The following is a 53,910-nucleotide window of genomic DNA, read 5'->3' as shown; positions in this document are numbered from 1 at the left end:
GCGCTTCGTCTGCGATGAACTCCTCCGGCGCGGCAATAGCGTCCGTGTCCTCGACGCGCTGATCCCGCAGGTCCACGGCGACGGAGCGCGGCCGGAGCAGCTTTCGGCCGATGTGGAGCTTATCCATGCCGACGTGCGCAACGGCGACGCGGTGGCGCGTGCGCTCGACGGGGTGGACAGCGTGATCCACCTCGCTGCCGAAGTCGGTGTGGGCCAGTCGATGTATGAGGTCGAGCGCTACACCAGCGTCAACGACGTCGGTACGGCGGTGCTGTTCGAGCGGTTGATCGACAAGCCGGTGCGCCGCGTCGTCACTGCCTCCTCGATGTCGATCTACGGCGAAGGCCTGTACCGCGACGCCGACGGCAACACCGTCGAGAATGCCGAACGCGGCATGGTCCGCGACGGGCAGGCGAACTGGGAGCCGGTCGACGCGCGGGGTCGCCCGCTCACACCGATGGCCACCCCTGAGTGGAAGCGTCCAAGCCTCGCCTCGATCTACGCGCTCAACAAATATGTGCAGGAGCGCACCACCCATATCATGGGCGCGCCTTATGGCATCGAGAGCGTGTGCCTGCGGCTGTTCAACGTCTATGGCCCCGGCCAGGCGTTGTCGAACCCCTATACCGGCGTGCTGGCGATCTTCGCGGCGCGGCTGCTCAACGGCCAGCGCCCGATGATCTTCGAGGATGGCGAGCAGCGCCGCGATTTCGTGCATGTCACAGATGTGGCGCGGGCGTTCTGCGACTCGCTCACCGATGCGAAGGCGGTGGGCAAGACCTTCAACATCGGGTCCGGCAACGATCGTTCGGTGACTCAGGTGGCCGAGGCGCTGGCGCGGGCGATGGGCAAGAACGACACCGCGCCCGAGATCGTCGGCAAGGCGCGGATCGGCGATATCCGCCACTGTTTCTGCGACACCACGCTCGCGGCACAGGAACTCGGTTTCACCGCCCGCCAGGATTTCGAGGCCGGGCTTGCGGAACTCGCCGAGTGGGTCGGGCAGCAGACCGCACAGGATAACGTCGCGCATGCCCGCGCCGAGCTCGAAAAGCGTGGGCTGGTGGCATGAGCGGCGCGCCGATCCTCGTCACGGGCGGGGCCGGCTTCATCGGCTCGAACCTCGCCGACGCGCTCGCGCGCGATGGTCATGACGTGCTGCTCTACGATGCGCTCAGCCGCCCCGGCGTCGAGCGCAATGCGGCGTGGTTGCAGGAAAATCACGGCAGCCGCGTAACGCTCGTCAAGGCCGACATTCGCGACGATGCCGAGCTGCGGCGCGCGGTGGCGGAAGCGCAGGCGGTGTTCCACTTCGCCGCGCAGGTCGCCGTCACCACCAGCCTCGACGATCCGCGCGACGATTTCGAGATCAACCTGCTCGGCACGTTCAACCTGCTCGAAGCGGTCCGCGCCAAACGTGACACGACGCCGGTAATCTTCGCTTCGACCAACAAGGTCTATGGCGACCTGCTCGATCTCGACTTCGCGCTCGGCGACAACGGCTATGCGCCGACCGAGCCGCGCATCCGTGACCACGGCATCGGCGAGGACCGGCCGCTCGATTTTCATACGCCCTATGGCGTGTCGAAGGGCGCGGCGGACCAGTATATGCTCGACTATGCGCGCAGTTACGGTGTGCCTGCGGCCGTGCTGCGGATGAGTTGCATCTACGGCCAGCGCCAGATGGGCACAGAGGATCAGGGCTGGGTCGCGCACTTCCTGATCCGCGCGCTGAACGGCGAGCCGATCACGCTGTACGGAGACGGCCACCAGGTGCGTGACATCTGCGACGTGTCGGATGCGGTGGCCGCCTATCTCGCGGTGTGGCGCGCGATCAGCCGCGTGCAGGGCCGTGCGTTCAACCTCGGCGGCGGACCCGCCAATGCGGTGAGCCTGCGCGTGCTGCTCGACCATATCGGGACATTGATCGGCCGCGATCCGCAGGTCGGCTTCTCCGACTGGCGCGCGGGCGACCAACGCTATTTCGTCGCGGACACGCGGTTGCTCGACGAGGCGCTCGGCCTGCCCGAGCGCGTGGCGTGGCGCGACGGCGTCGCGCGACTGGCCGAGTGGCTGGTCGCCGAACGCGCGCCGGCGCTTGCGCTCGAACGCGCTTCATGAGGCCGATGCGCCTTCTGATGACCGCCGATGCAGTGGGCGGTGTGTGGCAATATGCGACCGATCTCGCCGGCACGCTCGCGCCGTTGGGAGTGGAAACTACGCTCGCCCTGCTCGGTCCTGCGCCGAGTGCGGAGCAACGCCGGTTCGCGCGAACGATTTCGGGCGTGACGCTGGTCGAGACCGGCCTTCCGCTCGACTGGCTGTGCGACGAAGCCGCGCCCGTGCGAGCGGCAGGTGCGGCGATCGCCGATCTGGCGCGCACGAACGGGGCGGACGTGGTGCAATACAACATGCCGACGCTCGCCGCGGTTCCGGCCGGGCTGCCGAGCGTCGCGGTCACGCACGGCTGCGTGTCGACATGGTGGGCGGCGGCGAAGCGCACGCCGCTCGACCGACCATATCACTGGCACCGCGCGCTGATGCTCGAAGGCTTGCGCGCTGCCGACCGCGTGGTCGCGCCGACGCAGGCCTACGCCGAGGGTGTCGCGGCGCATTACCGGCTGCCCCGCGCGCCGGTCGCGGTGCATAACGGACGCGTCGCGCCGGCATCCGCCGCGCCGCTTGCGCTCAGCGATCAGGTGCTCACCGTCGGGCGGATGTGGGACAGCGTGAAGAACGCCGCGCTTCTCGACCGGGTCGCCGCCCGGCTGGCGGTGCCGTTCTATGCGGCCGGCGCTCTCGTCGGCCCGCATAACGAGCGGATCGCGCTGGAGCATCTTTACGCGCTGGGCGAGCTCGATGCGGACGTGCTGCGCCGGCGCTTCGCCGAGCGGCCGGTGTTCGTCTCGGCAGCGCGTTTCGAGCCGTTCGGGCTTGCCGTGCTGGAGGCCGCGCAGGCGGGATGCGCGCTGGTGCTCTCCGACATCGCCACCTTCCGGGAACTGTGGGACGGCGCGGCGCTGTTCGTCGCGGGTGAGGACGAGCGCGACTGGGCGAAGGCGGTCGAGGCGCTGATCGCCGATCCCGTCCGCCGCCACGCGCTCGGCGAGGCCGCGCGCACGCGAGCGGCGCGCTACACTCCGGACGCGACTGCGTCCGCGATGGCGGGGCTCTACCGCGCGTTGCTCAGCGAACATACCACGAGGGTCGCGGCATGAAGATCATCTACTTCACCCACAGCCTCACCTCCTGCTGGAACCACGGCAACGCGCATTTCCTGCGCGGCGTGCTGAGCGATCTCATCGCGCGCGGCCACGACGTCACCGTCTGGGAACCCGAAGGCGCGTGGAGCCTCGCCAACCTGCTCGACGATCATGGCGAGGCGGGACTCGACGCCTATCGCACCGCCTATCCCGAACTCGCCTCGCGCACCTACGGCGCCGAACCGGACGCGGCGGCGATGACCGACGGTGCGGCCCTGGTGCTGGTGCATGAGTGGAACGACCCCGCGCTCGTCAAGGCGGTCGGCGATCTGCGCAAGAGCGGCGCGCGCTTCACGCTCCTGTTCCACGACACGCACCACCGCGCGGTCAGCGCGCCAGAGGAGATGCGCGCCTACGACCTGTCCGGCTACGACGGCGTGCTGGCATTCGGCGAGACGCTGTCCGAAGTGTATCGCGGCTGGGGCTGGCAAGGCCGTGTGTGGACTTGGCACGAGGCCGCCGACACCCGCCGCTTCCACCCGCCCGTCAGCGAAGGCGAGCGCGAAGGCCTCGTCTGGATTGGCAACTGGGGCGATGGCGAGCGGACCGAGGAACTCGAACGCTTCCTGTTCGCGCCCGCCGCCGCCGCGGACCTGCCGCTCGACATCTACGGCGTGCGCTACCCGGTGGAAGCGCGCGAGATGCTGGCGCGGCATGGTGCTGCCTATCACGGCTGGGCGCCCAATGCCGGGGCTCCGGCGATCTTCGCCCGGCACCTCGCCACCGTGCATGTCCCGCGCCGCTATTACGCGACGATCCTGCCCGGCATTCCGACGATCCGCGTGTTCGAGGCGCTGGCGTGCGGCATCCCGCTCGTGTCCGCGCCGTGGCAGGATGCCGAGCATCTGTTCCGGCCCGGCACCGACTATCTCGTCGCCAAGGATGGCGCGGAGATGACCCGTCACCTGACGGCGCTGCGCGACGATCCGGCCTTGCGCGAAAGTCTCGTCGCGCATGGGCTGGAGACGATCCTTGCCCGCCACACCTGCGCGCACCGCGTCGACGAACTGCTCGCGATCGCCGCTTCGCTCGGCGTTACCCAGAAAGAATTCGCATGAAGATCGCCTTTTACGGATCGAGCCTGCTGTCCTCCTACTGGAACGGTGCGGCGACCTATTATCGCGGCGTGCTCAAAGCGCTGGCGAGCCACGGCTACGACATCACCTTCTACGAACCCGACGCGTTCGAGCGCCAGCAGCACCGCGATATCGACCCGCCCGAATGGGTACGCTCGGTCGTCTATCCCGCCACCGACGACGGCCTGCGCAGCGTGCTCGCCGAGGCAGGCGATGCGGACATCGTCGTCAAGGCAAACGGCGTCGGCGTATATGATGCCGAACTGCTCGACGGCATCGTCACGCGTGCGCGGCCGGGTGCGCTGAAGATCTTCTGGGATGTCGATGCCGCCGCCACGCTTGACGAGATGCGCGCCGATTCGTCGCATCCGGTCCGGCGTGCGCTGCCCGATCTCGACATCGTGCTGACCTACGGCGGCGGCCCGCCGGTGATCGACGCCTATCGCGGCTTCGGCGCGGCAGCGTGCGAGCCGATCTACAACGCGCTCGATCCCGAGACGCACTTCCCCGTTGAGCCCGATCCGCGTTTCGCGAGCGATCTCGCCTTCCTCGGCAACCGCCTGCCCGATCGGGAAGCGCGCGTGGAGGAGTTCTTCCTCAAGGCCGCCGCCGCCCTGCCCGACCGCGACTTCCTGATCGGCGGCAACGGCTGGGACAGCAAGGCGATGCCGGGCAACGTCCGTCACCTCGGCCACGTCTATACGCACCAGCACAACGCCTTCAATTGCACGCCGCGCGCCGTCCTCAACGTCGCGCGCGACAGCATGGCGCAGGTCGGTTTCTCACCCGCGACGCGCGTGTTCGAAGCGGCCGGCGCTGCCGCCTGCCTCATCACCGATGCTTGGGAGGGTATCGAACAGTTCCTCATCCCCGACAAGGAGGTGCTGGTCGCCCGCGACGGGCAGGATGTCGCCGATCACCTCGCCACACTGACGCCCGAGCGCGCACGCGAGATCGGTCAGGCCGCGCTTGCCCGCGTGCTGGCCGAACACACCTACGAACTGCGCGGCGCTCAGGTCGATGCGCTGTTCCGCACGCAGCGCGCGAACGCGATGGAGGCCGCATGAAGCTCGTCGTTCTCGGCCTGAGCCTCGGGTCGTCCTGGGGCAACGGCCACGCCACCACGTTCCGGGCATTGCTCAAGGCGTTCGCCGCGCGCGGGCACGACGTGCTGTTCCTCGAACGCGAGGTGCCGTGGTACGCGGGCGCGCACCGCGACCTGCCCGATCCCGATTTCTGCCGGCTCGAATATTATGCCGACCTCGCCGCACTGGAAGACTGGCGCGGGGAGATCGCCACCGCGGATGCGGTGCTGGTCGGTTCCTATGTGCCCGACGGCGTCTCGGTCGCGCGGTTCGTGCAGGAACATGCCCGCAAATCGGCGTTCTACGACATCGACACGCCGGTCACGCTGGCGAAGCTGGTGCGCGGCGATTACGAATATCTCTCGCCCGAGGTGATCCCCGGCTACGGCGTGTACCTGTCGTTCACCGGCGGCCCGACGCTCGACCGACTGGAAAACGCATATCATGCACAGGCCGCGCGGGCGCTGTACTGCTCGGTCGATCCCGACAAATACCACCATGTCGATGTGCCCAAACGCTGGGATCTGTCGTACCTCGGCACCTACAGCCCAGATCGTCAGCCCACGCTGGAGAAGCTGCTGATCCAGGTTGCGCGCGCCTGCCCGGACCGGCGTTTCGCGGTGGCCGGGCCGCAATATCCCGCCGATATCGACTGGCCCGCCAACGTCGAGCGGGTCGAGCATCTGCCGCCGGCCGAACATGCCGAATTCTACTCCGCCTCGCGTTTCACGCTCAACGTGACGCGCGCGGACATGATCGCGGCGGGCTGGTCGCCCTCGGTGCGACTGTTCGAGGCGGGAGCGTGCGGCACGCCGATCATCTCGGACAAGTGGGAGGGAATCGAGGCGCTGTTCGCGCCCGGCAACGAAATCCTGCTCGCCGACAGCACCGAGGACGTGATCGCCGCGATCGCCCGCGATGGCGACGCGATCGGCGCGGCCGCGCGCGGTCGCGTGCTTGCGCGCCACACAGCGGCGCACCGTGCCGCCGAACTCGAAACCTATCTGAGCGCGGTCGCACCACGACGACCGATCCCCAACAGGAGACAGGCCATGCCGACACCGATCACCCTCGTCGCCGGCGGTGCGGGCTTTATCGGATCGCATCTGTGCGCGGCGCTGCTCGCGCGCGGCGAGACGGTCGTCTGCATCGACAATCTGCAAACCTCGCGCGCGTCGAATCTGCGCGCGCTACTCGATCATCCGCATTTCGACTTCGTCGAAGGCGATGTGGTCAACCCGCTGCCCGCCAGCATCACTGCGCGCGCCGGGCGGATCAAGCGTATCTACAATCTCGCCTGCGCGGCGTCGCCGCCGCAATATCAGCTCGATCCCGAACATACGATGCTGACCAATGTGATGGGCACCAACCACCTGCTCCGCCTTGCTGAGATGAGCGGCGCACGGTTCCTGCTCACCTCCACGAGCGAGGTGTACGGCGATCCCGAGATGCATCCGCAGCGCGAGGATTACCGCGGCTTCGTAAGCTGCACCGGCCCGCGCGCCTGCTACGACGAGGGCAAGCGCGCCGCCGAGGCGATGACGTTCGACTTCCACCGCATGCAGCGCGCGGAGGTGCGCGTCGCGCGGATTTTCAATACCTACGGCCCGCACATGCACCCGGATGACGGCCGCGTGGTGTCGAACCTGATCTGCCAGGCGCTGTCGGGCAACGACATCACCGTGTACGGCGACGGTTCACAGACGCGCAGCTTCTGCTTCGTGTCCGATCTGGTCGACGGGCTGATCCGGCTGATGGAGAGCGATGTCGACGGCCTCGAGCCGATCAACCTCGGCAATCCCAACGAGCTGACCATCAACGATCTGCTCGACAAGGTGGTGACGATGACCGGCACCGATGCTCATGTCACCCGCCTGCCCTTGCCCGTCGACGACCCGCGCCGCCGCAAGCCGGATATCGAGCGCGCCAAGACGCTGCTCGGCTGGGAGCCGCGCGTCGATCTCGCGACCGGGCTCGCGCGGACCTGCGCGTGGTTCGCCGAGGAGATCGGCAACGCGGGCGCGCAGCAGCGGCCGATCCTCGCCGCTGCGGAGTGAACCGGTTCCTCCCCCGCGAGGGGGAGGACAGCCGCTCGATCAGTCGGCGGCGTTCAGCCACTCTTCGAGCGTCAGCGCGTCTGTTCCGCGCGTCTCGGCACGCATGCTCGTGCGCATGATGTCGAGCGCCCAGCGCGTGCGCTTGTCATTTTCTCCGGCGACGAGGTTCTCCGGCACCCAGAGTTCATACTCGCGCATATGAGCATCGGCGGCGGTGAACAGCACGCAGATATCGGCGGCGAACCCGGCCAGGATCAGCCGCGTCACGCCCAGCCGCGGCAGCAGCACCGGCAGGTTGGTCGCATAAAAACCGGAGAACTGCGGCTTGATAACGAAATAGTCGCTCTCGCGCGGGCGGAGCGCCTCGGCGAGCGGCCGCCCCGGCCTGTCCTCCTCGATCATCATGTCGATCAAGCGAGACGCCTGCGAGTGCCACTGGTCCTGATTGTCGTTGACGTAGATGACCGGCACCCCCGCCTCATCGGCTGCGGCGCGCAACCACGCGGTCGGCTCGGCCAGCGACAAAGCGGCGCCGAGCAAATCCTCGGCGCCGTCGAAGTCGAGCGGGTTGATGACGTCGATCAGCAGCAGCGCCGTTCCGCCGGCGGCTTGTGGCAACCCGCTCATGCCACCTTACTCCTCGTCTTCGACGCTCAGCTCTTCCTCCTCATCGGCGTTGAGCTGTGTGTCGATCTCCTCGGCGATCAGGTCGAGCTGATCGTAGGTCAGCAGGAACTCGGTCTCGTCGCCATCGTCGCTGTTCAGCGTCAGCAGGTAGTGACCCTCGCTCTGTGCGAGGGTGAAGCTCTTGAGCGTGTCGGCCACGGAAATTCTCCTGGTGGGGCTGGTAAGCCCGGCACCATCGCTTCAGCCGCCGCTCGGTTCCGCCAGGATCCTTGGACTGTCGATCAATTGTACTGATCGACGTTAACGTACCCGCCTAACGCACCTGCCGCGCCGCGAACCACGGCGTGATCCGCCGCAGAGCCTCGGTAATCCGATCGGTCGAGACCGCGAAGCTGAAGCGCATGAAGCGGTGCCCGTCGACCGGATCGAAGTCGATACCCGGCGCCGTGGCGACGCCCGTTTCGAGCAGCAGGTCCATGCAGAACGCCATGCTGTCGTCGGTCAGATGGCCGATATCGGCGTAGATGTAGAAGGCCCCGTCCGGCGGCGCGATCCGACGCAGGCCGAGCGCGGGCAACGCTTCCAGCAGCAGCGCGCGGTTGGCGGCATAGGTGGCGATATGCCCCTCAAGCTCGTCGCGGCAGTCGAACGCGATCAGCCCGGCGTGCTGCGCGAGCGAGGGCGGCGTAAGGAACAGGTTACCCATCCGCGCGCGGGCGGCGTCGATCAGATCGGGCGGCACCACCAGCCAGCCGAGCCGCCACCCCGCCATGCTGAAATATTTCGAGAAGCTGTTGACGATCAGCGCCTGCGGCTCGTCCTGCAACACCGACCGCGCCGGGCCGGCGTACGTGAGGCCGTGGTAGATCTCGTCCGAGATGATGCGGATGCCCTGCCGCCGGCACGCCGCCACGATCGCGGCCAGTTCGTCGTCCGCGATGATCGTGCCGGTCGGGTTGGCGGGGCTGGCGAGGATCAGCCCCTGCGGCGCGGGTTCGATCGCCTCGATCGCGGCGGCGGTGATCTGGAAGCGTTCCGCTTCCCCGCAGCCGATCTCGACCGGCTCGAGAAACAGCGCTTTCACCGTGTTGCGATAGGCGACGTAACCCGGACGGGCGAAGGCGATCCGGTCGCCCGGTGCGAACAGGCACGATAGCGCAAGGACGAAGGCAGGCGACGCACCACAGGTGAGGATGACCTGCTCGGGATCGACGCGCACGCCATGGCGCTCGTCATAGTGCCGCGCGATCCGGCTTTTGAGCGGCATGCTCTCCCAATAGCCCATGCCGTCGGTGTCGAGCACGCGGTGCGCCGCTGCGATGGCGGCAGCGGGCGCGCCGGTCGAAGGCTGGCCGAACTCCATGTGGATGACGGAGCCGCCATCCGCCGCCATGCGATGCGCGGCGCGGCTGATGGCGATGGCGTGGAACGGGTCGATCTGGGCGGTCATACGCCCGCTTAGCGCAACTGCCGGCCGACACAAACGCGTGTCTGCCTGCTCTGCGGACCGGCCGCTACGCCGATCCGCCAGCAGGCGAAGGTCAGTCCTTGCCGCTGCCCGGCTCGGCGACCTTGCGGTGCGTTTCGGCGATGATCGACTGCGGCACCACGCCCGCCGCCGCGACCTGAAGCTTGTTGCTGAGGCCGGAGACGATGTGCCCCTTGCCCGCCATCAGCGCACCCCAGCCGTCGCGCGCGACCTTGGCGGGATCGGCCTTGGCGTCGGTCTGCCCCATCTCGGTATCGAGCATGTCGGCGCGCGCGAAGAACTCGGTTTCGGTCGGCCCGGGCATCAGCGTGGTGAGCGTGACGCCCTTCGCATCCTTGATCTCGTTACGCAGCGCTTCGGTGAAATTGTCGATGAACGCCTTGGTCGCGTTATACACCGCGTTGAACGGGCCGGGCATGTACCCGGCGATCGAGCCCGTCACCAGCACCTTGCCCTCGCCGCGCGCAATCATCTGCTTCAGCGTCTTCTGGAGCAGGTAGATCGTGCCGGTGATGTTGGTGTCGACCGAATGCCGCCACGTCGCGACGTCGAGATCGAGGAACGCGCCGCCCTTGCTGATGCCGGCGTTGGCGAACAGCAGATCGATCGGCCGCCCGCCTGCCGCGTCGAGCAGCCGGTCGACACCCTCGATGGTGGAAAGATCCGCCTCGAGCGGCTGGACCGACACGCCGTGCCGTTTGAAATCCGCAGCCGATGCGTCGATCAGCGGTTCGTCGGCGACGACCAGCAGATCATAGCCGTTCTCGGCGGCGAGGTGGGCGAGTTCGAAGCCGATGCCGGTCGAAGCGCCGGTGATGATCGCGAAACCCTTGCTCATGTCGATATCTCCTTACGCCGCGAAGGTCTGGCCGGGCTTCAGCACGACCTTGGTGACTTCGTTCTGGTGGTCCTTGAACATCTTGTACCCCTTGGGCGCGTCTTCGAGGCCCATGCGGTGCGAGATGAGGAAGGTAGTGTCGATCTTGTCTTCCATGATCGCGTTGAGCAGCCCCGGCAGATAGCGCTGGACGTGGGTCTGCCCGGTCTTGAGCGTCAGCCCCTTTTCCATGAACGCGCCGAGCGGGAACTTGTCGACGAAGCCGCCATAGACCGCCGGCATCGACACGCGCCCACCCTTCCGGCACGCGATGATCGCCTGACGGATCGAGTGGGTGCGATCGGTGCCGGTGAAGGTGGAGACCTTGAGCTGATCGACGATGTTGTCGAAGAACATACCATGCGCCTCGAGCCCGACCGAGTCGATGCACGCATCGGGGCCGATGCCGCCGGTCATCTCCATCAGCGCTTCGTAGGTTTGCGACTCCTCGAAGTTGATCGTCTCCGCGCCGAACTTCCTGGCAAGCTCGAGCCGGTGCGGAAAATGGTCGATCGCGATGACGCGCTCGGCACCCATCAGGAACGCAGACTGCACCGCGAACAGCCCGACCGGGCCGCAGCCCCACACCGCGACGGTATCGCCCGGCTCGATCTGCGCGAACTCGGCCGCCTGCCAGCCGGTCGGCAGGATGTCGGAGAGGAACAGCACCTTGTCGTCGTCGATCCCGTCGGGGATCACGATCGGCCCCACATCGGAGAACGGCACGCGGACATATTCCGCCTGCCCGCCCGCATAGCCACCGGTCATGTGGCTGTAGCCGAACAGGCCCGACATCGGGTGGCCGTACACCTCCTGCGCGATATCCTGGTTGTCGGCGGGGTTGCCGTTGTCGCACGCCGAGAACTGCTGCTTGCCGCAATGGTAGCAGCTTCCGCAGGCGATGGTGAACGGCACGACCACGCGCTGGCCTTTCTTGAGCGTCGAGCCCGAGCCGATCTCGACCACCTCGCCCATGAATTCATGGCCGAGGATATCGCCTGCCTTCATGGTGGGGATGTATCCGTCGTAAAGGTGCAGGTCCGAGCCGCAGATCGCGGTCGAGGTGATCTTGATGATCGCATCGCGCGGATTGAGGATCTCGGGATCATCCACCGTGTCGACGCGCACGTCATGCTTTCCGTGCCAGGTGAGTGCGCGCATCAGTTCTGCTCCTCGTGGTGGGTTTCGGCGGCGTGCTGCTCCCGGGTCCACGACGAGGTCGCGATCTCGCCGGTTTCCATCAGTTGCTTGAAACGCCGCAGGTCGCGGCGCGCCTGAATGGCGGGCTCGCGCTGGAACAGCTTGGCGACGAACTTGCCGATCGCGCCGCCGGGCGGATCGTACAGGATCGTCGCGGTAACGACCGTGCCGCGCGAGCCTGCATCGCGAAAGTCGATCCGGCCGCTGTTGGACACCTCGGCACCCTCGGCCGATGCCCAGACGATCATCTCGCCCGGCGTTTCGTCGGTGACAATCGCGTCCCATTCCACCATGCGGCCGGCAGGCGCCTTGACGACCCAGTGGCTGCGCCGATCATCGATCACGTCGATCCGTTCGACATTGTCCATGAAGGTCGGCAGCTTCGCAAAGTCGCGCCAATAGGCGAACAGTTCGTCGCGTGGCCGGTTGATCGTCACCGATCGGGCGATCAGCGTGTCGCCTTTAGGCTCGATCAGCGCAGCACCCGCCGCTTCGGCGGGATCGCCCTTCTTCATCGTGCTGAGCGGGGCGTCGTCCTGTGTCATCGTCATCGCCACCTCCTGGTTGTGATGCGACTACAACAGATTCACGCAAGCCGGTGTTCCTGCGCTATTTTTCGACTTATCGCACAATCCCCCCGCTTGGCGGTTACGGTCGAGAATGTGAGTTGATGTAGGTTATTGCAACCATGCTGATCGACTATCTTGGATCAATCTGGCAGATCCTCAAGCATCTTGATCGAATGCATTGGACATTGGTTCGCGCTCGCCCGGAAGCCCGCCGAATAGTCGTACGTTTCGCGTCGAGCACGGTTGATCGCGCCGAGCGGCTGATGCGCGGCAAGCCCGTGCCAGGGGCTGAACGACAGCAGATCCTCCTGCGACTGGCTGACGCCGTTGCGCCATGACGTTTGCGGCGCGACGCTGAAGGTCGCGACGGTCACGAACGGGCTCTCTTTCTCGTCCCACAGCACGGTCGGGTCTTCGATCGGCATCGTTTCGCTGTTGACGCAGAGCTGGACACGGAACTCCCAGGTGCCGCCCTGCTCGATCATCACGTCCGCCACATCCTCGCGCAGCGCGTTCGGGCGATTGTGGACGTTGATCCGGTCGCCGGTCCGCTCGGTCAGGCCCGGTGATACCGGCGCGAGCGAGAATTTCGCGATGTGATCGCCGTAGCGGTACGCGGTCTGCGAATAATAGGTCTCGCCGAGCGGATGCACCTCGGGCGCGCCGCCAAGTTGAGTGATGAGCGCGGACTTGCCGCCCACCGCTTCCAGCGCGCTCTCCACCACGCGCAAGGTCGCCGACAGCGCCGCCTTGGCGCCCTCGGCCTTGTCGGTGGTGGCGGCGAACAGCTTCAGGTTCTTGGCGAAGACGGCGGGCGTCGGCGCGCCGAACACCGGGCCGTTCACCATCAGAAAATCCTGTTCGCCGCTATGCTCGCCCGGCAAGCGCGCGCCCTCCACGCCGAGCACCTTGAGGCCGATCCCGCGCGGTGCGCTGACCGCATCGTCCAGTATGTCGCCCGGCGAGGTCGAGATGCGCAGCACCGCCTCATAGTCCCCCGGTGAAGCGAACAGCCCCTGCGCCAGTTCAGGCGGCAGGCCGGCCCGCACCGAGAAGACGCCTTTGACGATACCGTGGCTCTTGGCATGAACCCCGCGCACCGCATGGCCGTAATCCTTCGACGTCGTCTCGAGAATGTGCCGGAAGCTCTCCTTGAGCGAGGCGACCGCATCGGCCTCGTCGTCGGACGGATGCTCGACCGAGGGCGAGAAGGCGATGGCGGTCTTGTTCACGGGCATTCTCCAAAGGCGTCCTCCTCAACCGACGCACAGGGAGGCGGTTCCGGCGTATGACGCTTATGTTGATGCAGATCAGCACAGTAACGCGCCCAAAACTTCTTGCCGGAGTATAGGGTCTGGACGGCAACCTTATCGCGTCTTGCGCGTCGCCCCATCGGGCGTGACTCCCTTTGGGTCGGCGCCGCGCGGTATGGGTTCGCGCACAAGGAGACGGCGAGTGACGGCTGAGAAGGACACGGTCCATTACGAGGGCAGCGAGGGCGGCTGGGGCTCGGTCCGCGGCATCGTCGAGACGGCTTTGCGCGAACGCACCTCTCCGGGCGCGCTCGATACGTTGCGGCGGCAGAACAAGGTCGGCGGCTTTATGTGCGTCTCGTGCGCATGGGGCAAACCCGCCAAGCCGCATGCCTTCGAATTCTGCGAGAACGGCGCGAAGGCGACCCTTTGGGAACTGACCACACGGCGCTGCACGCCCAAATTCTTCGCCGATCACACCGTGACCGAACTGCGCGGCTGGAAGGATTACGATCTCGAACAGGAGGGCCGCCTGACCCACCCGATGCGGTACGACCGCGCGAGCGACACCTACGTGCCGTGCGGATGGGACGAGGCATTCGCCGCGATCGGTGCGGAGCTGAAGGCGCTCGATCCGGGATCGGCGATCTTCTACTCGTCAGGCCGCGCCAGCCTGGAAACGAGCTATCTCTACGCGCTGTTCGCGCGGCTCTATGGGCACAACAACCTGCCCGACAGCTCGAACATGTGCCACGAAACCACGTCGGTCGCGTTGAAGAAGGTGATCGGCTCGCCGGTCGGCACTTGTGTGCTCGACGATTTCGAGACGTGCGACGCGATCTTCTTCTTCGGGCAGAACCCGGGCACGAACTCGCCGCGGCTGCTGCACCCTTTGCAGGAAGCGGTGAAGCGCGGGTGCAAGATCGTCACCTTCAATCCGGTGAGGGAAAAGGGGCTCGAATCGTTCAAGAACCCGCAGAGCCCGGTCGAGATGCTCACCCCCAAGGCGACGCAGATTTCGACCCTGTACCTTCAGGTGAAGACCGGCGGCGATATCGCTGCGATCATGGGCCTCATCAAATATGTCCTCGCGGCCGAGGAGAAGAAGTGGGCGGAGGAGAAGCTCCACGTCCTCGACGTCGACTTCATCAAGCAGCACACCGCCGGCTTCGACGAGATGAAGGCGCAGGCCGATGCGACCAGTTGGGACGAGATCGAGCGCGAGAGCGGTCTGGCCCGCGCCGACATCGAGGAAGCTGCCGAGATCTACGTTCAGGCAAAGCGCGCGATCTGCATGTACGGCATGGGGCTGACCCAGCATTTCCATGGCTTTCACAATCTCACCACGCTGACCAACCTGTGGCTGCTCAAAGGCAATATCGGGCGCGAGGGCGCGGGCATCTCGCCCGTGCGCGGCCATTCCAACGTGCAGGGCCAGCGCACGGTCGGCATCTCGGAAAAGCCGGAGTTGGTGCCGCTCGACAAGATCGCTGAACAGTTCGGGTTCGAGCCGCCGCGCGAGGAGGGGATGAACACCGTCAAGGCGTGCGAGAACATCATCTCTGGCGAGGTGCGCGCGTTCATCGGGCTCGGCGGCAACTTCATCCGCGCGATCCCCGAGCAGGAGAAGATGGAGGCGGCATGGTCGCGGCTGCGGCTGACCGTGCAGATCGCCACCAAGCTCAACCGCAGCCACCTCGTCCACGGCGAGGTCGCCTATCTGCTGCCGTGCCTCGGCCGTTCAGAGGAGGACATGCAGGCGAGCGGCGCGCAGAAGGTGACGATGGAGGATTCGCTGTCCTGCATCCACGGCTCGTTCGGCAAGAACACCCCCGCCAGCAAGGATCTGCTGTCCGAACCCGCGATCGTCGCCGGCATCGCCAAGGCGACGCTGCCGGCCAATCCCAAGGTGCATTGGGACGAATGGGTCGGCAATTACGACCTGATCCGCGATCTGATCGAGGAGACCTATCCCGAGCAGTTCTACGACTTCAACCAGCGCGTGTTCACGCCGGGTGGCTTCTATCGCGGCAATTCGGCGCGTGAACGGGTGTGGAAGACGGAGAGCGGCAAGGCCAACTTCACCGTGGCCACGAAGCTGTCCGCGATGGGCGTCGGCGATGCGCCGGGCCGCTTCCGGCTGATGACGATGCGCTCGAACGACCAGTTCAACACCACGATCTACGGCTATTCGGACCGGCTGCGCGGGATCGAGGGTACCCGCGACGTGCTGCTGATGAACCCGGAGGATATCGAGGCGGCCGGGTTGAAGGTCGGCCAGGTGGTCGGCCTGGCTTCGGACGCGGACGACAATGTCGATCGCAAGGTCGGCGGGCTGACGGTGACGCCGTTCCTGCTCCCGCGCGGCTGCATCGGCGGTTATTATCCGGAAATGAACCCGCTGGTGCCGCTGTGGTATCATGACGAGGAGTCGAAGACGCCGGCGGCAAAGGGCGTACCGGTGCGGATCGTCGCCTGACGTTCAAGGGGCTGTGGCTCTTACAGCCCCTTGAACATGATCCACACCTTGGGGCGTCCGGTCGGCTTGGCGGTGCCGTCGAGCCGCACCGCGCGGACGATGGCGATCGGGTGGACGAGCATCTGCCCCTTCATCTCCTCGTCACCGCCCGGCGCGGTCGGCAGGGCGAGCATGCGCTTCACCACGTCCATCCCGCCGGCGACATGGCCGAACACCGCGTAACCGGGCGAACCCGGCTTCGCATCGAGATTGGGGCTCGGCCCGACCAGCAGCGAGAAATTGGCCGAGCCGGAATTGGGATTGGCGTAGCGCGCCATCGAGATCGCGCCGTTGACGTGGCGCAGCCCGGTCTTGCTGGTCGGCTCCAGCGGCAGCATGTCGAGCTTGCGGCGCGCATCGGTGCCGATGCCGCCCTGAACGAAACCGAGGTCGGGATGCCCTGCCTTGCGCGAGGCGCGGTAGAAATCGGTCCCGTCGAGCCGGCCGTCATCGACATATTGCAGGAAGTTGGCGACCGTCTTCGGTGCGTGGCGATAGTCGAGCGCGAGCGTGATCGGCCCCGCCGACGTATCGAGCCGGACGCGCACGATCGGCGGTTCGGCGGGTGCGGCCGCGATCAGAAGGATGGCGGCAAGGCTAACGGCAAGACGTCGCACGCAAATCTCCACTCAGGCATCGTCGCCCCGGTTACGGGCGGACACCTGCTTTACGCAACCGCAGCATGGAGGTTGCAGCGGAAATAGCGCGGATCAGCCCGCCGACAGTTTCACCACGCCGAGCAGCAGCCAGTACAGACCGCCCGAGAGCAGCATCGCCGCCGGCAGCGTCATCACCCAGGCCAGCACCATGTTGACGATGGTGCGCGTCTGCAACCCGTTGCCGCTCGCCACGGAGGCGCCGGCGACACCGCTCGACAGGATGTGCGTGGTCGAAACCGGCGCTGCGAACAAATCGGCGGTCATGATCGTAAAGGCGGCGACGATCTCCGCCGAAGCGCCCATTCCGTAAGTGAGGTGCGACTTGCCGATCTTCTCGCCGACGGTGACGACGATCCGCTTCCACCCCACCATCGTGCCGAGCCCGAGCGCGACCGCCACGATGATCTTCACCCATAGCGGGATGAAGCGCGTGCCCTGCTCGAGATTCTTCTGGTACGCGCCGATCGCCTTCAACTGCTCGGGCGAGAAGGTCTTCTTGGAGGCGTCATCCTTGGTGACGGCCTGTGCGACACCTTGCAGCAGGTACATGTCGTTGCGCAGATTGGGCGTCGCCGCCGCCGGCACCCGGTCGAGCGAGCCATAACTGGCGATCCGCGTACTCACATCGTGCGACAGCGTGTCGATCGCACCATAAACCGATGGGTTGATCGGCTGCTTGGTCTCCAGCGCGCGCGTCAGCGCCTTGCGCGCCGCGCCGACATCCGGCCCCGCCACGCCGCCGTGCGCGCGGAACGCATTCGCTGCCGCATCGGCGGTGGCGATGAAGGCAGGCGTCGCGCTCGCCGGCATGGTGCGGTTGAGCGCATAGGCGGTCGGCGCGCAGCCGATCAGGATCAACATGATGAGCCCCATGCCCTTCTGCCCGTCATTGCTGCCATGGAAGAAGGAGACGGCGGTGCAGGTCGCGATCAGCGTCGCGCGGATGCCCTTGGGCGGCGGCGCATCGGTCGCCGGGGCGTCGTACAGTTTTGGGTTCCGCAGCACGCGCTTCATCACGAGCAGGAGCACCAGCGATCCGACGAAGCCGACCGCCGGGCTGAACAGCAGCGCGGATAACACCTTCTGCGCCTGACCCCAGTCCACGCCCGACGCGCCATTGCCGCCGTGGAGCAACTGGTTGGCAAGCCCGACGCCGAGCACCGAGCCGATCAGCGCATGGCTCGACGAATTGGGCAGGCCGACGAACCACGTCGCCAGGTTCCAGATCACCGCCGCGAGCAGCAGCGCGAAGATCATCGCGAACCCCGCGCTCGATCCGACGTGCAGGATGAGATCGACCGGCAGCAGCGTGACGATCGCATAGGCGACCGCGCCACTCGAACACATCACGCCGAGGAAGTTGAAGAACCCCGACCACATCACCGCCACCGGGGCGGGCAGCGAGTGGGTGTAGATCACCGTCGCGACCGCGTTGGCGGTATCGTGGAAGCCGTTGACGAATTCGAACCCCAGCGCGATCAGCAGCGCCAGCCCGAGGAAGGCGAAGGTGGCGATCGCCAGCCCCTCGCCCGCCTGTGCGGTATCGAACAGGATGCTCGCGCCGGCATAGCCGAGCGCGCCCACCAGAGTCGCAACAAAGATCCAGCGCGCCGCCGGATGCAAGGGTCGGTCGAGATGCGGCGCGCCGCCTGAGCGCTCACCCACGGATGGGGGCGCGGTGGTGGACATATCCATAAAATCGGCGTGGCCTGCTTCTGTTACCATGTGATGACACAACGTACTGCGACGCAGCATCGAACGGTGCGTCACCCACACCGAATATTGCGGCGGCCCTTAATCTGCATTTGTCGCATCGGCAACCATCGACCGGCCCGCAGCGAGGCTCGCGCCGTCACCTCGCCGCGTTCGAGCAGACACGTGCGGACGCCGCTGCGCATCAAACATTGCCCTCGGCGCTCGCGTTCCCTACCTGTTCGCCGATGAGTCTCCCCGCATCCACCGCCGACCCCGCCTATATCAAGGGCCTGAACGCGCCGCAGCGCGACGCCGTGCTCACCACCGAAGGCCCCGTGCTGGTGCTCGCCGGCGCGGGCACCGGCAAGACCGCGGCGCTGACCGCGCGGCTCGGCCATCTGCTCGCGACGCGGCGCGCGTATCCGAGCGAGATCCTGTCCGTCACCTTCACCAACAAGGCCGCGCGCGAGATGCGCGAGCGCGTCGGCCGGCTGGTCGGCGACGTGGTGGAGGGGATGCCGTGGCTCGGCACGTTCCACGCGATCGGCGCGAAGATGCTCAGGCGGCATGCCGAACTGGTCGGGCTGCACTCGAACTTCACCATCCTCGACACCGACGATCAGTTGCGGCTCTTGAAGCAACTCATCCTCGCCGCCGACATCGACGAGAAGCGCTTCCCGGCGCGCAGCCTCGCCGGGCTGATCGACGAGTGGAAGAACAAGGGCCTCGTCCCGCGCGAGATCGATGCGGGCGAGAGCGAGCGTTACGCCAACGGACGCGGCGGCGAATTGTACCAACGCTATCAGGAGCGACTCGCCGCGCTCAACGCCTGCGACTTCGGCGACCTGCTGCTCCACATGCTGACCATCCTGAAACGCGAGCGCGAGGTGCTGGCCGACTATCAGCGCCGCTTCAAATATATCATGGTCGACGAATATCAGGACACCAACAGCGTCCAGTATCTCTGGCTCCGCCTGCTCGCACAGGAGCGCAAAAACATCTGCTGCGTCGGTGACGACGATCAGTCGATCTATTCGTGGCGCGGCGCGCAGGTCGAGAACATCCTCAAGTTTGAAAAGGATTTTCCCGGCGCCAAGGTGATCCGGCTCGAACAGAATTACCGCTCGACCCCGCACATCCTCGCCGCCGCATCGGGCGTGATCGCCAACAACAGCGGGCGGCTCGGCAAGACCTTGTGGACCGAGGAGCCCGACGGCGAGAAGGTCAAGGTGCTCGGCGTGTGGGACGGCCCAGAGGAGGCGCGCCGCGTCGGCGATGAGATCGAGGCGGCGCAGCGGAACGGCCAGTCGCTCGACCGGATCGCCATCCTCGTGCGCGCGCAGCACCAGACGCGCGAGTTCGAAGACCGCTTCATCGCGATCGGGATGAATTATCGCATCATCGGCGGTTTCCGCTTCTACGAGCGCGCGGAGATTCGCGACGCCCTCGCCTATTTGCGCGTGGTGCATCAGTCGGCCGACGATCTCGCGTTTGAACGCATCGTCAACGTGCCCAAGCGGGGCTTGGGCGACAAGGCAGTGCAGAAGCTCCACATGCTCGCGCGCGCCGAGCATATCCCGCTGAGCGTGGCGGCGGCGCGCATCCTCGACACCGACGAGCTGACCGGCGCGGCGCGCAAATCGCTGAGCAATTTCGTGATCGACCTCGCCCGCTGGCGCAAGATGGCGGGCGAGCTGCCGCATGCCGAACTGGCACGGCAGATCCTCGACGAGAGCGGCTATACCGGCGCGCTTCAGGCGGAGAAATCGGTCGAGGCGTCGGGGCGGCTGGAGAACCTCAGCGAACTCGTCCGCGCGATGGAGGAGTATGAGAGCCTCGGCGCATTCCTCGAACACGTCAGCCTCGTCATGGACAATGAGGCACAGGCGGACGAGGCCAAGGTGACGATCATGACGATCCACGCCGCCAAGGGACTCGAATACGAGACGGTGTTCCTGGTCGGTTGGGAGGAAGGGCTATTCCCCTCGCAACGGGCGATCGACGAGGGCGGCAACGCCAGCCTCGAGGAAGAACGCCGGCTCGCCTATGTCGCAATCACGCGCGCGCGGCGGAAGGCGGTGATCCTCCACGCCGCCAACCGCCGTATCTACGGCCAGTGGACGTCGAGCATCCCGAGCCGCTTCGTCGCCGAACTGCCGCACGCGCATATCGAAAGCGAAAACAGCATGTCGGGCGGCGAGAGCCTGTGGCGCGCCAACTGGTCCGAACGCGCCGACCCGTTCGCCGACGTCGCGCGCGGCACCGGGCGCGGCCCCGGCTGGCAGCGCGCGGCCAGCGTCAAGGAAGGTGGCGCCTTCACCAGCCGCACCTTCTCGCGCGAGCCGACCCGCATCGTGGAGGCCAAGGCGAGCGCGGTGAGCCTCGGCAACAAGGGGCGCTCCGATCTGAGCGTCGGCATGCGCGTGTTCCACCAGAAGTTCGGCTACGGTACGATCGCTATCATCGAGGGCAACAAGCTAGAGATCGACTTCGAGGACGCCGGCCGCAAACGGGTGATGGATACGTTCGTCAGCCTCGGATGACCGGCGCCCGCCGCCTGCGCAGCCACCGGTTCACCCAGAACACCGCCAGCGCCCAAACCGTGCCGAAGCACCAGCCGCCGAGCACATCGCTCGGCCAGTGGACGCCCAGGTACACACGGCTGCACCCGATCAGGATCACGATCGCGCTGAAGAAGCACACGATCGCCGCGCGCGCCGCGCGGCGCGGTTCGATGCCCGCAAGCATCAGCGCGATCGTCAGATAGGTGGCGGCGGAGATCAGCGCATGGCCGCTCGGGAAGCTGGCGTTATCCACCCAGACGAGGTGGGGGACCAGTGCCGGGCGGGGTCGGTGGATCACGTCCTTCAACCCGGTGGAGAGCAACGAGCCGCCGATCAGCGAGGTCGCGATCCATGCCGCTTCGGCTCGGCGTGCCAGCACGATCAGCGCGAGGATGCCCGATCCGCCGAACAGCCACATGAGGGTGAACCCGCCCAGCGCGGACAGGTCGATCATCGACTGGCGCAACCACATCGGCCCGACCGGCACGTCGAGATGCCCCGGCACGCGCAAGGCGAGCAGGATCGGCGCATCGAAACCGAAGCTGCGCCCCCCGGTCAGCACGACCGCGATGTGCGCGCCGAGCAGCAATGCCGAGGCCGCCAGCAGCGAGGGCAGCGGCCACAGCCAAACGAGCGCGCGCGGCGCGTCTTCTTCTGCTATATCGTCAACCATATCCGGCGGACGTGCCACCGGCCAAGCCGGGCGGCCAGCGATTTCCGTAGTGCTACGGGCCTTCGGCGTAACCTTTCGCTCACCTACCGACCGCTAGAAGCGGATGGCGTAAGCCCGCCACCGGAGATGTCGACCTTGGCCCCGCCTACCCAGCTTGCCGAACTGCTGGCCGAGCATCGCCGCCTGATCGAGGCGATCGATGGCCATGAACGGCAATTGCTTCAGCCGCGTCCCGACACGTTCGCGGCGCTGGCGTCGCGGCGCTGGGCGTTCGCGCGCGACTTGATGCAGCATTGCGCGCATGAGGAAGTGACGGTGCTGCGCCCGCTCGCGGCGGACCCTCGCCCGCAGGTCGCTGCCGAGGCGGCGCGTCTGCTCGACGAACAGGAACGGCTGATCGCCGACTTCAAGGAGCATGTCCGCCGTTGGGGCACGTTCGCCAGCGCGGCGGAATGGACCGACTATCTCCGCTCCGCGCGCGGGCTGCTGCACCGGCTGAAGCGTTGTATCCAGGCGGAGGAAACCAGCCTCTACCCGCATCTGCCCGCGCAACGCGGCGCCGGCACGGCCGCGCAACACAGCTACGCCGGCGCGCCGAGCGCACGCCAGCTTGGCGACCTGATCTTCAAGGGCAAGCCGCTCGACTGACGCTCAGGTCAGCTCGACCGTCATCAGCGCCGAGTCGGTATATTTCGGGTCGCTGGGCGAGAACAGCGGGTTCGCCTTGAACGCGCGCGGGGTGAGGCGAAGCCCGGTAAGCCCGGCCAGCTTGAAGGTGCCGAGCTTCAGTTCCTTGGGCGGGCGACCGTCGCGCTCCAGCACGACACCGTCGATGAACAGGTCGCCGTGGCGCGTGTAGATCACATGCGGCGCGAGCGTCACCTCGGTCCGGTTATAGGTCGCGGCGAGGCAACGCTGGCGCACGATGCCTTCGAAAACGGTGGGTACGTCGCCTGCGGGTGAGTCTTTCAAAGGTCTGTCTTCGGGCAATAAGGAAGTGGCGGCGCCCATAGCGCGAACCACCGCAGCGCAGCAAGTGTGCAAGGCGCACGATGGCATGCACAGGATGCGTGTCACGCAATCGCCGGTTGGACATTCGCGCGCGCGCGCCATATCGCGAAGCGATCATGCCGCACCCGCTCGTCGCCAAGCTCGCTCTCGCGCCGCACCCCGAAGGCGGCTGGTATCGCGAGACACTGCGCCAGCCGGCGCCGGACGGCGGGCGTGCGCTCGCCACCGCGATCCTGTTCCTGCTCGACGCGGGCGAACGCTCGCACTGGCACCGCGTCGATGCCGCCGAACTGTGGCTGTGGCACGCGGGCGCACCGCTCGCGCTGTTGATCGATAGCGAGGAACGGCTGCTGAGCGGCGACGATCCGCAGGCGCTGGTGCCCGCGAACGCCTGGCAATCGGCCGAGGCGCGACACGGCTGGGCGCTGGTGAGTTGCGTGGTGACGCCGGGGTTCGATTTCGCGGGCTTCGAACTCGCCCCGCCCGGCTGGGCGCCACTACCCACGCCCGGCTGGGCGCCGCCAAGATGAGCGGCGACGCGACCGGCGGCCTGCCCATGCCGCGCCGCCTGCTCGCGATCGGCGCGGTATCGTGCGGGTCGGCGCTCATCATGATCGACGGCAGTATCGCTAACGTCGCGCTGCCGACGATCGCGCGCGATCTGCGCGTCGACAGCAGTTCGGTCGTCTCGATCGTGACGATCTACCAGTTGATCCTCGTCATGCTGCTGCTGCCGTTCGCGGCGCTTGGCAATCGGCTGGGACTGAAGCGCATGTACCAGATCGGGCAGATGGTGTTCACCGTTGCGACGATCCTGTGCTTCTTCGCCAAGAGCCTGCCGTTCCTGCTGATCGTGCGCGCGGCGCAAGCGATCGGCGCGGCGGCGGCGCTCAGCGTATCGTCGGCGCTGATCCGCTCGATCTATCCCAAAAGCCAGCTCGGCCGCGGGCTTGGGCTCAACACCGTCGTCGTCACCAGCGCCAACGCGCTCGCGCCGACGCTTGGCGGGTTGGTGCTGGCGGTGGCGCCGTGGCCCTGGGTGTTCGCCAGTGCGGTGCCGTTCGCGATCGCCTCCTTGCTGCTCGGCCGCGCGCTGCCGGCTGCCGAGCCGCGTGCGGAGCCGTTCGATCCGCTCGGCGCGGTGATGTGCGCGGCGATGTTCGGTCTGGTGATCGGCGGGGTGGAAACCGGCATCCACGGCGACAGCCCGGTGGTGTCCGCGGCGATCGTCGCGGTGGGCGTCGCGGTCGGTGTTTTCTTCGTCCGGCGTCAGCGGGACGAGGCGAACCCGATCCTGCCGATCGACCTGCTCGCGCGCCCGATCATCGCGTTATCGGTGCTGAGTTCGTACACCGCGTTCGTCGCATCAATGACGTTGCTGATCTCGTTCCCGTTCCGCATGCAGCACGAGTTTCACATGACGCCTGCCGAGGTCGGCGCGGTGCTGGCGCCGTGGCCGCTCACCAACATCTTCATCGCACCAACCGCGGGCTTCCTGTCCGACCGGATACCCGCCGGCGTGCTGGGCGGGATCGGCATGACGATCACCGTCACCGCCTTGTGCCTGATCGCCTTTCTTCCGCCCGATGCGGGCTATGTCGATATCGTGTGGCGGATGATGCTGTGCGGCGCAGGGTTCGGGCTGTTCCTGCCACCCAATGCGCGGCTGATCGTCGGTTCGGCGCCGACGCACCGCGCGGCGGCGGCGGGCAGCCTCGTCTCGACAGTGCGGCAGGTCGGGCAAACCACCGGCGCGACCTTGGTGGCGCTGCTGCTCGCGCTGGGCGTGGGCGGTGGACGGACGCCGCCGCTGGTCGCCGCCGGGCTCGGCGTGATTGCGGGGCTGTGCAGCGTCGCGCGGCTGCGGCCGTCTGTTCGTAATCCCAAGATGGTCGAAACGTCGGACGTCCAGCCGGCGGAACAAGTGCGGTGAGGACACGCATGGCCTTCGCGGTACTGGCGCTGGTGTCCGGCTGCACGTCCGCACCGCCGCGCGATCCCCGGCTTGCCGCCGCGCCGCTGGCGGAGCGGCTGGCGGCAGCGGATGCGCGTTCGGGCGCGGCGATCTTCACACAATGCGCCGCGTGCCACAGCATTGCGCGAGGCACAGGCGACCGCGCGGGGCCGAACCTGTACGGCATCGTCGGCCGCCCGCTCGCGCAGAGCAGCGATCGGTTCAACTACAGCGCCGCGCTGCAAGCGGTCGGCGGCGACTGGACGTTCGAGCGGCTCGACGCGTGGCTGACCGATCCGGCGCGATTCGCGCCCGGCACCAACATGCACTTCGCCGGGCTTCGCGACGGCATGGACCGCGCCGACGTGATCCGCTTCCTCAACGACAACGGATCGAACCGGCCGCTACCCGCCGCCGCTACCCCGCGCAGCCGATCAGCCCGGTAACCGGGACGACGACGCCGTCCTTGCCGTCGCGGTCGAGCCGGAGCGAGCCTTCGGGTATGACGCCGCCCTTCACCACGTCGCCGCGCGTCTCGATCTTCAGGTCGAGCGTGGCGCGAACGCCGGGGGCAGCATAATCGGTCGTCTCCGCGAGACCGAAGCTCGCCGCGCCGCGCGTGTTCACGCTGGGGAGATCGACCACGGCGCCGTCGAGCGCCAGCCGCAGATGCGCCGGCTCGGCGGCGGCCATGGCGACCAGCGTACGCGTCTGCGTCGCAGTCCACAGGAAAGCGGCGCAGCCGGTGGCGGGCAGCGCCTGTTTGGGCAGCACGTCGATCGGCAGCCCTTCGATCTGTGTCGGCGGCGGCGGCGCGGCAAGCTTGGGCACCTCGCGCGGCATGGCGGCGGCCAGCAGAAGCAGCAACATCATGCCGCCGATCCTAACAGGAACAGCCACGCCGGGTAAGCCGCCACCGCGAGCAGCGCGCCGAACGGAGCGCGATCGTCAAGCCGCGCCGCCCGCCCGCGCAGCATCCCCGCCAGCACGACCGCAAGCCCGGTCAGTGCGGCGAGGAACAGCACCACGGGCAGCATCCGCCAGCCGAGCCACAGCCCGATCGCGCCGAACAGCTTGGGGTCGCCGCCGCCCAGCCCCTCGCGCCCGCGCATGTGCCGGTAGCCGAACGCGACCAGCCACAGCGCCGCGAACCCGCCTGCCCCGCCGATCAGCCGGTCGGCAAGCGGCGGCTCAACCCCCAGCGCGCCGCTCGCTACACCGGCAAGCGCGAGCGTCAGCGTCACGGCATCGGGGAGCCAGTATTCGGTCACGTCGAGCGCCGCGAGGGCGAGCAGCAGCCAGCCGAACACCGCGCCCGCCAGCCCGTCCGGCCCCGGCACCGCCAGCCCCGCCGCCACGCCGATCGCAAGCGCGAGCGCCTCGACCCGCCAGTGCAGCGGGTCGATCGCCGTGCCGCACGTTCGGCAGCGCCCACGCGCCAGCGCCGCGCTGAGCAACGGCACGAGATCACGCGGTGCGAGCGTCCGCCCGCAGCCGTCGCACTGCGAGCGCCCGCGCAGCACCGATCGCCCTTGTGGCCAGCGCAGCACCAGAGTCGCCACGAAACTGCCGATCACCGCGCCGAGCAAGCCGAGCAGCACGGGCCACAGCAGCGTCTCAGCCATTCGGCTTCTTGCGGATCAGGTAACGATAGGCGCCAAACAGATCGATCACCAGCAGCACGATGTTCTGCGTGCCGAGCGCGAAGTCGCGGGTGAGGATGGCGCCGCCGATCCAGCACAAAGCCGACACGGCAAACAGCACCTGCCCCCAGCCGGTCGCGCGCCGACCCAGATCGAGCGCGACCATCGCCGCCGCGATCATCCCGCCGCCCGAAGCGGTCCATTTGAGCACGGTGGTGAGTGTATCCATATCTCCGCCGTAGAGCCCCGCGCACCCACGCGCCAGCTTGATACGGCGCAAGGTCAGGCGTCGAGATGCAGCTCGAAATAGCGGCTGAACGCGGTGTCGCGATAGTCGGCAAACGGCGCGCACGGCGTGAAGCCTGCGCGCGCATACATGGCGCGGGCGGGCGCGAACGGCGCGTTGGCGCCGGTTTCGAGACTGAGGCGCGTCAGCCCCGCCGAACGCGCTGTGCCGATCAGGTGAGCGAGCATCGCCGCGCCGATGCCGCGACGCACGTGATCGGGCGCGGTGCGCATCGACTTGATCTCGCCGTGGCGCGGATCGAGCCGCTTCAGCGCGCCCATGCCGAGCAGCACATCCCCCTCCCACGCAGTCCACAGCGTCACCGCCGGATCACGCAGGCCGGTCAGATCGAGCGCGAACACCGCGCCCGGCGGCGAGTTCGCGAAGGCCGCGCGCAGATGCAGTTCGACCAGATCGACCACCGCCGCGCGCGACAGATCATCGCGCTCGAACCGCATCGCAGGCGGCGTCAGGGGAATACCTCATCGGGTTCGACACCCCACAGGTGGATCGCCTCGACATAGCCGCCCTGCCCGTGGACGTCGAAATAGCACCAGCCGCGCGCACATTTGCTCAGCCGCCCGACCACGCCCGCCGCCGCGCGCCAGCGTACGCGCGTGCCGGGCTCGGGCTGGTCGAGCATGTCGACCGGGGTGCCCATCACGAAACCGGTGCGCGTATCGCGGATCAGCGCGCCCATGATCCAGCCTTGCGTGCCGCCCGGGTCTTCGACCTTGAGCCAGGTGCCGTGATCGTAGGTATCGAGCACCTTCACCGGCAGATCGGCGCGCTGGTACAGCCAGATGGCCGGATAGGTGCGGCCCGGGCCGGTGCGCATCCGCGCCTTCGCCGCCGAGATCGAGGCGTAATACGGCGTGTGCTTCTGCACCAGCGCACCCACTGCGGGCACCGACACGGCAAGTGCCGCAAACACCAAAATCATACGATCACGCAAACGCATACACATTCCTTGCTGGGCCGGGCCTGCTTAGCGCGTGCGGCAAGCGCGCTTCAACAGCGTTGACGTGGGCGCATCGCTTCGCCAAGCGCGGTATATGCCCGAAACGAGACGCGTCGCTCACCCGAAGGTCATCGTCACGCGCGAACTCACCGATGCGGTGATGGCGCGGATGGAGCAGTTGTTCGACACCACGATCAACCGCGAGGACCGCACGCTGACCCGCGACGAACTCGCCGCCGCGATGGCGACGTGCGACGTGCTGGTCCCCTCCGTCACCGACGCGGTCGACGCCGAACTGATCGCGCAAGCCGGGCCGAACCTCAAGCTGATCGCCAATTTCGGCGCCGGCGTGAACCATATCGACCTCAAGGCGGCGCGCGCGTGCGGCATCATCGTCACCAACACGCCCGGCGTGCTGACCGAGGATACTGCCGACCTGACGATGGCGCTGATCGTGTCCGTGCCGCGCCGGCTGGCGGAGGGCGAAAAGCTCGTGCGCTCGGGCCAGTGGACCGGCTGGAGCCCCGGCGGGATGCTCGGGCACCGCATCGGCGGCAAGGCGCTCGGCATCATCGGCATGGGGCGGATCGGCCAGGCGGTGGCGCGGCGCGCCCGCGCTTTCGGGCTGACGATCCACTATCACAACCGCTCACGCCTGCCGAAGGTGCTGGAGGGTGAACTCGGCGCCCAGTGGCACGCCAGTGTGGACGCGATGCTCGGCGCGATCGACATCCTCACCATCCACACGCCGCTCAATGCCGAGAGCAAGGGCATGCTCGACGCGCATCGCCTCGCACTGCTGCGCCCTCACGTCTATCTCATCAACGCCTCGCGTGGCGGCATCGTCGATGAAGAGGCGCTGGTCGACGCGCTCGAGGCAGGGCGGCTTGCCGGTGCGGGGCTCGACGTATGGCAGCACGAACCCGAGATCGACCCGCGCCTGCTCGCGCTGCCCAATGTGGTGATGACCCCGCACATGGGCTCCGCCACGTTCGAGGGGCGAATGGCGACCGGCGAGAAGGTGATCCGCAACATCCGCGCCTGGGCGGACGGGCACCGCCCGCCCGATCAGGTGCTGGAAGGCTGGGCCTGACGGTTGCGGGCGCGCCCGGCATCATGCCGGCGCACGCCCGCCAGCCCGGTTACATCGGATTGCTGCCAGCCGCGCCGGTCATGCCCTTCAGCATCGAGATATGCTGCTCGATGATCGGAACCGCCGTCGATGCGACCTGCTTCAGCGCCGGATCCTGACCGTCGGTCGCGTAACCATCCTGAAGCGACCAGGCGGTCTGGTGCGCCTGAAGCTGCTGCTGGAGATACAGCTGGTCGAACGTGCCCTTGGGCGCCTTGCGCAGCAGGTCGATCTTCGACTTGTTGGCGCTCGACAACATCGTCGAAGGCGGCGTGATCTTGCGATCCGGGTTCGACAGCGCTGCCTTGAGCGATTGCGTGGTCTGGGTGTGATCGGCGATCATCTGGCGTGCGAAGCCCTTCACGTCCTCGCGCTTGCTCTTGGTCAGCGCAAGCTTGCTCGACTGGATTTCGTACTGGTCGCCATCGGCGGCGAGCTTGACGTAATCGGTCGCGGAGGTGCCGGTCATCGGCGACACGCCCACGTCGCTGGGGCTGAGCCGCGCCTGCGCGAACAGCGGAGTGGAGCAGGCGAGCGCGAGGCCCGTCATCATGGCGGTCGAGAGTTTCATGGCAGATCTCCTGTTTGGATGCGGCTCAAACAGCCCGCCTCCTCAAGAGTTCCTGCCTGGCGGACACTTCGTCCGCTTCAGTCGATCAACGCGACCAGCGCGGCTGTCGTCACCGCTTCGGAACACAGGAAGCCTTGATATAACTGGCACCCTTCGGTCGCGAGCAGTTCGAGCTGCTCGACCGTCTCGACCCCCTCGGCAATGACAGTCAGGCCAAGCGAGCGCGCCATGTCGATCACCCCGCGCACCACCACCCGGTCGCGCGGGGTGCCGGTGATGTCCTGCGCGAGCTTCTTGTCGATCTTGAGGTAATCGAGCGGCAGCGCCTTGAGATAGGCGAGGCTCGAATAGCCGGTGCCGAAATCGTCGATCGCGATCCGGCACCCGGCGGTACGCAGCGCGGAAAGCAGCCCGCCCGCGATGCCGAGATCCTCGATCAGCCCGCCTTCGGTGATCTCCAGCGTCAGCCGCGTGCGCGGGAAACCGCTGGTGTCGACACGGTCCAGGAACAGGTCGGCGAAGCCCGGGCGCGCGATGTCGGCGGCGGTGAGGTTGAGTGACAGCCGCAGCCGCCTGAGCGCGGCGGGCCAGGCGGCGGCACGTTCCAGCGTGATGCGCTGGATATGGTCGGAGAGTGCAATCTCCAGATCGGCGCGCGCGGCGGCGGCGAACAGCGTCTCCGCGCCGATCGTGCCGAGCGTGCCGTGTTCCCAGCGTGCCAGCGCCTCGACACCGACGATCGCGCCCGTCGAGACCGAAACCTGCGGCTGGAACAGGATCTCGATCTCGCCGCGTTCGATCGCGTGGTGGAGCGCGATCGCAAGCGATTCGATCGGCGCCTCACCATCGCTCGGCTCGGCGACGCGCAGGGTGGCACTGTCCGATTCGCGTGCCTCCGCCAGCGCCTCGCTCGCGCGGCGCAGCAGCGCAGCCGCCTCGTCGCCGCTCACGCCTTGCGCGACTCCGATCCGGCAGCCCAGCACCGCGATCGTCTCGCCCGCGACGAACGGCCGCGCAAGTTCGCCAGCGATGCGTTCGGCCGCCAGCTCGATGCGCGCGCGTGGGGCACGTGCCGCGACGAGGAAGGAGGAGCCGCTCAACCGTGAGATCAACGCCTCGCGGCCGAGCACGTCGCGCACCGCATCCTCGATCCGCTTGAGCGCGCCGCGCAACAGCGCATCGCCCGCGCTGCGGCCGTAGGCGGTGTTGATCATGTCGAAGCGGTTGAGCGCGACCAGCATCGCATAGAGCGGCTCGGCCGCGTCCTCGCGAAGCCGCCGCCCGATCCAGCGCCGTGCCGAGCCCGCGTCTCGCGCGCCTGCGAGCGCTTCGCGCAGTTCGGCGGTCGGCTCGGGCGCGCTGCCGAGCGGCTCGACGATCGCATCGACGCGGCGTGCGGTGGCGTCATGGTGGAGATGCTGCACGATCCGGCCGATCCCCGCGACATCGTGTGCGAACGCCGTGGTGGGACGCGCGGGTGACAACCGCCGCAACGCAGCGAGCGCGGCCGAGCGATCCGCGGAATCGAGCCGGCGCAGCAGCGTGCGCATGGAGGGCTGTTCGTCCGTACCCAGCAGCCGTGCGAAACCGGTCGTCAGCAGCAGCGTGCGTTCGGCAGTATCGAACCGCCAGCCGAGCGGCTCGGGCACTCCGGCCGCGCGCCACTCGCCCGCCATGCGCCCGGCGTGGCGGGCGGCGTAGCGCAGCGCCTGCACGAACTCGGTCTCGCCGAACGGGCTGGACAGGAAATGCGTCGCGCCGACATCGTAGAGCGCACCGATTGCCTCATGATCGCCGCGCGAGACCAGTACCAGCATCGCGCCGCCATTGGCTTCGATCGCACCGCCGAGCACGCGCGCGCCGGCGATCCCGTCGGCGAGCGCACCGCGCGCGTCGATCACCGCGACCGCCGCACCGCTGGCGAGGAAGCGCCGCTCGACACCGGCCGCGCGCCGCGCCGCCACCACCTGCCAGCCGGCGCCGCCGGCAAGCGCCGCAAGTTCGTCGCGCTGGCGGAACGACAGGATGAACAGCGGCGTGGCTCCGGTGCCGGTGCGCAACCCTTCTTCCACGCTCAATCCCCGCCCCTCGGGCCGCCCCCAGCGGCCGCACCGCGCCCTTCTGCCCCGGCAATGCTTAAAGAAGAAGCCGAAAACACGCGTGGGCGGCTAACCCCTTGTTCGCACGCCCGCGAAGGCTTAGCTCATATGCGATGCATTCCGCGCCCACCCTGATCGATCGCCACGGCCGGACGATCAGCTATCTGCGCATATCGGTGACGGACCGGTGCGACCTGCGCTGCCGCTATTGCATGGCCGAAACGATGACCTTCCTTCCCAAGGCGGCGCTGCTCAGCCTCGAGGAAATCGCGGTGATCGCCGAACATTGCATCGCGCGCGGCATCCGCAAGATCCGGTTGTCGGGCGGCGAACCGCTGGTGCGCCGCGACGTCGGCGAACTGGTGCGGCGACTCGGGCGGCATGTCGGTGGCGGGCTGGACGAGTTGACGATGACCACCAACGGCACCCGTCTCGCCGAACATGCCGAAGCGATGGTCGCGGCGGGCATGCGACGCATCAACGTCAGCCTCGACAGCCGCGACCCTGCGGTGTTCCGCCACATCACCCGCCACGGCGACGTGTCGCAGGTGATCGGCGGCATCCTTGCAGCGCGGGACGCGGGGCTTGCGGTCAAGATCAACATGGTCGCGCTGAAAGGGCTGAACGAGGCGGAGATAGCGCCGATGCTCGACTGGTGCATCGCCGAGCGGCTCGACCTCACGCTGATCGAGACGATGCCGCTCGGCGCGATCGACGAGGATCGCATCGATCGTTTCCTGCCGCTTACCGCCGTGTTCGACGATCTTGCCGCGCACTTCCCGCTCGCCCGCGATTCGCACCGCAGCGGCGGGCCCGCGCGTTATTGGCGGGTCGAGGGCACCACGACACGGCTGGGGCTGATCTCGCCGCTCACCGGCAATTTTTGCGACACCTGCAACCGCGTGCGGCTCACCACCGAGGGGCTGCTCTACACCTGCCTCGGGCATGACGATTGCGTCGATCTCAAAAGCGTTCTGCGCAGCGAGGGGGTAAGCGGGCTCGACGCCGCGCTCGACGCGGCGATGGCGAGCAAGCCCGCGCGCCACGATTTCGACATTGCTGCGGCGAGCCCCGCCGTCGCGCGCCACATGAGCGTGACCGGCGGCTGAGATGGACCACGGCGCGGCACCCCAGAAGCGAGCGCTCGTCGCCTCGCCAACCCCGCCTGCGCAGGCCGCCGCCGCCGAACTGGCCGACGCCTACGATTGGGTCGCCCCGGAGGAGGCCGATCTGATCGTCGCGCTCGGCGGCGACGGCTTCATGCTCCAGACGCTGCATTCGATCCTTGAGCGCCGCAAACCGCCGATCCCGGTGTTCGGCATGAACCTCGGCACCGTCGGCTTCCTGATGAACGAGTGGCGGCACTTCGATCTCGACGGGCGGCTGGCGCGCGCGCGCCCGTTCAAGGTGACGGCGCTGGCGATGACCGCGACGACGATCGACGGCGCGGTCCACAGCCTGCCCGCGATCAACGAAGTGTCGATGCTGCGTGAGACGCGGCAGACCGCCAACCTCGAGGTGACGGTGAACGACCGGATCGTGCTGCCCGAACTCGCATGCGACGGTATCCTCGTCGCCACGCCGGCCGGCTCGACCGCCTACAACCTCTCCGCGCAAGGACCGATCCTGCCGCTCGGCTCCGCGCTGCTGGCGCTCACCCCGATCAGCGCGTTCCGCCCGCGTCGCTGGCGCGGCGCGATCCTGCCCGACAAGGCGCGCATCATGGTGCGCGTGCTCGATCCCGGCAAACGCCCGGTCAGCGCGGTCGCGGACCAGCGCGAAGTGCGCGACGTCGCGAGCGTGGAGATCGCGGTCGACCGTTCGCGCGAGCTGACCTTGCTGTTCGACCCCGAGCATGCACTCGACGATCGCATCACGATGGAGCAATTCATCGCATGACGTGCGCAAAGGGGCTTGCATCGCCGTTTCAGCCGGTTATAGAGCCGCCTCCACGCTGTTCCCTGATAGCTCAGCGGTAGAGCTCTCGACTGTTAATCGAGCGGCCGTAGGTTCGAATCCTACTCAGGGAGCCAGCGTGGAATGGTAGATTGCCATTCCACGCGTCGTGCGCGAGCCGAACCGCCAAGCCACATTATAACTTCTGATCATTGCTTTAGCGGCTGTGTCCCGGACGACGGCGATCGGATCTGTCCGATTCGCCGCCGCGCACCCTAGTAATCCTTACCGCACCCGCTCGCCGCCCTTGATCACCGCAGCGGGGTGTTCCAGCACCCGCACATCGGCGAGCGGATCGCCATCCACCGCCACGATATCCCCGTAGCGGCCGACTGCGATCTCCCCGACGTCCTCGCGCTTGTCGAGTGCCTCGGCCGCGCTCAGCGTCGCCGCGCGGATCGCCTGGAGCGGCGTCATCCCCCATTTCACCATCGTCGCGAACTGGCGCGCGTTGTCGCCGTGCGGATAGACGCCTGCGTCGGTGCCGAACAGCATCGGCACGCCCGCCTTTACCGCGCGCTGGAAAGTCTGCCGCTGCTTGAGGCCGATCATCCGCTCCTTGTCGAGGCTCTGCTGTTCGGTGCCGTTCTTGGTGCCGGTGGCGAGGATGTAGTCGTCGTTGTAAATGTCCATGTCGAACCAGGTGTGATGCTGGATCGCCAGACGAATCGCCTCGTCCGAGGCGAGGCTGCAATGCTCGATCGTGTCGATGCCCGCCAGGATCGCCGCCTTGATGCCCTCGTCGCCATGCGCGTGCGCCGCCACGCGCAGATGGAGCATGTGCGCCTCGTCGGCGATCGCCTTCATTTCCTCGAAGCTCAGTTGCTGCCCGCCGACGCTGTCGCCAAGCGAGAACACCCCGCCGGTCGCGCAGATCTTGATGACCGTGGCACCGTATTTGTGCAGCCAACGCACCTTCGCGCGCGCGTCCTCTGGGCTGTTGATGACCGAGGGTTGCTGCTTGTCGAGGCTGGGCGGCAATGCGTTATCATCGCAATGCCCGCCGGTCGCGCCGATCGCATAGGTCGCCGTCGTCATGCGCGGGCCTTCGATCCAGCCGCCGTCGATCGCCTGTCGCAGCCCCACGTCGTCGAAATCAGCCGAGCCGACGTTGCGCACCGAGGTGAACCCCGCCTCCAGCGTCTTGCGCGCGTTGGCGGTGCCGACCGCCTGCCAGAAGCTGTCGGTATATTTCAGCCCGGTATAGCCGCCGATCTCCGCCAGCGCCGTGAGATGGACGTGCATGTCGATCAGACCGGGCAGGATGGTCTTGCCGGGCAGGTCGATCCGCGTCGCGCCTTCGGGGATGATCGGCCGCGCGGTCTGCCCCGTCACCACCGAAGCGATGCGGCCATCGGTGATGACCACCACCGGATCGTCGAGCGTCTTGCCGGATGCGACGTCGAGCAGATGGCCTGCGGTGACGACGACGCTGTTCGCCATTGCCGGCACAGCGACCGACGCCAACAGCGCCGCCGCAAACAGTTTCCGAACCATGATACCCCCGTTTAGTGTGTCTTCCGCGGCGGTTGTCGCGCGGCCTGCGCCGCCTGTCCAGCGCCGCCATCCCAATCGAGCATCGCCGCATAACCCGGCGCGGGCGACGGCAGCGTCAGCCGCGCGATCAGCCCGGTCGCGATCACCACCCCCAGCGCCATGCTGCACGCGCGCGAGAGGCGGCGCGGCACGCCCTCGCTCGCCATCAGGATCGCGGCGAGCGCGCTCGCGAGCATCGGCCACAGGTGGTAGCGCAAGTCGGAGGCGATGCTCACCACCGCGAAACTCGCCTCCAGCGCGAGTGCGGACACGGCGAGCGCCAGCGCGAGATCGCGGATCGCGGTGCGTGGGCACGCCAGCGCGACCGCCAGCACCGCGGCAGCGACGACGATCCACGCGACCGGCCAGCCGAGCGGCGATACCGCCAACCAGCCCGCCAGCGCGACCACCGGCCGCACCGCCCTGCCCGGTGTGTCCAAGCCGATCGTATTCGCTTCCGATCCGGCCGGCGGCGCGGCGCTCGTCCATATCGCAGGCACCAGCCAGCGTGTCGTCGCGTTGAGATGGGCCAAACGGTGACGGGCATAACCGAGCGGGTGCCGCAGGATCGCGCTTGCCCAGCCGTGGATCAGCACTGGCGTGGGCACATCCTCGAAGCGCACCGAGATCGCACCGCAGCGCGACGGGCTGCCGAGCGGATCCCAGAAGAACGGCTGGTAGCAGTGGCGCGAGGCGATCATCGCGCGCTCGTCGGGGCTCAGCACGCCCCCCTCATCATGGGCGTCGCCGGCGAAATGCGCGATCCCGGCGAGATCGAACAACGGCAGCGTGTTGCCCACGCTGGTCGGCTCCGCGTCGAGCAGGCGGTGGTTGATGACCGGCGACACCGCCAGAACCCCCAGCGTCAGCACGGCGATCGCACCGAGCCGCACCGCCCAGCGCCGTCGCCCCGGCGCCAGCATCACGCCGAGCGGCACCACCGCGAACACCGCGTTGGTGCGCACCAGCGTCGCATAGGCGAGCAGCACGCCCACCGCGATGAACCCCGGCAGCGACAGCGGACGCCCGCCGAACCGCGCACGCGCGATCAAGCCGATCGCGAGCAGCAGCGCGCCGAGCATCTGCGAATCCTTGAGCACCACCGACTGCCAGGCGACGAACGGCGGCAACGCGCCCAGCGCGATCACCCACCAGCCCGCGCGCCGGCTACCCGCCTGCGCCAGCGCCGCTGCGGTCAGCCCGAGTCCCAGCCAATAGCCTGCCGCCTGCACGACGAACATCGGCGTAGCGCCCGGCCCGAGCGGGTGGAGCACCGCCCACAGCCGTGCCATGATCGGCGGGTGCCAGTCGTCATAGGCGCCCGCCAGCACCTGCGTGAACTGTCCGACCGTGTCGAACATCGCCACGCCCGGCCACCACAAAGCCAGTTGCAGCACGCACAGCACCGCCGCCGCGATGCCGATGCGTCTGGACGAGCCGGCGCGGCGAGCATGCGATGCCGCCGCGCCGGTGCGCATCAGATGTGGAGTGCGCGGCCGTAGGCGCCGAGCACGCTCTCGTGCATCATTTCGCTCAGCGTCGGGTGCGCGAACACCGTCTCCATCAGCTCGGCCTCGGTGGTTTCGAGCTGGCGGGCGATGACATAGCCCTGGATCAGCTCGGTCACTTCCGCGCCGACCATGTGCGCGCCGAGCAGCTCGCCGGTCTTGGCGTCGAACACCGTCTTGATGAAGCCTTCCGCCTCGCCCAGCGCGATCGCCTTGCCGTTGCCGATGAAGGGGAATTTGCCGACCTTGACTTCATGGCCGGCTTCCTTGGCCTTGGCCTCGGTCAGGCCGACGCTCGCCACCTGCGGGCGCGAATAGGTGCAGCCCGGGATGTTCCACGTCTCGAACGGATGCGGGTTCAGCCCCGCGATCGCCTCGACGCAGACGATGCCCTCATGGCTCGCCTTGTGCGCCAGCCACGGCGCACCGGTCACGTCGCCGATCGCATAGACGCCGGGCACGTTGGTGCGGGCATAGCCGTCGACCTTGATGTGGCCACGCTGGTCCTGCTCGATCCCGACCGTGTCCAGCCCGATGTTCTCGACGTTGGGCACGATGCCGATCGCGACGATGACGTGGCTGAACGTCTCGACGGTATCCTTGCCGTCCCTGCTGATCGTGGCCTTCACCTCGCTGTCGCTCGCCTCGATATTGGCGACCTTGGTGTCCTTCAGCAGCTTGATGCCCTGCTTGGTCAGCGCCTTGTCCATGAACGCGGAGACTTCCTCGTCCTCGACCGGGAGGATGCGGGGCAGCATCTCCACGATCGTCACGTCGGCACCCATGTCGTTGTAGAAGCTCGCGAACTCCACGCCGATCGCGCCCGATCCCAATACCAGCAGCTTGGTCGGCATCACCTCGGGCGTCATCGCGTGGCGGTAGGTCCAGACGCGGCCGCCGTCGGCCTTGACGTACGGCAGCTCGCGCGCGCGCGCGCCGGTCGCGACGATGATGTGCTTGGCTTCGAGCTCGGCGGTCTTGTCGCCCATGACTACGCTCAGCTTGCCCGGCGCGGTGAGGGCGCCGGTGCCGGCATAGACCGTCACCTTGTTCTTCTTCATCAGCCCGGTAACGCCCGAGTTGAGCTGACCCGCAACCTTGCGGCTGCGCGCGACGATCTTGGCGAGATCGAAACTCGGATTCTCGACGCTGAGGCCGTAGGCATCGGCATGCGTCATATAGTGGTAGATTTCGGAGGTGCGCAGCAGCGCCTTGGTGGGGATGCACCCCCAGTTGAGGCAGATGCCCCCCAACCGCTCGCGCTCGACGATGGCGGTCTTGAGGCCGAGCTGCGCGGCGCGGATCGCCGCGACATAGCCGCCGGGGCCGGAGCCCAGGATAACGAGATCGAATGTGTCAGCCACTGGGGAGGTGTCCTTCAGCAAGTAATTTCGGAATATGGGTATCCACCGGCCGGGGCCGGCCATCGTCATCCATCGCCACCAGCACGAAGCTGCCGTGCGCTGCGCGCTCGACCCGCTCGCCATGGCGGTCGCGCCGCCAGACCTCGACCGCGACCGTCATCGAGGTGCGGCCGGTCGCGACGATCGCGGCGTAGAACGACACTTCGTCCCCCGCCATCACCGGCGCGGTGAAGGCGAAGCCGTCGGCAGCGACCACCGGCGCACGCGCGCCGCTGTGACGCGAGGCGATCGACCCGGCGGCGAGCGCCATCTGCCCCATCAGCCAGCCGACGAAGATCGTGCCATAGGGGTTATTGTCCGCCGCCATCGCCGTGGCGCGCAGCACCGGATCGCCCGAGGGCAGCGCGCGCTCAGCCATCGCCGTGCGCCACCGGCTGCGTGTTCGCATGATCCAGCCGCCAGGCGCGGCGAAGTGGCCCGACCCGCAACAGCACGTCGAGCGCCATCGCCACCCAGGCGACCGTCCAGACCGCACGGCCGGTGCCCGGCACGGCCCAGGTCGCGAGCGATGCGATTCCCACCGCCACGCCCAGACCGAGCCCCAGGAACACCAGCTCTACGATCGTCCGGCGCATCGCGTGGCTACGCGAGCATCGCCAGCGGCGATTCGACCAAAGTCTTGAACGCCGCCATCAGTTGCGCGCCATCGGCACCGTCGATCGCGCGGTGATCGAAGCTCCCGGTCGCCGACATCACCGTGGCGATGCCGAGTTCGCCGTCGATCACATAGGGGCGCTGCTCGCCCGCGCCGATCGCCATGATCATGCCCTGCGGCGGGTTGATGACCGCCTCGAAGTGCTTGATCCCCATCATGCCCATGTTCGACAGGCTGGCGGTGCCGCCCTGGAATTCCTCGGGCTTGAGCTTGCCGTCCTTGGCGCGCGCGGCGAGATCCTTCATCTCGGTCGAGATCGCGGCCACGCCCTTGGTGTCGGCGCCCTTGATGATCGGCGTGATGAGCCCGGCGGGCACGCTCACCGCCACCGACACGTCGGCGCGGGTGAAGCTGATGAGCTGGTCGGGCGTGTACATCACGTTGCACTTGGGCACCTGCATCAGGCTGACGCCCAGCGCCTTGATGAGCAGATCGTTGACCGACAGCTTCACGCCGCGCGACGCGAGCCCCGCGTTCAGCTCGCCGCGCAGCTTGAGCAGCGCGTCGAGCCGGACATCGACGGTGAGGTAGATGTGCGGAACCTGCTGCTTCGATTCGGTCAGGCGGCGCGCGATGACCTTACGCACGTTCGACAGCTTGTCGGCAGTGTGCGGAATGTCGGGAACGCCGTGGACGACCGGCGCCGGAGCGCTTGCGGTCGCGGCAGCGGCGGGCGCGGACGCTTCGGCCGCCTTGGCAGGAGCTGCGGCAGGCTTGGCGTTGTCCAGATCGGCCTTGACGATGCGCCCGTGGGGACCGCTGCCGCTCAGCGAAGCGAGGTCGATGTTCTTCTCGGCGGCGAGGCGGCGTGCGAGCGGGCTCGCGCGCAGACGATCGCCTTCGTGTTTGGCAGCCGGCGCCGGCGCCGGTGCGGCCTCTGCCTTGGGCGCTTCGGACTTCGGAGCCTCGGTCTTGGGAGCGGCGGCAGGTGCGTCGACCTTGGCAGCGGGCGCGGCGGATGCGGCGCTGGCATCCTCGCCCTCGCCGACCAGGACCGCGATCACGGTGCCGACCTTCACGCCTTCGGTGCCCTCGGCCACCGTCAGCTTGCCGATCGTGCCTTCATCGACCGCCTCAAACTCCATGGTCGCCTTGTCGGTCTCGATCTCGGCGAGCAGATCGCCCGAGCGCACGGTGTCGCCCTCCTTCACGAGCCACTTTGCAAGCGTGCCCTCCTCCATCGTCGGGGAAAGCGCGGGCATCTTGATCTCGATCGGCATGAATGGTCCTTGAAATCGAATCCTGGGGCGATCGTGTCTCTCGCGCCCCAATCTCGCCCGGTCAAGACCATGTTCCGCGCACGCAGACTTGCGCCGCGCGCGCGCCCGGCGCAACTAGTTGGCTAAACAGGGTCCGAACCGCATGCGCATCTACCTCGTCGTGATCGACAACAGCCCCGAAAGCGCGATCGCGTTGCGCTTCGCCGCCAGGCGCGCGGTGAAGACCGGCGGCGGCGTCGAGATCCTCGCGCTGATCGAGCCGCAGGAGTTCATTCCGTTCGGCGGCGTGCAGGCGACGATCGAGGAGGAAGCGCGGCTCCACGCCGAGGGTCTGGTCGCGGGCGCCGCCGGCACGCTGATCGAGGAGTCGGGCCTGCGCCCGTCGATCACGGTGCGGCAAGGCGAAGGGCCAAAGATCATCCGCGAGATGATCGCCGACAATCCCGACATCGCCGCGCTGGTGCTGGGCGCGGCGGCGAGCGGTGCGCCCGGCCCGCTGATCGCGCATTTTGCCAGCGATTCGGGCGCGTTGCCGGTGCCGCTGATGATCGTGCCAGGCTCGCTCGACCGCGAGGCGATCGACCGACTGAGCTGAGGCCGCGCGGCCCCGCGCTCTTGAAGGCTGGGTGCCTTCGCGTCACCATGCGATGATGCGCACCCTCCCTCTCGCCGCCGCCCTCCTCCTCGCCACGCCCGCCACAGCCAGCGAAGCCCCCGATCCCGCGCGCCTGAAGGCGACGGTCGAGAAACTGGTGAGCTTCGGCACGCGCCATACGCTCTCCGCGCCCGACGATCCGGTGCGCGGCATCGGCGCGGCGCGGCGCTGGGCGGGCGCGGAAATGACCCACCTTGCCGATGCCTGCGGCGGGTGCATCACCGTCGCCAATATCGCGCGCACCTTCACCGGCCCGCGTGCGCCGGGCGGCGTGGAGATTGTCGACGTGCTCGGCTTTCAGCAGGGCATCGACCCGAAGCGCGTCATCATCGTCGGCGCGCATATCGACAGCCGGGTCACCGACGTGATGAACGCCACCGCCGACGCGCCGGGCGCCAACGACGACGGATCGGGCGTCGCGCTGGTGCTGGAGGCGGCGCGCATCCTTTCCAAGGAGAAGTTCCGCGCGACGATCGTCTATGCGCTGTTCTCAGGCGAGGAGCAGGGCCTATGGGGCGGGCAGTTGCTCGCCGAAACCGCGAAGGCGAAGGATTGGACCGTCACCGCGATGTTCAACAACGACATCGTCGGCAACACGCTGGCGCAGAACGGCGCGCGTGTGGCGGACCGGGTGCGCGTGTTCTCGGAAGGCATTCGCGTCGCCGATGATCTGCCCGCGCAACTCGCCCGGCGCAGCAACGGCGGCGAGGACGATTCGCCGTCCCGCGCGCTCGCCAAGACAGTGCGCGCGGTCGCCGCTACCGTACCGGGCGGGCTCGAGGTGTTCGTCGATCGCCGACCCGACCGGTTCGGGCGCGGTGGCGATCACGAGCCGTTCCTCAAGCTCGGCTACCCGGCGGTACGCTTCTCGGTCGGGGCGGAGAATTACGACGGCCAGCATCAGGACGTGCGCGTCGAGAACGGCAAGGCGTATGGCGACACCGTCGACAAGATGGACTTCGGCTATCTCGCCAAAGTGACAGCGATCAACGTCGCCGCGATCCGCCGCCTCGCCGCCGCTCCGGCCGCGCCCACCGGCGTAACGATCGCGGGCGCGCTCGGCAGCGATACGCGGGTCGCGTGGGCTCCGGTCGTGGGGGCCACAGGCTATCGTATCCACTGGCGGCGGAGCGACGCGCAGGACTGGCAGCAGGCACGCGACGTGCCGGCGGGCGCGACCGCGCAGGTTCTGAAGGACGTGGTGATCGACGATACGTTCGTCGGCGTCGGCGCGCTCGGCGCAGATGGCGCAGAAAGCCTGGTGACGTTCGCGGGGCCGGCACCGCGATAAGTCGCGCTTGGCTTTCGCGCGCGCACGGCTAAGCTGGTGGCGATCCGTCAGGAGAGCAATATGACCGTGACCGGCATCGGCGGCATCTTCTTCCGCGCGCAAGACCCGGACGCCCTGCGCGACTGGTATCGCCAGAATCTCGGCGTCGGCGGCGAGGGCTATACGCCGTGGCAGCAGGCGGCCGGCCCGACGATGTTTATGCCGTTCGCGGCCGCGACTGACTATTGGCCGGCTGAACGCCCATGGATGCTCAACCTGCGCGTCGCCGATCTGGACGCGCTGCTGGCCAAGCTGCGTCAGGCGGATATCGCAGTCACAACAGACCCAGCGTGGGATTCGCCCGAAGCGGGCCGCTTCGCGCGGCTGCACGATCCCGAAGGCAATCCGATCGAGCTGTGGGAACCGCCGCTCGACTAGCTGCTATTCGCGCACCCTGCCCCGCCCCGCCTTCACCGCCGACCGTTTGGCCTTGCCCTCCACGCGCCGCGTCTGCGAAGCCTTGGTCGGCTTGGTCGGGCGGCGCTTCTTGGGGATGATCGTCGCCTCTTGGATCAGCGCGATCAGCCGCTCGCGGACTTCCTGCCGGTTGAGCAGTTGCGAGCGCGTGCCTTCGCTGCGCAGCACCAGCACGCCGTCGCGCGTCAGCCGCGATCCCGCCAGCACCGCGATCCGGTTCTTGACCGCAAGCGGCAGGCCCGGCGAGTTCCCCACGTCGAAGCGCAGGATCACCGCGCTGTCGGTCGTGTTGACATGCTGGCCGCCCGGCCCGCCCGATCGGGTGGTTGATTCCTCAAGCTCGCTGTCGTCGATCGAAATCGAGCGGGTAATCGGGATGGCGACCATGCCGCGACGATAGCCGAAATCGCGGGACGCTCGCAAAGGAAACACGTGCTACCCCAACGCGAGCAGCGCCGACATTTTCCAGCGCGTCTCGTCCGACAGCGTGACGAAGCGGCGACGCCCGTCGAGCGGGTCAGGGTCGATCGCCACGACGCCACGTTGCTGGAGCGCGGAAATCGCCCGCAGCGCCGTGGTCGAGGGAACCGCCGCGGCAGCGCACGCCCGCGTCATCGACACCGCTTCGCCGCGCTCGGCCGCCGTGTAGAGGTCGAGCAGCAGATCCCAGGTCGGGTCGCGGAACAGGTCGGCGATCTCCGGTAGGGTCTCATCACGCTTGCGGCGGAACTGGAAGATCTTCTGCGCGCGCAGCACCGCGGCGCTGTCGGTCGAAGGTTCCGCCTTCTCGTGCAGCCGTTCGAGCACGCGCTGAAGCTCGTCGATGACGGACCCGAGCAGGTCGGGCGCGGGGACCATGTTGCTCATCGCGACCACGCTGCATCGACCCCGAACCGATCGAGCCGCAACCGGTGCCGCAGCACGGCCGCCGCGAGGAGGATGACGATCGGGTAGCCCCAGATCTTCAGCAGGAACGCATAGGCCCAAGGCGACATGCCCAGATCGACAACCCGCGCGAGGTGAACCAATAGGGACGAGAGTTGCAACGCAGCCATAACCATCGGCCAAATCCTGTTCGAGCGGAGCGCCAGCCAGAACAACCCAGCGAACAGCGCCAGGTCGATTGCGAACACGCCACTCTCCAATTGATAGAAACGCGACACCGGGAATGTGTAGTTCGACATGGTGGCAAGCGCGGCGACGATCTGCATCGCTGCCGCCCATCGCTCGGGGCTGCCGCCACGCCAAGTCGCGTACACCGCAGTCACGATCAGCAGGGCGTTGAACAGCAAGGGGCCGAACATAGATCGCCGCCGCTGCGTCTTACGCGACCACGCGAAGCGGTTCACGCTCCGCGCCGGCGGGTTTGGAGGCTTCATCGCCAAAGGCATGAACAGGCACGTTGAGATCGTCGCGGGTCCGTTCCAGCGCCTGATGGCAGGCGACGATGCGGTCGCGCCCGGCGAACAGCGCATTCACGCTCTCGCCGAGTGCGGCAAACGCATCTTGGCCGGTCGCGGCCGCAACACGCGCCCGCTTGCGGCCGCTCGCCATCGCGATCATCACGTAGCCGGCTTTTTCGATCGCGCTGTCGATCTGGGCCTCCAGCTCGCGCAGCGGTGTGGCGATGCTCTGGCCCACCGCGATGCGTTCGTTCTGCAACTTGCCGTTGTGCAATTTTGACATGAGAGTCCTCCGCCCGGCAACGGGCGTCGCCGGGTCATTGTCGGTTGATGGGGTGCCTGGCGTAGTAATCGCGCTCGAGCCGGGTAATGCCTTCGGCACCGGCGACGATCACGAGGACCGAGAGGATCATGGCGAAGGTAAGCAGCGGTATGATCGCCGCGCGCTTCCACCATGCGAGTGTAATCTGTCTCCCTTGCGGAACCGCCACCGTGGCGATCGGTCCCGGATCGACTACCGGGGGATCGGCCCGAACCTCAACGCGGGGAATTTCCTCAAGGGGTTTTCCCGGTGCCTCCCGGATGTACTCGTCATAGAGCCGCGCGGCATGCAGCGCGGAGCTTGCCCCGAGCTTGGCCTTGGCAGCGGCAAGATAGCCCTCCACCGTCTTCACCGACAGCGTGAGTTCGGCCGCGATCTCCTTCGGGCGCATGGGTGTCGCCAGCAGGCTCAGGCACTGGCGCTCGCGCGGCGAGAGATCGTCGATAGCCCCCATCCGGACATATCTATAATCAAGCTAACCCTCTGGAAAGCCTCTTGGCAGGCGCGCGTTCAGAAAGACGTAGCCGCTGGAGCGGACGTAATCCCGCTCCGCCCCTTCAGGGTTCAGCCGCCGAATCCAGCTTTCGCAAAGCGTTCGGGCAGCGGCGCCTGCGCAACGATCGGCTCCTTGCCCGCGCGCGGCACGGTCAGCGCGGCGGCGTGGAGCAAAGTCTCGCCGCCGCCGCGCCCGTAGATCGGATCGCCCACCACCGGCGCGCCAAGCGCTTCGGCGGCATGGACGCGGATCTGGTGCGTGCGCCCTGTCTCGGGCGTGAACTCCACGAACGCGCGGCCGTCCTTTACCGCCAGCACGCGCCAGCCGGTGCGCGACGGCTTGCCGCCGGGATCGCCGCGCATCCGCCAGCCGGTCTCGGCCGTGCTGACCTTGACGAGCGGCAGGTCGATCAACCCCGCCTCGCCCTCCGGCACGCCGTCGAGCACGGCGAGATAGCGTTTCTGCACCAGCCCTTGTTCGAACGCCTGTTGCAGCCGCGCGTGCGCCTTGGGGTTGCGCGACAGCAGCAGGCAGCCCGAGGTATCACGGTCGAGCCGGTGGACCGGGTGCGGCCAGCGTTTGAAGCCGAACGTCAGCCCGTCCATGTGGTTTTCAAGGCTGATCGAGCCGTCGCGCGGACGATCGACGGGGAGCCCGGCGGGCTTGTCGATGACGAGAGCCTCGCCGTCGAGGAAGAGAACATTGTTTGCAAGCATGAACCCGTCTTGCCACCGCAAGCGCCCGCATGCCAGAGCAACCGCGATGCGGTGGCGGATGACGAGCGTGACGAAGGTGCTGGCGTGGGCGACGCTCGCCGCACCGGCACTGGCGATGGCCGCGACGCCCGAGCAGCTTTGCCCCGGCCAATGGGTGACGCCCGGCGCGGATGGCCGTGTACTCGGCCACATCCCGTATCGCGAGGCGCCGAACACCGATCTCGTCTCGGCGCCCGCTGGCTTCGCGCTGGGCCAGCCGTGCTACGTACAGCGCGACGCCGCGCCCGATCTTACACGGCTGCTCAACGCCGCAGCCGTCGCGCCCGGCGTCGGTAAAGTGCTGCGCGGCGTCTCCTGCTATCGCACCATCGAGCGCCAGCGCGCGGTGTTTTGCAGCCAGATCGGCCCGCACAAGCAATGCAAGGACGCCGCCGAGCGCGCCCGCTCGGTCGGGCCACCGGGACACAGCGAGCATTCAACCGGCTATGCGATCGACTTCGGCCTGCGCCCCAGCGGCGGGTGCCGCGACGTCAACCCGTGCCTCGCGCGTACGCCGGCCGGGCTGTGGCTGCTCACGCATGCGGGCGAATACGGGTTCGAGCTGAGCTTCCCCGCCGGCAATGCGCAGGGCGTGACGTGGGAGCCGTGGCACTGGCGCTGGGTGGGCGCGACGCTCAACACGCCCGGCGCGGCGCGGGCGCGGCTGTTGTTCGCGCGCGCACGCGGCGAGTTCCCGGCCAGCCCGCAGATCCGCGACGTTTCGGACGGGTGGATCGGCGTGATCCGCCCGGCGCCCGCGCCGGTGTTGCCCGCGCAGGGCTCGCCCTATCTGCACGGGCTGCCGCAGAGCTACTTCGTCCAGCCGCTGCCGACGCCCACGCCGACCCCGCCGTCGCGACGCCGGCGGCGATAGGGGTATCTCCCGAACTTTCGTCGGGAAGCAAAGAAAGGGCGTGGCACTTTCGCGCCACGCCCCTGCCGTTACCAGCGGGTCAACGAGATCAGCCGGCCAGCTTCGCCGCTGCTTCCGCCACGCGCTTGCCCTGATGGCGCGCGCCACCGAGATCGACGTCGTTCGGCTGACGGCTACCGTCGCCATCGGCGAGCGTGCTCGCGCCGTAAGGCGTGCCGCCATGGACTTCCTTGACGCCCATCTGGCCCTGATAGCCATAATCCAGCCCGACGATCGTCATGCCGAAGTGCAGCAGGTTGGTGAGGATCGAGAACAGGGTCGTCTCCTGCCCACCATGCTGGCTCGCGGTCGAGGTGAACGCAGCACCGACCTTGCCGATCAGCGCGCCGCTGAACCACAGCCCGCCGGCCTGATCGAGGAACGCCGCCATCTGGCTCGGCATGCGGCCGAAGCGGGTCGGCGCGCCGATCACGATCGCGTCGTAGTTCTTCAGCGCGTCGACGCTCTCGATCAGCGGGTGCGCGGTGTCGGTCTTGAAGTGCGCCGCCTCGACCACCGCCTGCGGCGCGGTTTCGGGCACGCGGCGGATGTCGACCTCGGCACCGGCCGAACGCGCACCCTCGGCGACCGCATCCGCCATCTGCTCGATATGGCCATAGGAGGAGTAATAGAGGACGAGGACTTTGGTCATGGCAGGTCTCCTTTAGAAAGAAATCGTCGCCCCGGCGCAGGCCGGGGCCGCTGTGTTGGGGGCACTCGGTACGCGTAACACGCAGCGGCCCCGGCCTGCGCCGGGGCGACGCCAAGATTATTCCGAATCCACCAGCACCAGCTCGGCGTCTTCGATCGCGGTGATCGCAAGGCTTTCGCCGCCGCCGATCGCAATGCCGTCGCGTGCTTCGTAGCGCACGCCGGCGATCTCGATCGCGCCGGTCGCGGGCACCAGATAGGCGTGGCGGCCCGCGCCAACCGTGTGGGTGATCGTCTCGCCCGCCTTCACCGTCGCGGCAAGCAGGCGTGCGTCGGCGCGGATCGGCAGCGCGCCCGCATCCTCGGCGAAGCCGCTGGCGAGCGTGACGAAGCGGCCGTCGCGCGCATCCTTGGGGAACGGCTTGGCGCCCCAGCTCGGCGAGCCGCCCTTGCGCTTGGGCTCGATCCAGATCTGGAACAATGTCGCCGTTTCGGTCTCCAAGTTGTATTCGGCGTGGCGAACGCCGGTGCCCGCGCTCATCACCTGCACATCGCCGGCGACGGTGCGGCCCTGATTGCCCATCGAGTCCTGATGCGTGATCGCGCCCGAGCGGACGTAGGTGATGATCTCCATGTCGCGGTGCGGGTGCGGCGGGAAGCCGCTGTTGGCGGCGATCGCGTCGTCGTTCCAAACGCGGATCGCGCCCCAGCCCATCCGGGCGGGATCGTAATAGTCGGCGAAGGAGAAGTGGTGGCGCGCGTCGAGCCAGCCGTGATCGGCATGGCCCAGGCTGTCGAACGATCGTTTCTCGATCATGGCGGGGTCGCTCTCGAAGGAGGAAGGTGTTGGCGGTAAGATAGGCGCTGGAATCGCGCCGTAAATCGAAACGTTGGAAACCGATTGTTTCCGGCGATAAGCAGAGCGGCGAAGGGAGTGACCATCATGCGCCTGCCCGATCTCGAAGCCTGGGCGATCTTCGCGAGCGTGGTCGAACACCGCTCGTTCAGCGCGGCGGCGGACGCGATCGGCACCTCCAAGGCGACCGTGTCCAAGGCGATCAGCCGGCTGGAGGCACGGCTCGGCCAGTCGCTGTTCCACCGCACCTCGCGCAAGCTGACGCTCACCGAAAGCGGCACCGGGCTCGCCGAACATGCGCGCCGCATCCTTGCCGATGCGGAGGCCGCCGAGGAAGCCGCGCGCGATGCCGCCACCGCGCCGGCCGGGCTGATCCGCATGACCGCACCGATGACGCTCGGCATGGTCCAGCTTTCGCCGATGCTTGCCGACTTCCTCGCCGATCATCCCGGCATCGAAATCGACCTCAACCTGTCGGACGCGCGGGTGGATATCGTTGCGGAGGGGATCGACGTCGCCTTGCGCATCGCCAATCTGCCCGACAGTTCGCTGCGCGCGCGCCGGCTCGGGCCGATCCGCACCTTCGTGGTCGCCTCGCCCGCCTATCTGGAGCGTCACGGTCGCCCCACCCATCCTGCGCAGCTCGGCGAACACGCCTGTTTCGGCTATACCAACGTCTCCGGCCCATGGCGCTTCACCGGTCCCAATGGCGAGGAGGCGGCGGTGCGGCCGAGCGGGCCGCTGCGCTCGAACAGCGGCGACGCGCTGTTGCCGGCCCTGCGCGCAGGCGTCGGCATCGCGCTGCTGCCCGATTTCATCGTCGGCGGCGATCTCGCGGCGGGTACGGTCGAGGCGATCCTGACCGACTGGTCGCTGCCGCCGGTCGCGCTGCACCTGATGACGCCGCCCAGCAACCTGCGCCCGGCGCGGGTCGAGACGCTGATCGCCTTCCTGACGGAGCGCTTCCGAAATCTCTGCGTTACCTGACGCATGAACCGCCTTCGCCCCGACGCAGACGATAGCCGGTTCATCCGACGCGTCGTCATCCTGATCCTCATCGCCGCCGTGGTCGGCGCACTGTGGAAAGCGGGCGATCTGCTGATCCTGGCGTTCGGCTCGATCCTCGGCGCGATCGTCATCCACGCCTTCGCCGATCTGTACGCCGCGCGGCTGCGGATGTCGTCACGCGCCGCGCTCGGGCTGGCGTTCGCGACCGTGCTGGCGGCGGCGGCGTTTCTGGTGTGGCTGTTCGGCATCCAGTTCGGCCAGCAGATCAACGCGCTGGTGCTGCGGTTGCCGTCGCTGCTCCAGCAACTCGGCACCTATTTGTCGCAGACCCCGGTGGGTGCGAAAATCGTCGATGCGGTGCAGGCCGCCTTTGCCGGATCGCGCGTCGCGCGCGATATCGGCGGGCTGGTGACGGGCGGGGGCGAGCTGGTGCTCAACTGCCTGCTGCTGCTGGTAGGCGCCTTGTTCTTCGCGGCGGAGCCCAAGGTGTACGTGCGCGGCGCGCTGCTGATGGTGCCGCGTTCGATCCGCCCGGCGGTTTCCGACGCGCTCGGCGATGTCGAGCATAATCTGCGGCTGTGGCTGCGGGCGCAACTGATCGGAATGACGACGATGGGGCTGCTGGTCGGCTTCGGGCTGTGGGTGTCGGGCGTGCCGTCGTGGGCGGCGCTCGGGCTGCTGGCGGCGCTCAGCGAGTTCGTGCCCTATATCGGGCCGACCGCGGCGATGCTGCCCGCGCTCGGCCTCGGCGCGACCGTCGGCACCGGTCCGCTGATCGGCGCGCTCGTCACCTATGCGGTGGTGCGTCTGGTGCAATCGAACTTCATCACGCCCTACGTTCAGAACCGCGTCATCGCGATCCCGCCCGCGATCACTTTGTTCGCGATCATCGGCATCGGCATGGTGTTCGGGCTGTTCGGGCTGTTCTTCTCCGCCGCGCTTTTGGTGGTGATCTTTACCCTGATCCGCAGCCTGTACCTGCGCGACGTGCTCGGTGAGACCGTAGAATCCCCTAAGGAGTGACCGCGACTCGTGGATTAAGGCCAGTTAGCGAGAAATTAACCTTTGGCGTTCACCTATAAGGAGGTTAATAAGTATGTATTGAGTGCGCCGAGCCGAGGGGGGCGTCCGGGGCCGCGAACCGACGGGGAAACTGCCAGATGCGCGTGCTACTGATCGAAGACGAGCCGACCACCGCCAAGGCGATCGAGCTCATGCTCTCCGCCGAGGGCTTCAATGTCTATACCACGGATCTGGGCGAAGAGGGCCTCGATCTGGCGAAGCTGTATGATTACGACATCATCCTGCTCGACCTCAACCTGCCCGACATGCACGGCTACGACGTGCTGAAGAAGGTTCGTGTCGCCCGCGTGCAGACGCCGGTGCTGATCCTGTCGGGCATCAACGAGATGGATTCGAAGGTGCGCAGCTTCGGCTTCGGCGCCGACGATTACGTCACCAAGCCATTCCACCGCGAGGAACTGACCGCGCGCATCCACGCCGTCGTCCGCCGCTCGAAGGGCCACAGCCAGTCGGTCATCCGTACCGGCAAGCTCGCGGTCAACCTCGATGCCAAGACGGTCGAAGTCGATGGCAGCCGCGTCCACCTGACCGGCAAGGAATATGCGATGCTCGAGCTGCTTTCGCTGCGCAAGGGCACCACGCTCACCAAGGAAATGTTCCTCAACCACCTGTACGGCGGCATGGACGAGCCTGAGCTGAAGATCATCGACGTGTTCATCTGCAAGCTCCGCAAGAAGCTCAGCCTCGCCTGCGACGGCGACAATTACATCGAAACGGTGTGGGGGCGCGGATATGTTCTGCGTGAATCCGACGAGGTGGAAGCGACCGCCGTCGCCTGACGGCGAGGTCCGCTTCCCCTATCGGCTACCGGGAGGCGGCCGCGACGCCGGGGGGCGTCGCGGCCGCTTCGTGTTTTCGCGCAGGTGCCTCCCTACGCACCATCAGCCATGTCGCGCGACGTCGCCCGGAACGAACGAGGCGGCGCGAAACCCTCTTCGCCGTCGCCACAGGCCGCGCCAGGCCAGCACGAGCGTCTGCTACTTCCGTACCCAGACTTTCTCGCCGCCGACCCAGGTCTGCAACACCTTGGTCTCGCGCAGGTCCGTCGGCGAGGCCAGCAGCGGATCGCGATCGACGATGATGAAGTCGGCCCGCTGCCCGGGCGCAAGCCGGCCGAACTTGGCCTCGGCGAACCCTGCGTAAGCGGCATCCATCGTATAGGCGCGCCACGCCTGCTCGCGGGTGATCGCCTCCTGCGGTTGCCAGCCGCCATAGGGCTGGCCGGCCTTGTCCTGCCGCGTGAACGCCGCCGCCCAGCCGGCGAACGGATCAGGGCTTTCCACCGGATAGTCGGTGCCGAACGCCAGCGTTGCGCCGTTCGCCAGCATCGACTTCCACGCATAGGCCCCTGCCAGCCGCTGCGCCCCGAGCCGCGCCTCCGCCATCGTCTTGTCGGAGGTCGCATGGACCGGCTGCATCGACGCGATCGTACCGTTCTTGCCAAAGCGCGGCAGATCGGCGGGATCGACCACCTGCGCATGTTCGACGCGCCAGCGGCGATCGCCCTTGTAGGTCTGCGCCATCTCGTCGATCGCATCGAGCACCTGCGCATTGGCCTTGTCGCCGATCGCATGCACGGCGACTTGATAGCCGTCCATCGCCGCGCGGCTCATCAGGTTGCGGATCACGTCGTCGCTCATGAAGCCCGCGCCGGACTGCCCGGGCGCATCGCCATACGGCGCCTTCAGCCACGCCCCGCGCGAGCCGAGCGCGCCATCGGCATACAGCTTGACGCCGCCCATGTGCAGCTTGTCGGCATAGAGCCACGGCGTCGGACCGCCTCCGCCGATCCGCACAGCCGTCTCCACGCCGAGCGCATAGCTCATGATCCGCACGCGCAACCCACCGACATCGGCCATGCGGCGGAACGACAGCCAGTCGTCCAGGCTGCTGCCCATATCCGCCGTGGCGGTGATGCCGTAGCTCAGCAACATATCCTGTGCACGCAGGAAGGCGGCGTCGCGCTCCTTGGGCAGCGGCTGCGGCACGACCTTGGCGACGAGGTCCTGCGCGGCATCGACGAACACGCCGCTCGGGGCATTGCCTGCCTTCTCGATCCGGCCACCGGGCGGCGAGACGCTCTTGGGCGTAACGCCCGCCGCCTTCAGCGCTGCGCTATTCCCCCAACTGGCATGCCCGTCGACGCGCGACAGCCACACCGGACGGTCGGACACCACCGAGTCGAGATCCGCCGCAGTCGGGAACCGGCCGAGCCCCCACGCCTCCTGATTCCAGCCACCGCCGACGATCCACTTCCGCTCCGGGTTGGCGGCGGCATAGGCGGCGATCTTCGCCTTCGCCTCGTCGAGCGAGCGCGTGCCCGACAGGTCCAGCTCCATCGCGCGAAAGCCGAGTTCCATGACATGCCCATGCGCATCGACGAAGCCGGGGAGCAGCACCTTGCCCTTCTCATCGGCACGCCAGTCTAGCCGTTCGGGGCGTTTGTCGTTCGTTTGCAGCAGCTTCACCACCTTGCCCTCGGGGCTGACGAGCAAGGCGGTGAAGCGGAACACCCGCCCGTCCTTGTCGAGCGTCATGCCGTTAACATTGTCGATCAACGCATCGGCGAACGCGGGGGTGGCGATGGCAAGTGCGCCGAGCGCAACAAGGGGGAGAGGCATACGCATGCCGCACGCGATAAGGCGTGTTCCTTCGTCGCGCCAGATGGTCTAGGGCGCGCGCCTGTCCCGGAGCCGGGGCGACATGGAAACCGAAACGATGGCAAGCCAAGCGAAACCCGCCCCCGAAATCCTGCCCGTGACGATCGACGACGTTCGCATGGCGCATGCGCGGATCGCCGACGCCATCGTCCGCACGCCGACCTTCATCAGCCGCACGCTCTCGAAACTGACCGGCGCGACCGTGTATCTGAAGTTCGAGAACCTCCAGTTCACCGCCGCCTACAAGGAACGCGGCGCGCTCAACACGCTGTTGCAGCTTGAGGCGAACGATCTCGGCGTCATCGCCGCATCGGCCGGCAACCATGCGCAAGGCCTCGCCTATCACGCCAACCGGCTCGGTATTCCCGCCACGATCGTGATGCCGACCACCACCCCGACCGTGAAGGTGATGCAGACCGAGAGCCACGGCGCCAACGTCGTTCTGTTCGGCCAGACCTTCGACGCGGCCTATGCGCATGCGCGCGAGCTGGAAGCGGAGCGCGGCTACACTTTCGTCCACCCGTTCGACGATCCGCGCGTGATCGCAGGGCAAGGCACCGTCGCGATCGAGATGCTGGCGGACGCCCCCTCGATCGACACGCTGATCGTGCCGATCGGCGGCGGCGGGCTCATCTCGGGCATGTCGACCACCGCGCGCGCGATCAGCGCCGAACGCGGCGGCGCGCCGATCGAGGTGATCGGCGTGCAGGCCGAACTGTTCCCCTCGATGTACAACCGTATCAACGGCACCGACATGGCATGCGCAGGTGATACGCTGGCCGAAGGCATTGCGGTCAAGGAACCGGGCGCGATCACCTCGAATATCGTCCGCGCCCTGGTCGACGATATCGTGCTGGTGAGCGAGCGGAGTCTCGAGGAAGCGGTCAGCCTGCTGCTCCAGATCGAGAAGACCGTCGTCGAGGGCGCGGGTGCGGCGGGCCTCGCTGCCTTGCTCCAGCATCCCGAGCGCTTTCGCGACAAGACCGTCGGCATCATCCTGTGCGGCGGCAATATCGACACGCGGCTGCTCGCCAACGTACTGCTGCGCGATCTCGCCCGGTCGGGACGGCTGGCACGGCTGCGCATCGTGCTGCGCGACCAGCCCGGCGCGCTCTACGGCGTGGCGCGGATCTTCGAGCAGGAGCGCGTCAACATCCTCGAACTGGCGCACCAGCGTATCTTCACGAACCTGCCGGCAAAGGGCCTCAGCCTCGACGTCGAGTGCGAGACGCGCGACCTCGCCCATCTCGAACGGCTGAAGGCCGCGCTCCACGCCGAGGGGTATGAGGTGAGCCCGGTCGAACTCGGCTGACGAGCGGAATCACGCGCGCGACGGACCGAGGCGCGCGCGTCTTTTCGCTGCACGCTGCGGGGCGTATGCTGCGGGTGTCTCACGCGGTGCGACGATCCCGACCCGTTTCGGGCTCCGCAAGGCCGATCGGCACGCGACATGAAACTTTGCAGCCGTTAACCTTCATTGATGGTAAAGCGGCTTTTCATCACCGGCGCGGCGATTCATAAGAGGATCAGGCCCTGCATCGGCAGCGGCCATGAAAGGACCAGCCGGCGGTGAGTGCGCCATTTCGTTTCCCCCGCTTCTTCGTCACCAGCCCCTCGCCGTGCCCGTATCTGCCCGGCCGCCAGGAACGGAAGGTCTTCACCGAACTGCGCGGGCCGCACGCCGGCGACCTGAACGACGCGCTCGGCCGAATCGGCTTTCGCCGCAGCCAGTCGGTCGCCTACCGGCCGAGCTGCGCGGGCTGTTCGGCCTGCGTCTCGGTACGCGTCGTCGCCTCGGAG

General features: G+C 67.6%; 57 protein-coding genes and 1 tRNA gene (2 of these 58 running past the window's edge). 25 read left to right on the top strand and 33 right to left on the bottom strand.

What is annotated here, in order from left to right; translation table 11 throughout:
- The 6 genes in view from AC3ANX_RS08800 to AC3ANX_RS08775 are tightly spaced (at most 17 nt apart) and all read left to right on the top strand, a layout consistent with a single transcriptional unit that may run on beyond the window.
- On the top strand, positions 1 to 1,072 hold the 3' portion of the coding sequence (locus tag AC3ANX_RS08800) for an NAD-dependent epimerase/dehydratase family protein (protein ID WP_488336616.1). Its footprint begins 44 nt before the window's first position; the window shows 1,072 of its 1,116 coding nt (coding positions 45-1,116); its start codon lies beyond the left edge, outside the window; it ends in the stop codon at positions 1,070 to 1,072.
- Positions 1,069 to 2,121, top strand: a complete 1,053-nt coding sequence (locus AC3ANX_RS08795; RefSeq protein WP_488336615.1) for an SDR family NAD(P)-dependent oxidoreductase — start codon at positions 1,069 to 1,071, stop codon at positions 2,119 to 2,121. Before AC3ANX_RS08800 ends, AC3ANX_RS08795 begins: the two co-directional genes overlap by 4 nt.
- Before the next feature lie 17 nt (positions 2,122 to 2,138).
- The gene (locus AC3ANX_RS08790) at positions 2,139 to 3,218 is read left to right on the top strand and encodes a glycosyltransferase family 4 protein (RefSeq protein WP_488336614.1); all 1,080 of its coding nucleotides are present in this window, start codon (positions 2,139 to 2,141) and stop codon (positions 3,216 to 3,218) included.
- Entirely contained in the window at positions 3,215 to 4,321 is a 1,107-nt protein-coding gene (locus tag AC3ANX_RS08785) for a CgeB family protein (RefSeq protein ID WP_488336613.1), read from the top strand. The genes AC3ANX_RS08790 and AC3ANX_RS08785 overlap by 4 nt, the downstream gene beginning before the upstream one ends.
- The gene (locus tag AC3ANX_RS08780) at positions 4,318 to 5,406 is read left to right on the top strand and encodes a CgeB family protein (protein WP_488336612.1); all 1,089 of its coding nucleotides are present in this window, start codon (positions 4,318 to 4,320) and stop codon (positions 5,404 to 5,406) included. The genes AC3ANX_RS08785 and AC3ANX_RS08780 overlap by 4 nt, the downstream gene beginning before the upstream one ends.
- Positions 5,403 to 7,481, top strand: a complete 2,079-nt coding sequence (locus AC3ANX_RS08775; RefSeq protein WP_488336611.1) for an NAD-dependent epimerase/dehydratase family protein — start codon at positions 5,403 to 5,405, stop codon at positions 7,479 to 7,481. The genes AC3ANX_RS08780 and AC3ANX_RS08775 overlap by 4 nt, the downstream gene beginning before the upstream one ends.
- 39 nt (positions 7,482 to 7,520) lie before the next feature.
- Here AC3ANX_RS08775 and AC3ANX_RS08770 read toward each other — a convergent pair whose 3' ends face one another.
- The 7 genes from AC3ANX_RS08770 to AC3ANX_RS08740 form a co-directional block, all read right to left on the bottom strand.
- Positions 7,521 to 8,108, bottom strand: a complete 588-nt coding sequence (locus tag AC3ANX_RS08770; protein ID WP_488336610.1) for a cysteine hydrolase family protein — start codon at positions 8,106 to 8,108, stop codon at positions 7,521 to 7,523.
- Positions 8,109 to 8,114: 6 nt separating this feature from the next.
- Positions 8,115 to 8,306, bottom strand: coding sequence for a hypothetical protein (locus AC3ANX_RS08765; protein WP_488336609.1), 192 nt, complete (start codon positions 8,304 to 8,306; stop codon positions 8,115 to 8,117).
- A 115-nt stretch (positions 8,307 to 8,421) separates the two neighbouring features.
- Positions 8,422 to 9,558, bottom strand: a complete 1,137-nt coding sequence (locus AC3ANX_RS08760; protein WP_488336608.1) for an aminotransferase class I/II-fold pyridoxal phosphate-dependent enzyme — start codon at positions 9,556 to 9,558, stop codon at positions 8,422 to 8,424.
- A 91-nt stretch (positions 9,559 to 9,649) separates the two neighbouring features.
- Positions 9,650 to 10,435: an SDR family NAD(P)-dependent oxidoreductase gene (locus AC3ANX_RS08755; RefSeq protein WP_488336607.1), complete on the bottom strand. Its 786-nt coding sequence runs from the start codon at positions 10,433 to 10,435 to the stop codon at positions 9,650 to 9,652.
- 12 nt (positions 10,436 to 10,447) lie between these two features.
- A complete protein-coding gene (locus AC3ANX_RS08750; RefSeq protein WP_488336606.1) occupies positions 10,448 to 11,635 on the bottom strand; it encodes a zinc-dependent alcohol dehydrogenase in 1,188 nt (395 codons plus the stop codon).
- Positions 11,635 to 12,225: an SRPBCC family protein gene (locus AC3ANX_RS08745; RefSeq protein WP_488336605.1), complete on the bottom strand. Its 591-nt coding sequence runs from the start codon at positions 12,223 to 12,225 to the stop codon at positions 11,635 to 11,637. The genes AC3ANX_RS08750 and AC3ANX_RS08745 overlap by 1 nt, the downstream gene beginning before the upstream one ends.
- A 158-nt stretch (positions 12,226 to 12,383) precedes the next feature.
- Positions 12,384 to 13,481 carry a catalase family protein gene (locus AC3ANX_RS08740; protein WP_488336604.1) on the bottom strand — a complete coding sequence of 366 codons (1,098 nt, stop codon included), beginning with the start codon at positions 13,479 to 13,481 and terminating at the stop codon, positions 12,384 to 12,386.
- A gap of 190 nt (positions 13,482 to 13,671) precedes the next feature.
- On the opposite strand from AC3ANX_RS08740, the gene AC3ANX_RS08735 reads away from it, so the two are divergent.
- The gene (locus tag AC3ANX_RS08735) at positions 13,672 to 15,975 is read left to right on the top strand and encodes an FdhF/YdeP family oxidoreductase (protein WP_488336603.1); all 2,304 of its coding nucleotides are present in this window, start codon (positions 13,672 to 13,674) and stop codon (positions 15,973 to 15,975) included.
- A 20-nt stretch (positions 15,976 to 15,995) separates the two neighbouring features.
- Here AC3ANX_RS08735 and AC3ANX_RS08730 read toward each other — a convergent pair whose 3' ends face one another.
- Together AC3ANX_RS08730 and AC3ANX_RS08725 are read right to left on the bottom strand one after the other, a co-directional pair.
- The gene (locus AC3ANX_RS08730) at positions 15,996 to 16,631 is read right to left on the bottom strand and encodes a peptidylprolyl isomerase (RefSeq protein WP_488336602.1); all 636 of its coding nucleotides are present in this window, start codon (positions 16,629 to 16,631) and stop codon (positions 15,996 to 15,998) included.
- Between the two features lie 93 nt (positions 16,632 to 16,724).
- Positions 16,725 to 18,362 carry an inorganic phosphate transporter gene (locus AC3ANX_RS08725; RefSeq protein WP_488336915.1) on the bottom strand — a complete coding sequence of 546 codons (1,638 nt, stop codon included), beginning with the start codon at positions 18,360 to 18,362 and terminating at the stop codon, positions 16,725 to 16,727.
- A 251-nt stretch (positions 18,363 to 18,613) separates the two neighbouring features.
- On the opposite strand from AC3ANX_RS08725, the gene AC3ANX_RS08720 reads away from it, so the two are divergent.
- Entirely contained in the window at positions 18,614 to 20,911 is a 2,298-nt protein-coding gene (locus tag AC3ANX_RS08720) for an ATP-dependent helicase (RefSeq protein WP_488336601.1), read from the top strand.
- On the opposite strand, the gene AC3ANX_RS08715 is transcribed toward AC3ANX_RS08720, so the two are convergent.
- Positions 20,898 to 21,623: a phosphatase PAP2 family protein gene (locus tag AC3ANX_RS08715; RefSeq protein WP_488336600.1), complete on the bottom strand. Its 726-nt coding sequence runs from the start codon at positions 21,621 to 21,623 to the stop codon at positions 20,898 to 20,900. The genes AC3ANX_RS08720 and AC3ANX_RS08715 overlap by 14 nt on opposite strands.
- A gap of 117 nt (positions 21,624 to 21,740) precedes the next feature.
- On the opposite strand from AC3ANX_RS08715, the gene AC3ANX_RS08710 reads away from it, so the two are divergent.
- Complete coding sequence (locus AC3ANX_RS08710; protein ID WP_488336599.1) at positions 21,741 to 22,253, top strand: hemerythrin domain-containing protein; 513 nt, start codon at positions 21,741 to 21,743, stop codon at positions 22,251 to 22,253.
- A gap of 3 nt (positions 22,254 to 22,256) precedes the next feature.
- On the opposite strand, the gene AC3ANX_RS08705 is transcribed toward AC3ANX_RS08710, so the two are convergent.
- The gene (locus AC3ANX_RS08705) at positions 22,257 to 22,616 is read right to left on the bottom strand and encodes a hypothetical protein (protein WP_488336598.1); all 360 of its coding nucleotides are present in this window, start codon (positions 22,614 to 22,616) and stop codon (positions 22,257 to 22,259) included.
- Positions 22,617 to 22,732: 116 nt separating this feature from the next.
- Here AC3ANX_RS08705 and AC3ANX_RS08700 point away from each other — a divergent pair, with 116 nt between their 5' ends.
- The 3 genes from AC3ANX_RS08700 to AC3ANX_RS08690 are packed head-to-tail and all read left to right on the top strand — an operon-like array spanning position 22,733 to position 25,016.
- Positions 22,733 to 23,146, top strand: coding sequence for a cupin domain-containing protein (locus tag AC3ANX_RS08700; protein WP_488336914.1), 414 nt, complete (start codon positions 22,733 to 22,735; stop codon positions 23,144 to 23,146).
- Entirely contained in the window at positions 23,143 to 24,549 is a 1,407-nt protein-coding gene (locus AC3ANX_RS08695) for an MFS transporter (RefSeq protein ID WP_488336597.1), read from the top strand. The genes AC3ANX_RS08700 and AC3ANX_RS08695 overlap by 4 nt, the downstream gene beginning before the upstream one ends.
- Positions 24,550 to 24,557: 8 nt before the next feature.
- Positions 24,558 to 25,016: a c-type cytochrome gene (locus tag AC3ANX_RS08690; RefSeq protein ID WP_488336596.1), complete on the top strand. Its 459-nt coding sequence runs from the start codon at positions 24,558 to 24,560 to the stop codon at positions 25,014 to 25,016.
- Here AC3ANX_RS08690 and AC3ANX_RS08685 read toward each other — a convergent pair.
- Genes AC3ANX_RS08685 through AC3ANX_RS08665 form a run of 5 tightly spaced genes read right to left on the bottom strand, consistent with a single transcriptional unit; the run spans position 24,988 to position 27,460 of the window.
- On the bottom strand, positions 24,988 to 25,443 hold the full coding sequence (locus AC3ANX_RS08685; RefSeq protein WP_488336595.1) for a hypothetical protein: 456 nt from the start codon (positions 25,441 to 25,443) through the stop codon (positions 24,988 to 24,990). The genes AC3ANX_RS08690 and AC3ANX_RS08685 overlap by 29 nt on opposite strands.
- Positions 25,440 to 26,195 (bottom strand): prepilin peptidase, encoded by a 756-nt coding sequence (locus tag AC3ANX_RS08680; protein ID WP_488336594.1) that lies wholly within the window; start codon positions 26,193 to 26,195, stop codon positions 25,440 to 25,442. Before AC3ANX_RS08680 ends, AC3ANX_RS08685 begins: the two co-directional genes overlap by 4 nt.
- Positions 26,188 to 26,442: a hypothetical protein gene (locus tag AC3ANX_RS08675; protein WP_488336593.1), complete on the bottom strand. Its 255-nt coding sequence runs from the start codon at positions 26,440 to 26,442 to the stop codon at positions 26,188 to 26,190. Before AC3ANX_RS08675 ends, AC3ANX_RS08680 begins: the two co-directional genes overlap by 8 nt.
- A gap of 53 nt (positions 26,443 to 26,495) precedes the next feature.
- Positions 26,496 to 26,957 carry a GNAT family N-acetyltransferase gene (locus tag AC3ANX_RS08670; RefSeq protein WP_488336592.1) on the bottom strand — a complete coding sequence of 154 codons (462 nt, stop codon included), beginning with the start codon at positions 26,955 to 26,957 and terminating at the stop codon, positions 26,496 to 26,498.
- 11 nt (positions 26,958 to 26,968) lie between these two features.
- The gene (locus AC3ANX_RS08665; RefSeq protein ID WP_488336591.1) at positions 26,969 to 27,460 is read right to left on the bottom strand and encodes an SH3 domain-containing protein; all 492 of its coding nucleotides are present in this window, start codon (positions 27,458 to 27,460) and stop codon (positions 26,969 to 26,971) included.
- 94 nt (positions 27,461 to 27,554) lie between these two features.
- Here AC3ANX_RS08665 and AC3ANX_RS08660 point away from each other — a divergent pair, with 94 nt between their 5' ends.
- Complete coding sequence (locus AC3ANX_RS08660) at positions 27,555 to 28,553, top strand: 2-hydroxyacid dehydrogenase (protein ID WP_488336590.1); 999 nt, start codon at positions 27,555 to 27,557, stop codon at positions 28,551 to 28,553.
- Positions 28,554 to 28,602: 49 nt separating this feature from the next.
- Here AC3ANX_RS08660 and AC3ANX_RS08655 read toward each other — a convergent pair whose 3' ends face one another.
- Positions 28,603 to 29,163, bottom strand: coding sequence for a DUF4142 domain-containing protein (locus AC3ANX_RS08655; protein ID WP_488336589.1), 561 nt, complete (start codon positions 29,161 to 29,163; stop codon positions 28,603 to 28,605).
- A gap of 77 nt (positions 29,164 to 29,240) precedes the next feature.
- A complete protein-coding gene (locus tag AC3ANX_RS08650) occupies positions 29,241 to 31,235 on the bottom strand; it encodes a putative bifunctional diguanylate cyclase/phosphodiesterase (RefSeq protein ID WP_488336913.1) in 1,995 nt (664 codons plus the stop codon).
- Between the two features lie 140 nt (positions 31,236 to 31,375).
- On the opposite strand from AC3ANX_RS08650, the gene moaA reads away from it, so the two are divergent.
- From moaA to AC3ANX_RS08635, 3 genes are all read left to right on the top strand, one after another.
- On the top strand, positions 31,376 to 32,371 hold the full coding sequence (gene moaA / locus AC3ANX_RS08645; RefSeq protein WP_488336588.1) for a GTP 3',8-cyclase MoaA: 996 nt from the start codon (positions 31,376 to 31,378) through the stop codon (positions 32,369 to 32,371).
- A gap of 1 nt (position 32,372) precedes the next feature.
- Entirely contained in the window at positions 32,373 to 33,161 is a 789-nt protein-coding gene (locus AC3ANX_RS08640) for an NAD kinase (protein WP_488336587.1), read from the top strand.
- Positions 33,162 to 33,220: 59 nt separating this feature from the next.
- Positions 33,221 to 33,295: transfer RNA gene (locus AC3ANX_RS08635), tRNA-Asn, on the top strand.
- A gap of 148 nt (positions 33,296 to 33,443) precedes the next feature.
- On the opposite strand, the gene AC3ANX_RS08630 is transcribed toward AC3ANX_RS08635, so the two are convergent.
- From AC3ANX_RS08630 to AC3ANX_RS08605, 6 genes are read right to left on the bottom strand one after another with little or no spacing between them, the layout of a single operon-like run.
- Positions 33,444 to 34,715, bottom strand: a complete 1,272-nt coding sequence (locus AC3ANX_RS08630; protein WP_488336586.1) for a Xaa-Pro dipeptidase — start codon at positions 34,713 to 34,715, stop codon at positions 33,444 to 33,446.
- Between the two features lie 11 nt (positions 34,716 to 34,726).
- Positions 34,727 to 36,232: a hypothetical protein gene (locus tag AC3ANX_RS08625; protein WP_488336585.1), complete on the bottom strand. Its 1,506-nt coding sequence runs from the start codon at positions 36,230 to 36,232 to the stop codon at positions 34,727 to 34,729.
- Entirely contained in the window at positions 36,232 to 37,626 is a 1,395-nt protein-coding gene (gene lpdA / locus AC3ANX_RS08620) for a dihydrolipoyl dehydrogenase (RefSeq protein WP_488336584.1), read from the bottom strand. The genes AC3ANX_RS08625 and lpdA overlap by 1 nt, the downstream gene beginning before the upstream one ends.
- A complete protein-coding gene (locus AC3ANX_RS08615) occupies positions 37,619 to 38,044 on the bottom strand; it encodes an acyl-CoA thioesterase (RefSeq protein WP_488336583.1) in 426 nt (141 codons plus the stop codon). Before AC3ANX_RS08615 ends, lpdA begins: the two co-directional genes overlap by 8 nt.
- The gene (locus tag AC3ANX_RS08610) at positions 38,037 to 38,261 is read right to left on the bottom strand and encodes a hypothetical protein (RefSeq protein WP_488336582.1); all 225 of its coding nucleotides are present in this window, start codon (positions 38,259 to 38,261) and stop codon (positions 38,037 to 38,039) included. Before AC3ANX_RS08610 ends, AC3ANX_RS08615 begins: the two co-directional genes overlap by 8 nt.
- Before the next feature lie 7 nt (positions 38,262 to 38,268).
- Positions 38,269 to 39,561 carry a pyruvate dehydrogenase complex dihydrolipoamide acetyltransferase gene (locus AC3ANX_RS08605; RefSeq protein ID WP_488336581.1) on the bottom strand — a complete coding sequence of 431 codons (1,293 nt, stop codon included), beginning with the start codon at positions 39,559 to 39,561 and terminating at the stop codon, positions 38,269 to 38,271.
- A gap of 142 nt (positions 39,562 to 39,703) precedes the next feature.
- Here AC3ANX_RS08605 and AC3ANX_RS08600 point away from each other — a divergent pair, with 142 nt between their 5' ends.
- The 3 genes from AC3ANX_RS08600 to AC3ANX_RS08590 are packed head-to-tail and all read left to right on the top strand — an operon-like array spanning position 39,704 to position 41,924.
- The gene (locus AC3ANX_RS08600) at positions 39,704 to 40,156 is read left to right on the top strand and encodes a universal stress protein (RefSeq protein WP_488336580.1); all 453 of its coding nucleotides are present in this window, start codon (positions 39,704 to 39,706) and stop codon (positions 40,154 to 40,156) included.
- 55 nt (positions 40,157 to 40,211) lie between these two features.
- Positions 40,212 to 41,507 carry a M20/M25/M40 family metallo-hydrolase gene (locus tag AC3ANX_RS08595; protein WP_488336579.1) on the top strand — a complete coding sequence of 432 codons (1,296 nt, stop codon included), beginning with the start codon at positions 40,212 to 40,214 and terminating at the stop codon, positions 41,505 to 41,507.
- A gap of 60 nt (positions 41,508 to 41,567) precedes the next feature.
- Positions 41,568 to 41,924, top strand: coding sequence for a VOC family protein (locus tag AC3ANX_RS08590; protein WP_488336578.1), 357 nt, complete (start codon positions 41,568 to 41,570; stop codon positions 41,922 to 41,924).
- A gap of 3 nt (positions 41,925 to 41,927) precedes the next feature.
- Here the strand turns inward: AC3ANX_RS08590 and arfB are convergent, their stop codons facing one another.
- The 6 genes from arfB to AC3ANX_RS08560 form a co-directional block, all read right to left on the bottom strand.
- Positions 41,928 to 42,350, bottom strand: coding sequence for an alternative ribosome rescue aminoacyl-tRNA hydrolase ArfB (gene arfB, locus AC3ANX_RS08585; protein ID WP_488336912.1), 423 nt, complete (start codon positions 42,348 to 42,350; stop codon positions 41,928 to 41,930).
- Positions 42,351 to 42,398: 48 nt separating this feature from the next.
- Entirely contained in the window at positions 42,399 to 42,830 is a 432-nt protein-coding gene (locus tag AC3ANX_RS08580; RefSeq protein ID WP_488336577.1) for a hypothetical protein, read from the bottom strand.
- Positions 42,827 to 43,312, bottom strand: coding sequence for a hypothetical protein (locus AC3ANX_RS08575; RefSeq protein WP_488336576.1), 486 nt, complete (start codon positions 43,310 to 43,312; stop codon positions 42,827 to 42,829). Before AC3ANX_RS08575 ends, AC3ANX_RS08580 begins: the two co-directional genes overlap by 4 nt.
- Positions 43,287 to 43,649, bottom strand: a complete 363-nt coding sequence (locus AC3ANX_RS08570; protein WP_488336575.1) for a hypothetical protein — start codon at positions 43,647 to 43,649, stop codon at positions 43,287 to 43,289. The genes AC3ANX_RS08575 and AC3ANX_RS08570 overlap by 26 nt, the downstream gene beginning before the upstream one ends.
- A 34-nt stretch (positions 43,650 to 43,683) precedes the next feature.
- Positions 43,684 to 44,142, bottom strand: coding sequence for a LuxR C-terminal-related transcriptional regulator (locus AC3ANX_RS08565; RefSeq protein ID WP_488336574.1), 459 nt, complete (start codon positions 44,140 to 44,142; stop codon positions 43,684 to 43,686).
- Between the two features lie 110 nt (positions 44,143 to 44,252).
- On the bottom strand, positions 44,253 to 44,900 hold the full coding sequence (locus AC3ANX_RS08560; protein WP_488336573.1) for an RluA family pseudouridine synthase: 648 nt from the start codon (positions 44,898 to 44,900) through the stop codon (positions 44,253 to 44,255).
- 58 nt (positions 44,901 to 44,958) lie between these two features.
- Between AC3ANX_RS08560 and AC3ANX_RS08555 the strand changes: the two genes are divergently transcribed.
- Entirely contained in the window at positions 44,959 to 45,813 is an 855-nt protein-coding gene (locus tag AC3ANX_RS08555; RefSeq protein ID WP_488336572.1) for a M15 family metallopeptidase, read from the top strand.
- A gap of 88 nt (positions 45,814 to 45,901) precedes the next feature.
- Here the strand turns inward: AC3ANX_RS08555 and wrbA are convergent, their stop codons facing one another.
- Complete coding sequence (gene wrbA / locus AC3ANX_RS08550; protein WP_488336571.1) at positions 45,902 to 46,504, bottom strand: NAD(P)H:quinone oxidoreductase; 603 nt, start codon at positions 46,502 to 46,504, stop codon at positions 45,902 to 45,904.
- 117 nt (positions 46,505 to 46,621) lie between these two features.
- On the bottom strand, positions 46,622 to 47,320 hold the full coding sequence (locus tag AC3ANX_RS08545; RefSeq protein ID WP_488336570.1) for a pirin family protein: 699 nt from the start codon (positions 47,318 to 47,320) through the stop codon (positions 46,622 to 46,624).
- Between the two features lie 126 nt (positions 47,321 to 47,446).
- Here AC3ANX_RS08545 and AC3ANX_RS08540 point away from each other — a divergent pair, with 126 nt between their 5' ends.
- The 3 genes from AC3ANX_RS08540 (at position 47,447) to ctrA (ending at position 50,229) form a co-directional block, all read left to right on the top strand.
- Positions 47,447 to 48,346 carry a LysR family transcriptional regulator gene (locus AC3ANX_RS08540; protein ID WP_488336569.1) on the top strand — a complete coding sequence of 300 codons (900 nt, stop codon included), beginning with the start codon at positions 47,447 to 47,449 and terminating at the stop codon, positions 48,344 to 48,346.
- 3 nt (positions 48,347 to 48,349) lie between these two features.
- Entirely contained in the window at positions 48,350 to 49,390 is a 1,041-nt protein-coding gene (locus AC3ANX_RS08535; protein ID WP_488336568.1) for an AI-2E family transporter, read from the top strand.
- Between the two features lie 137 nt (positions 49,391 to 49,527).
- Positions 49,528 to 50,229, top strand: coding sequence for a response regulator transcription factor CtrA (gene ctrA, locus AC3ANX_RS08530; RefSeq protein ID WP_488336567.1), 702 nt, complete (start codon positions 49,528 to 49,530; stop codon positions 50,227 to 50,229).
- A 198-nt stretch (positions 50,230 to 50,427) separates the two neighbouring features.
- Here the strand turns inward: ctrA and AC3ANX_RS08525 are convergent, their stop codons facing one another.
- Positions 50,428 to 52,077: an amidohydrolase gene (locus AC3ANX_RS08525; RefSeq protein ID WP_488336566.1), complete on the bottom strand. Its 1,650-nt coding sequence runs from the start codon at positions 52,075 to 52,077 to the stop codon at positions 50,428 to 50,430.
- Between the two features lie 91 nt (positions 52,078 to 52,168).
- On the opposite strand from AC3ANX_RS08525, the gene AC3ANX_RS08520 reads away from it, so the two are divergent.
- Entirely contained in the window at positions 52,169 to 53,422 is a 1,254-nt protein-coding gene (locus tag AC3ANX_RS08520) for a threonine ammonia-lyase (RefSeq protein ID WP_488336565.1), read from the top strand.
- Between the two features lie 257 nt (positions 53,423 to 53,679).
- Positions 53,680 to 53,910, top strand: the start of a protein-coding gene (locus AC3ANX_RS08515) for an arginyltransferase (RefSeq protein WP_488336564.1). Its footprint extends 564 nt past the window's final position; 231 of the gene's 795 nt are visible here — the first part of the coding sequence; its start codon is at positions 53,680 to 53,682; its stop codon lies off the right edge, out of view.

It is taken from the genome of Sphingomonas sp. BRN-1R, from assembly GCF_057748035.1.
The sequence above is the reverse complement of the archived record's forward strand: the minus strand, read 5'-3'. Positions and strand labels throughout refer to the sequence as shown.

Excerpts from the sequence above, each read along its gene's own strand:
- AC3ANX_RS08595 (WP_488336579.1), top strand. The coding sequence starts at position 40,212 with ATGCGCACCCTCCCTCTCGCCGCCGCCCTCCTCCTCGCCACGCCCGCC.
- AC3ANX_RS08775 (WP_488336611.1), top strand. The coding sequence starts at position 5,403 with ATGAAGCTCGTCGTTCTCGGCCTGAGCCTCGGGTCGTCCTGGGGCAAC.
- AC3ANX_RS08690 (WP_488336596.1), top strand. The coding sequence starts at position 24,558 with ATGGCCTTCGCGGTACTGGCGCTGGTGTCCGGCTGCACGTCCGCACCG.
- AC3ANX_RS08685 (WP_488336595.1), bottom strand. The coding sequence starts at position 25,443 with ATGATGTTGCTGCTTCTGCTGGCCGCCGCCATGCCGCGCGAGGTGCCC.
- AC3ANX_RS08555 (WP_488336572.1), top strand. The coding sequence starts at position 44,959 with ATGACGAGCGTGACGAAGGTGCTGGCGTGGGCGACGCTCGCCGCACCG.
- AC3ANX_RS08660 (WP_488336590.1), top strand. The coding sequence starts at position 27,555 with ATGCCCGAAACGAGACGCGTCGCTCACCCGAAGGTCATCGTCACGCGC.
- AC3ANX_RS08630 (WP_488336586.1), bottom strand. The coding sequence starts at position 34,715 with ATGGTTCGGAAACTGTTTGCGGCGGCGCTGTTGGCGTCGGTCGCTGTG.
- AC3ANX_RS08590 (WP_488336578.1), top strand. The coding sequence starts at position 41,568 with ATGACCGTGACCGGCATCGGCGGCATCTTCTTCCGCGCGCAAGACCCG.
- AC3ANX_RS08525 (WP_488336566.1), bottom strand. The coding sequence starts at position 52,077 with ATGCGTATGCCTCTCCCCCTTGTTGCGCTCGGCGCACTTGCCATCGCC.
- AC3ANX_RS08545 (WP_488336570.1), bottom strand. The coding sequence starts at position 47,320 with ATGATCGAGAAACGATCGTTCGACAGCCTGGGCCATGCCGATCACGGC.
- AC3ANX_RS08670 (WP_488336592.1), bottom strand. The coding sequence starts at position 26,957 with ATGCGGTTCGAGCGCGATGATCTGTCGCGCGCGGCGGTGGTCGATCTG.
- AC3ANX_RS08790 (WP_488336614.1), top strand. The coding sequence starts at position 2,139 with ATGACCGCCGATGCAGTGGGCGGTGTGTGGCAATATGCGACCGATCTC.
- AC3ANX_RS08625 (WP_488336585.1), bottom strand. The coding sequence starts at position 36,232 with ATGCGCACCGGCGCGGCGGCATCGCATGCTCGCCGCGCCGGCTCGTCC.
- AC3ANX_RS08785 (WP_488336613.1), top strand. The coding sequence starts at position 3,215 with ATGAAGATCATCTACTTCACCCACAGCCTCACCTCCTGCTGGAACCAC.
- AC3ANX_RS08720 (WP_488336601.1), top strand. The coding sequence starts at position 18,614 with ATGAGTCTCCCCGCATCCACCGCCGACCCCGCCTATATCAAGGGCCTG.
- AC3ANX_RS08655 (WP_488336589.1), bottom strand. The coding sequence starts at position 29,163 with ATGAAACTCTCGACCGCCATGATGACGGGCCTCGCGCTCGCCTGCTCC.
- AC3ANX_RS08605 (WP_488336581.1), bottom strand. The coding sequence starts at position 39,561 with ATGCCGATCGAGATCAAGATGCCCGCGCTTTCCCCGACGATGGAGGAG.
- AC3ANX_RS08745 (WP_488336605.1), bottom strand. The coding sequence starts at position 12,225 with ATGACGATGACACAGGACGACGCCCCGCTCAGCACGATGAAGAAGGGC.
- AC3ANX_RS08760 (WP_488336608.1), bottom strand. The coding sequence starts at position 9,558 with ATGACCGCCCAGATCGACCCGTTCCACGCCATCGCCATCAGCCGCGCC.
- AC3ANX_RS08700 (WP_488336914.1), top strand. The coding sequence starts at position 22,733 with ATGCCGCACCCGCTCGTCGCCAAGCTCGCTCTCGCGCCGCACCCCGAA.
- AC3ANX_RS08795 (WP_488336615.1), top strand. The coding sequence starts at position 1,069 with ATGAGCGGCGCGCCGATCCTCGTCACGGGCGGGGCCGGCTTCATCGGC.
- AC3ANX_RS08740 (WP_488336604.1), bottom strand. The coding sequence starts at position 13,481 with ATGCCCGTGAACAAGACCGCCATCGCCTTCTCGCCCTCGGTCGAGCAT.
- AC3ANX_RS08755 (WP_488336607.1), bottom strand. The coding sequence starts at position 10,435 with ATGAGCAAGGGTTTCGCGATCATCACCGGCGCTTCGACCGGCATCGGC.
- AC3ANX_RS08735 (WP_488336603.1), top strand. The coding sequence starts at position 13,672 with ATGGGTTCGCGCACAAGGAGACGGCGAGTGACGGCTGAGAAGGACACG.
- AC3ANX_RS08770 (WP_488336610.1), bottom strand. The coding sequence starts at position 8,108 with ATGAGCGGGTTGCCACAAGCCGCCGGCGGAACGGCGCTGCTGCTGATC.
- AC3ANX_RS08680 (WP_488336594.1), bottom strand. The coding sequence starts at position 26,195 with ATGGCTGAGACGCTGCTGTGGCCCGTGCTGCTCGGCTTGCTCGGCGCG.
- AC3ANX_RS08570 (WP_488336575.1), bottom strand. The coding sequence starts at position 43,649 with ATGTCAAAATTGCACAACGGCAAGTTGCAGAACGAACGCATCGCGGTG.
- AC3ANX_RS08725 (WP_488336915.1), bottom strand. The coding sequence starts at position 18,362 with ATGTCCACCACCGCGCCCCCATCCGTGGGTGAGCGCTCAGGCGGCGCG.
- AC3ANX_RS08520 (WP_488336565.1), top strand. The coding sequence starts at position 52,169 with ATGGCAAGCCAAGCGAAACCCGCCCCCGAAATCCTGCCCGTGACGATC.
- AC3ANX_RS08580 (WP_488336577.1), bottom strand. The coding sequence starts at position 42,830 with ATGAGCAACATGGTCCCCGCGCCCGACCTGCTCGGGTCCGTCATCGAC.
- ctrA (WP_488336567.1), top strand. The coding sequence starts at position 49,528 with ATGCGCGTGCTACTGATCGAAGACGAGCCGACCACCGCCAAGGCGATC.
- AC3ANX_RS08640 (WP_488336587.1), top strand. The coding sequence starts at position 32,373 with ATGGACCACGGCGCGGCACCCCAGAAGCGAGCGCTCGTCGCCTCGCCA.
- AC3ANX_RS08560 (WP_488336573.1), bottom strand. The coding sequence starts at position 44,900 with ATGCTTGCAAACAATGTTCTCTTCCTCGACGGCGAGGCTCTCGTCATC.
- AC3ANX_RS08695 (WP_488336597.1), top strand. The coding sequence starts at position 23,143 with ATGAGCGGCGACGCGACCGGCGGCCTGCCCATGCCGCGCCGCCTGCTC.
- arfB (WP_488336912.1), bottom strand. The coding sequence starts at position 42,350 with ATGGTCGCCATCCCGATTACCCGCTCGATTTCGATCGACGACAGCGAG.
- AC3ANX_RS08665 (WP_488336591.1), bottom strand. The coding sequence starts at position 27,460 with ATGCGTTTGCGTGATCGTATGATTTTGGTGTTTGCGGCACTTGCCGTG.
- AC3ANX_RS08535 (WP_488336568.1), top strand. The coding sequence starts at position 48,350 with ATGAACCGCCTTCGCCCCGACGCAGACGATAGCCGGTTCATCCGACGC.
- AC3ANX_RS08675 (WP_488336593.1), bottom strand. The coding sequence starts at position 26,442 with ATGGATACACTCACCACCGTGCTCAAATGGACCGCTTCGGGCGGCGGG.
- AC3ANX_RS08565 (WP_488336574.1), bottom strand. The coding sequence starts at position 44,142 with ATGGGGGCTATCGACGATCTCTCGCCGCGCGAGCGCCAGTGCCTGAGC.
- AC3ANX_RS08610 (WP_488336582.1), bottom strand. The coding sequence starts at position 38,261 with ATGCGCCGGACGATCGTAGAGCTGGTGTTCCTGGGGCTCGGTCTGGGC.
- AC3ANX_RS08600 (WP_488336580.1), top strand. The coding sequence starts at position 39,704 with ATGCGCATCTACCTCGTCGTGATCGACAACAGCCCCGAAAGCGCGATC.
- AC3ANX_RS08750 (WP_488336606.1), bottom strand. The coding sequence starts at position 11,635 with ATGCGCGCACTCACCTGGCACGGAAAGCATGACGTGCGCGTCGACACG.
- AC3ANX_RS08540 (WP_488336569.1), top strand. The coding sequence starts at position 47,447 with ATGCGCCTGCCCGATCTCGAAGCCTGGGCGATCTTCGCGAGCGTGGTC.
- wrbA (WP_488336571.1), bottom strand. The coding sequence starts at position 46,504 with ATGACCAAAGTCCTCGTCCTCTATTACTCCTCCTATGGCCATATCGAG.
- AC3ANX_RS08705 (WP_488336598.1), bottom strand. The coding sequence starts at position 22,616 with ATGGGCGCCGCCACTTCCTTATTGCCCGAAGACAGACCTTTGAAAGAC.
- AC3ANX_RS08615 (WP_488336583.1), bottom strand. The coding sequence starts at position 38,044 with ATGGCTGAGCGCGCGCTGCCCTCGGGCGATCCGGTGCTGCGCGCCACG.
- AC3ANX_RS08780 (WP_488336612.1), top strand. The coding sequence starts at position 4,318 with ATGAAGATCGCCTTTTACGGATCGAGCCTGCTGTCCTCCTACTGGAAC.
- moaA (WP_488336588.1), top strand. The coding sequence starts at position 31,376 with ATGCATTCCGCGCCCACCCTGATCGATCGCCACGGCCGGACGATCAGC.